Below are 57,671 nucleotides of genomic sequence, written 5' to 3' on the forward strand. Positions count from 1 at the left end.
TTGCCTGGCGGCTGTAGCGCGGTGGTCCCACCTGACCCCATGCCGAACTCAGAAGTGAAACGCCGTAGCGCCGATGGTAGTGTGGGGTCTCCCCATGCGAGAGTAGGGAACTGCCAGGCATCAAATTTAGCGTGCTGATATGGCTCAGTTGGTAGAGCGCACCCTTGGTAAGGGTGAGGTCCCCAGTTCGACTCTGGGTATCAGCACCACTTTATACTTAGGTTAAAGTTCGGCAAGAAGTAAAAGAATTTGTCTGGCGGCTGTAGCGCGGTGGTCCCACCTGACCCCATGCCGAACTCAGAAGTGAAACGCCGTAGCGCCGATGGTAGTGTGGGGTCTCCCCATGCGAGAGTAGGGAACTGCCAGACATCAATTAAGTGAAAAGGCCATCCGACAGGATGGCCTTTTTGCGTTTGTGCGCCATAAAAAACAGGGCCCGACGCGTAAAGTGCCGCCGGGCCGGTTAACGTTAGTGAATAACCTGCGACAAAAACGCGCGCGTACGTTCTGATTTTGGGTTAGAGAAAAACTCCTCCGGTGGTGCCTGCTCGACAATTTCTCCGCGATCCATAAAGATTACCCGGTCCGCTACTGTTCTGGCGAAGCCCATCTCATGCGTAACACAGAGCATGGTCATTCCCGACTGCGCCAGCCCTATCATCGTATCCAGAACCTCCTTCACCATCTCAGGATCGAGCGCTGAAGTCGGTTCATCAAACAACATAATTTTCGGTTTCATGCACAGAGAGCGGGCGATCGCCACGCGCTGCTGCTGTCCGCCTGAGATCTGTCCCGGAAACTTATGCGCATGTTCTGCAATGCGTACCCGCTCCAGATAGTGCATGGCAAGCGCCTCTGCCTCCTTTTTCGGCATCATCCGCACCCAGATTGGTGCCAGGGTGCAGTTTTGCAGAACAGTCAGATGGGGGAATAAATTGAAATGCTGGAAAACCATGCCCACTTCCTGGCGGACACGCTCAACGTTGCGGATATCGTCGTTCAACTCAATACCGTCCACCACAATCCGGCCTTGCTGATGCTCTTCCAGATGATTAATACAACGGATCGTCGTTGATTTACCCGAGCCGGAGGGTCCACAAAGGACAATACGCTCTCCCTGTTTCACCTTCAGGTTAATGTCTTTCAGCACGTGAAACTGCCCGTACCACTTATTCACATTATCCAGCGTAATCATCGCGTCAGCGGGGGTCATAGTTATCTGGCTCATAGGTTCCTCAGTGCGGTGTACGCCCGGTGTTAAAGCGCTTTTCCAGATGCTGGCTGTAGCGCGACATGCTAAAACAAAAAATCCAGTAAACGAGAGCTGCAAAAACATAGCCTTCTGTCGACATGCCCAGCCATGCCGGGTCGACGGTAGCCTGCTGCACGCTACTGAAAAGATCGAATAATCCAATGATGATCACCAGACTGGTGTCTTTGAACAGCGCAATAATGGTGTTAACCAGGCCCGGGATCACCAGCGTCAGCGCCTGGGGCAGGATCACCAGACCCTGCGTTTTCCAGTAACCCAACGCCAGCGATTCGGCCGCCTCATACTGACCCTTGGGTAGCGCCTGCAACCCGCCACGCACGACTTCTGCGACATAGGCAGACTGGAACAGAATGACGCCGACCAGCGCGCGGATTAGCTTGTCGATGGTGGTACCTTCCGCCATAAAAAGCGGCAGCATCACGGAAGACATAAACAGCACGGTGATAAGCGGAACGCCGCGCCAGAACTCGATGAAAATCACCGACAGGATTCGCATGACCGGCATGGTGGAACGACGTCCCAGCGCCAGCAGGATCCCTGACGGCAATGCGCCGGCAATCCCAACAGAAGCGATGATCAGCGTCAGCGTCAGGCCGCCCCACTGGCGAGTTTCAACGCGATCCAGACCTAACAGGCCGCCATATAACAGCCCCCAGACGATAAGGGGATAGAGCACCGCCCAGCAGGCGATGTACCGTCCTCGCTGCGGTAATCCTTTCCAGAACATGGGAATAATAGAGAACAGCCCGATAAGTAGCGCAACGTTGATCCGCCAGCGCTGATCGTGAGGGTAGAGTCCATACATAAACTGCCCAAAACGCTGGTGAATAAAGACCCAGCAGGCTCCCTCCTTCGTACAATCGGCACGAGTGGTGCCGACCCAGTTAGCCTGTAAAAATGCCCAGTTGATTAGCGGAGGAATCAACTCCCACATCAGCCACAAGCACAGCAGAGTAAGTAAGGTGTTGCTCCAGCTGGAGAACAGATTTTTATGCGCCCAGTTAATGGCGCGTCCGTTGCCGGTAGTGGCCGGACGCGCAGGGTGAGACAAGACGGCTTTTGTCATCATGGTTCCTTAGCGTTCAACCAGAGCGATGCGACGGTTATAGATATTCATCAGCAGTGAAATGGTCAGGCTGATGATCAGGTAGACCGACATCGTAATGGCGATGGTCTCTATGGCCTGCCCGGTCTGGTTCAGGACGGTCCCGGCAAACAGCGAGACCATATCGGGATAGCCGATCGCAGCCGCGAGGGAGGAGTTTTTCACGATATTGAGATACTGGCTGGTCAGCGGCGGAATGATAACCCTCAGGGCCTGGGGGATGATGACCTGGCGCAGGGTGATCGGATTCGGGAGCCCAAGAGAGCGAGCGGCCTCATGCTGACCATGAGGAACCGCCTGAATACCGGCACGAATAATTTCTGCGATAAAGGCTGAGGTATAGACAGAAAGCGCCAGCGTCAGGGCGGCCAGTTCCGGGATCAATACCATGCCGCCGCGGAAGTTAAACCCTTTCAGCTGCGGAATATCCCAGTGAATTGCCGGACCGGCGATCGCATGGGCCAGCCACGGCAGGATCACCAGTAAAGCCAGCGAGACGGGCCAGGTGCGCCTGAGCTGCCCGGTTTTAATCTGATGCATGCGGTTGTAGCGATACAGCGCAACCGACACCCCCACCACACACGCCAGCGCGGCCAGCAACGTCATCATCCCTTCGGCAATTTGCGGAGCAGGTATATACAGACCGCGGTTGCTTAAAAAGGCCAGATCAAAAGCATCCACCGCCTGACGGGGGCCTGGCAGGTTGCGTAATACGGCAAAATACCAGAAAAAGATTTGCAGCAGCGGCGGGATATTACGGAACGTCTCAATATAAAGGGTGGAGAGCTTACGCAGCAGCCAGTTATCTGAGAGACGCGCAAGTCCGAGGAAAAAACCCAGCAGAGAGGCAAACAAAATGCATAAAGCTGAAACCAGCAGGGTATTCATCAGGCCGACCAGGAATACGCGGCCGTAGGTATCGCCTTCACTGTACTCTATTAAATGCTGAACAATGCCAAACCCTGCACTACGGTCAAGGAAGGCAAAGCCCGACGTAATGCCGCGTGAGCTCAGGTTAATAACAGTGTTATGTAACAGATAGATCGCGACGGCCAGTACAGCGACAACAGCGAGGATCTGAAACAGCCAGGCGCGAACCACAGGATTAGAAAAGGAGAGCGCGCCTTTCAGGGCTAAGCGGCGATGGAACATAGAAACCTCGGATAACCGTGACTCTGGGCAGGGCACCGCGCTGGCAGTGCCCGTTACAGCAAGATGCTTAGCGTACTGGCGGAGCGTACTGGATACCGCCATTGTTCCAGAGGTTATTCTGGCCACGGCTGATCTTCAGTGCGCTCTCGGAACCGACGTTACGCTCGAAGATTTCAGCGTAGTTACCCACCTTTTTAATGATGTTGTACGCCCATTTGTTATCCAGCTTCAGGTCTTTGCCGTAATCCCCTTCTTTACCCAGCAGATGGGCCATATCAGGCGTGGCTGGATTAGCGGCCTTTTCATCGACGTTCTTCGAGTTAACACCCATCTCTTCTGCATTGAGCATGGCGAACAGCGTCCAGCGAACGACAGCGTTCCATTCATCATCACCGCGGCGGACGACCGGGCCCAGCGGCTCTTTGGAGATCACTTCAGGCAGCACAATCCATTCCGCCGGATTACTCAGTTTGATCCGCAGCGCATACAGCTGGGACTGATCCGACGCCAGGGTATCGCAGCGGCCAGACTCCAGCGCTTTGGCGGACTCATCAGAGCGATCGAAGGTCACTGGCGTATATTTCATGTTGTTGGCTTTGAAATAATCGGCGACGTTCAGTTCTGTATCAGTACCCGCCTGAATGCAGACCGTCGCACCATCCAGTTCTTTCGCACTCTTCAGGCCCGCTTTATTGTGCGTCAGGAAACCAATGCCGTCGTAATAGGTCACACCGGTGAAAGTCATTCCCATTCCGGCATCACGCGATGAGGTCCATGTGGTATTACGCGAAAGCATATCCACTTCGCCAGACTGCAGGGCGGTAAAGCGCTCTTTAGCCGTCAGCGGGGTATATTTCACTTTCGTGTCGTCGCCTAATACCGCAGCGGCAACGCCACGGCAGACGTCGACATCAATACCGGAGAACTTACCGTTAGCGTCTGCGTAAGAGAAACCTGGGAGGCCGTCACTGATCCCGCATTGCACAAAACCTTTTTGTTTTACAGCATCCAGAGTGGCGCCCGCCTGAGCCTGGCCGGTAATCGCAAAAAGTACGCCCGCAGCGGCGAGGCTGGCCATCATCATCTTTTTCATAATGCATCCTGTGTGGCGAAAATTATCGTTATAGTGAGGCTTTTATAAACGCTTTACCTGTCTGTGGCTGTGGCCAGCGTTAATAAAGCAAACGTAATGCCAGTTTTTGCATTTTACGTAATAAGTGATTAGGCAACGCGTAAAGCAGAGTGAAGAGAGTGATAATTAAATCGAGCGCCCCGAAATGGTGCGAAATTACATCCTGCGCCACAATTCAGAGCAAAAGTCAGATTAAAAATGAATGAATGCAGAAATGATTTAAGGTATGAATATCGGAAGGAAATAAGTTGTGAATAATCTCACGACGGAAAAATGAAATGAAAATAATAGAGAAAAAGATGTGAGCCCATTCAGGTTTGTTTATTAACAAAACTGGAAAAGCAAAAGCGCGGACGGATCCGCGCTTTCGGGATTACTTAGACACGGCAATGATACCCAGTGTCAGGCCAGCAACGGCAGCTGCGCCACCTGCGATCGCCCCTGCGGTTTCCCAGTTGTCCTGCGTGGTACCCTTCATACAGGTATTGGTGTGAACCAGTCTGCCCTGATCGTCGTAAACCGGTACGCACGGAGAGTCATGTGCGCAGCCTGCAAGCAACGCGGCAAGGAGTGCAACCGAAATGAATCTTTTCATGGTGTTACCTCAAAATGAAATCTAACTTTGCGATATAGTCAGGAATGTCTTCTGCAAAGCTGATGGCTATTTTACCACCGCTTTAAATTCGCCATGAAGAGTGAATAATCTCAAATTATTTGCATTGTAAAAAATATGGAGAAAACTTCAGTATCGCACGGCAATAATGGAGAAATCAGGGAGAAGGGATAGCTTAAACGGGCAATGTTAAAACCCCTAAGCAGACAATAGATTGGTTCGCTAATTAATAAGAAAAATAAATAGATAGATTAATTTTTTGTTTATTATCATAAGAAAAGGCGCCGAAGCGCCTTTATCTGCTATTGCTCACGATGACGCGTAAAGCGTCGGCGCACCACCACAAAGAAGACCGGCACAAAGAATATCGCCAGCAGGGTGGCTGAAAGCATGCCACCCATCACGCCAGTACCCACGGCGTTCTGCGCGCCACTGCCCGCCCCGTGGCTAATGACCAGCGGCAACACGCCAAGGATAAATGCCAGCGAGGTCATCAGGATAGGACGAAGACGCATACGAGACGCCTCCAGCGTGGCCTCAATAATGCCTTTCCCCTCTTTCTCCATCAAATCTTTAGCAAATTCGACAATCAGGATGGCGTTTTTCGCCGACAGACCGATGGTAGTGAGCAGCCCGACCTGGAAATAGACATCATTGTTCAGCCCACGCAGGGAGGCAGCCAGCAGAGCCCCAACCACCCCCAATGGCACCACCAGCATCACCGAGAATGGAATGGACCAGCTCTCATACAGCGCCGCCAGGCAAAGGAACACCACCACCAGCGAGATGGCATACAGAGCAGGTGCCTGGTTGCCGGACAGCCGTTCCTGATAAGACATGCCGGTCCATTCGTATCCGATTCCGGTCGGCAGTTTCGCCGCCAGTTGTTCCATTAACACCATGGCTTCGCCGGTACTCTTCCCGGGGGCCGCTTCCCCGAGGATCTCCATGGAAGGGGTGCCGTTATAGCGTTCCAGGCGCGGTGAACCATAGATCCAGTGCGACTGACTGAACGCGGAGAGCGGCACCATTTGTCCGTTGGCGCTACGAACATACAGGCGATTAATATCTTCCGGCAGCATCCTGAAACGGGCATCCGCCTGGACATACACTTTCTTCACCCGGCCACGGTCAATGTAGTCGTTGACGTAGGTCCCACCCAGCGCGGTGGAGATGGTCTGATTAATATCCGACACGCTGACGCCCAGCGCCTGCGCTTTTTCCTGATCGATATCCAGCTTGAACTGGGGAGTGTCTTCCAGCCCGTTGGGTCGCACGCGAACCAGCATATCGGGATGGGCTTTAATCATGCCCAGCAGCTGGTTTCGGGCCTGCGTCAGCTGGTTATGTCCCAGGTTGGCCTGGTCGATCAGTTCAAAATCGAAGCCTGTCGCAGTACCCAGCTCAATAATCGCGGGCAGGTTAAACGGAAAGACCAGCCCATCTTTGATCTGGCTGAAGGCCCGCGTTGCCCGGCTGACGATAGCGCCCACGCTGTTTTCAGCGCCGGGGCGTTCCTCCCAGGGCTTAAGGCTGATAAACGCCACCCCGGCATTCTGCCCCTGGCCGCTGAAGCTAAAGCCGTTAACGGTAAACACCGAGGCCACGTTGGCCTTTTCATTGTTGAGGTAATAGTGCTCAACCTGATCCAGCACCTGCTGGGTGCGGGTTTGCGTGGCGCCGGCCGGGAGCTGCACCATCGTCATAAACACGCCCTGATCCTCTTCCGGCAGGAACGAGGTGGGCAGGCGCAGGAACAGCACCGCCATGCCGCCGACGATAACGATGTACACCACCAGATAGCGGCCCGTCTTACGCAGAATGTGGCTCACGCTGTTGCTGTAATGGGCCACACTCTTATCGAACAGGGCATTGAACCAGCCGAAAAAGCCGCCTTTATTCTCATGATGCTCGCTGGGGGATTTCAGCAGGGTGGCGCAAAGGGCGGGGGTGAGTATCAGCGCCACCAGCACTGAAAGCGCCATCGCCGAGACAATGGTCAGGGAGAACTGACGATAAATTGCCCCGGTAGAACCACCGAAAAAGGCCATCGGGATAAACACTGCAGACAACACCATGGCGATGCCGACCAGCGCCCCCTGAATTTGCGACATCGATTTTTGCGTCGCCTCTTTTGGCGGGAGTTTATCCTCCACCATCACGCGCTCGACATTCTCCACCACCACGATGGCGTCATCCACCAGCAAGCCTATCGCCAGCACCATACCAAACATGGTCAGGGTATTAATCGAGAAGCCAAACGCCGCCAGCACCGCGAAGGTGCCCAGCAGAACCACCGGCACGGCAATGGTCGGGATGAGCGTGGCCCGCAAATTTTGCAGAAACAGGTACATTACCAGGAAGACGAGGATGATGGCTTCAAACAGCGTCTTCACCACTTCATGAATGGAAATCTTCACGAACGGCGTGGTGTCATAGGGATAGACTACCTTCAGACCCTGCGGGAAGAAGGTCTGCAGCTGCGCCAGTTTGCTTTTGATTGCCGCAGCGGTATCAAGCGCATTGGCGCCGGTTGCGAGCTTGATACCGAGTCCGGTCGCCGCCTGACCATTGATTTTGGTCACCATATTGTAGTTTTCACCGCCCGGTGCAATCCGGGCCACATCTTTCAGATGCACCATCGACCCGTCCTGGTTGACCTTCAGGGTGATGTTGCCAAACTCTTCTGCGGTTTTCAGGCGCGTCTGGGCGATGATTGAGGCGTTGAGCTGCTGGCCCGGCACCGACGGCGTACCGCCAAGCTGACCGGCGGCAATCTGGTTATTCTGGGTTTTTAACTGGTTAATCACGTCCAGCGGGGTCAACTGGTAGGCATTCAGCGCGTTCGCATCAAGCCAGATACGCATCGCATACTGGGCGCCAAACAGCTGAACGTCGCCCACACCCGAGGTACGACTGATAGCATCCTTGACGTTAGAGGCGACATAGTCAGAGATATCGTCCTGGCTCAGGTTTTTATTGTCCGAGACAAAACCGGCGACCAGCAGGAAGCTGCTGCTGGATTTCTCCACGCTAATCCCTTGCTGCTGCACTTCCTGCGGCAGTAACGGCATGGCCAGCTGCAGTTTGTTCTGCACCTGTACCTGGGCAATGTCCGGGTCGGTACCCGACTGGAAGGTCAGGGTGATGGTCACACTACCCGCTGAATCGCTGGTGGAGGACATGTACATCAGGTTATCGATACCGTTCATGTTCTGCTCGACAACCTGGGTCACCGTATCCTGTACGGTCTGGGCATCCGCACCGGGATAGGTTGCCGAGATAGCGACGGCCGGTGGTGCAATGGTGGGATACTGCGCCACCGGCAGCTGCAGAATCGCAAGCCCGCCTGCCATCATCAGGATAATGGCAAGCACCCACGCAAAGATCGGGCGCTGAATAAAGAAGTTAGCCATGCTCTGTTCCTTATCCCGCTTTCTGCGCGGCGGTGTCGGGGGTCGCCACCACCGCGACGCCAGGCCGAACTTTTTGCAGACCGCTGATAATCACCCGATCCCCTTCCTGCAAGCCGTCTGTAATCAGCCATTGATCGCCAATCGCCTGCGGGGCGACAACGTTACGGGCTTCGACCTGATTTTTAGCATTGACCACCATCACGCTGGCTTCGCCGCGTGGGGTGCGAGTGACGCCCTGCTGCGGAACCAGGATAGCGTCCGGCTGGGTGCCTTCGTTAATGCGCGCGCGGACAAACATGCCCGGCAGCAGGATATGTTGAGGATTGGGGAAGATAGCCCGTAGGGTAATGGAGCCGGTGCTCTCATCCACGGTGACATCCGAGAATTGCAGCGAGCCTTTCAGCGGGTACGGCTGACCATTCTCCATCAGCAGCTGTACGCTGCTGGTGCTTTCGCCCGTTTGCAGACTGGACTGTTTAAGGCGCATAAAATCGTTGCTGGACTGTGTGACGTCGACATAGATAGGATCCAGCTGCTGCACCGTGGCCAGCGCCGAGGCCTGTCCGTTTGCAACCAGGGCCCCTTCGGTGACGCTGGATTTACCGATACGTCCGCTAATTGGTGACGTCACTTTGGTATAAGCAAGATTGATGCGCGCGGTCTCAACGGCCGCCTGGGCCGCAATCACCGAAGCATCAGCCTGACGGGCGTTAGCCACTGACTGATCGTACTCCTGCTTGCTGACGTATTGCGTGCCGACCAGGGGTAAATAGCGTTTTACCGTCAGGTGAGCAATGCTGGCGGCCGCCTGGGCCTTGGCCAGTTCGCCTGATGCATTGTCAAATGCGGCCTGATAGGAGGCAGGGTCGATCTGATACAGCGACTCGCCGGCTTTCACATCGCTGCCTTCCGTAAAGTTGCGCTTCAGCACAATGCCGCTGACCTGGGGACGCACTTCGGCGACACGGTATGCGTCGGTCCGGCCAGGCAGTTCGGTGGTTACCTCCAGCGGCGCACTTTTTACTACATGCACCACGACCTGCGGCGCCGGCGGCTGCTGTGCCTGGCCTGCATGATCATCACAACCCACGAGCAATGCGGCACCGATGATAAAACCGGATAAGGGTAAAAACCTGAAATTAGGCGTCATGACTATTCCTTTAAAATCATCAATCCGCATTAACCGACAGGGTTAAGCGTTAAGGAGAGGTAAACGGAAAACGGCGGGCGCCATAATAAAGAATGGCCGTGCGGGTTTTTGATTTATAAGTGCTGAGAATGAGGCGAGGATATAAAAAACTGGTGAAGCGCGAGCGAATACAACGTTATAGCACGTTCGGCCTGGTATTTTCGCCTTTTTTGCTTTAGAGATATTTATATGCCTTATGAATTAATGACGCGTAAATATCAGCAAGATTTATAAATTAAGCGGCTTGACCTTTTTTGTTCATAATTATTTTTCCGGCTGATGGATAATTCTCGCGCTGACGGTTATCGCCGTAGTTTATAAAAGTAACTAACCCGTTAAATGAGTGATTTTCAATGGCGCGTAAAACTAAGGCCGAAGCACAGAAGACACGCCAGTTATTGATTGAGGCAGCGATAGAGCAATTTGCCGCACGGGGTGTAGCCAACACAACGCTGACGGATATCGCCGATGCCGCCTGCCTGACACGCGGTGCCGTTTACTGGCACTTCACCAGTAAAGCCGAGATATTTAACGCTATCTGGCAGGAACAACGCCCGCTGCGTGAGATTATTCGCGGCCAGCTAACGCAGGCAGAAGAGAGCGATCCATTATTAATTTTACGTGAGCAGTTTGTTACCGCTTTGCAATATATTGCCCGGGATCGTCGCCAGCGAACCTTATTGCAGATCCTCTATCATAAATGTGAATTTGATCAGGGCATGATTTCAGAAAATCATATTCGCGAACGGATCGGCTTTAACTATGAAAACGTTCGTGAAATGTTGCAGAAATGTATTGTGCTTGGCAGCGTCTCGGCGCAGATTAATATCGACACCACGTTAATTGTTTTTCATGGCTTTTTCTGCGGGTTGATTAAAAACTGGTTAATGAGCCCCGAGCGTCTGGATCTGTACCGGCAGGCGCCGGAGCTGGTCGATAATATCCTCTCGACGTTACCGGTGGCCCACAGAGTCTACAACGCCGCTTCATAGCGGCATCGCCCGGGTCAGATTTGCTGTGTCAGCATGGCCTGCGGATCGTGGCTCAGGGCGTTAATGGTTTGTGCCGTGACGGGTTTACCCAGCAGATAGCCTTGCAGCGTATTACATCCCAGGTTGGTCAAAAAGGTCTGCTGCTCCTCGGTTTCCACCCCTTCGGCAACCACCTTCAGGTTGAGCGTCCTGGCCAGCGCAACAATGGCGGAAACGATCGTCGCATCGTCACCCGCGCCTTTGAGATCTTTAACAAATGCCCGATCGATTTTCAGCTCACAGGCGGGCAACTTTTTCAGGTATAGCAGGCTGGAATAGCCCGTGCCAAAGTCATCGATCGAGGCTTTTACTCCGGCCTGAGTGAGCTCCGTCAGCACCCGAACGCTCTCATCGGGGTTATTCATGGCCGTGGTTTCGGTCACTTCCAGAATCAGGGTATGCGGCGGAATGTGGTGCCGGGCCAGGCTGCTCATTACGGTTTCAACCAGCTGGGGTTGCTCAAACTGGAGCGTAGAGAGATTCACCGCCATCGACCAGTCGGTATGACCTTCAAGATGCCATACGCGCAGCTGACGGCAGGCCTCGTCAATCACCCAGTTGCCGATCGGAATAATCAGCCCGCTCTTTTCCGCCAGCGGCAGGAACTGATCGGGGGGTAACAGTCCTTGCGCAGGGTGTTGCCAGCGCAGCAGGGCTTCAAAACCGACAATGGGCCCAACCGGAGCCTGGAACTTGGGCTGATAAACCAGATGCAGTTCCTTACGCTCCAGCGCTTGCCACAGATCGTTCATCAGCTGCAGTTGCTTTTGCGCCAGGGTATTCATCGAGGGCTGGAAGAAGTGGTAGCCATTACGCCCCATATGTTTGGTGTGATACATCGCCGCATCGGCGTTGAACATCAGCTCGCGCTGGGTTTTGCCATCATGGGGATAAATGGCAATCCCCACGCTGAGGGTCACCACCAGGTCGTACAGCTCAAGGCTGAAGGGCTGGTCGATAACATGTACCAATGAGCTGGCGAGCGTGGCGGCGTCGTTCGGGGCGTCGATCTCGGCCAGCAGTACAAACTCATCGCCACCAATACGGGCGAGGGTGTACTGGCCCTTCAGCGGCTGTTCCAGACGTTCGGTTACGGCGACCAGCAGCTTATCGCCGGTATCATGTCCGTAGGCGTCGTTGACGGCTTTAAAGCCATCCAGATCCATAAACAGCAGGGCAAACAGTTTCCCTTCGCGATCGGCTTTGTTGATCGCCTGATCGAGACGATCCTCCAGCAGTACGCGGTTCGGCAACCGGGTCAGCGTATCGTGCAGCGCCAGCTGCGCCAGTTCGCGGTTGGCTTCGGCCAGCGAGGAGGCGAGAAGAGAAGTGCGGGCCTGCAGGCGGGCGTCAAACATTGAGACCAGCAGGGTAATACCCAGAATGGAGAGCGCCACAACGCTCACCAGCACCGCCAGCCAGCTGCCGTTCACTCCCTGATGATGCATATGCACCTGAACCGGGAACTGGGCGGCCTTCATGCCGGTGTAGTGCATGCCGGCGATGGCGACGCCCATCAGCACGGCAGCGCCCGCGCGCATCAGCGCGACCTGGGCGGCGTCGCGCCGTAATCGGAAGGTCAGCCACAGGGCGGCCAGCGAGGCGAGGAGGGCGATAATCACCGACAGCGCCACCCAGCGCATATGCCAGATGATAGCAGGCTCAACCTGTAATGCAGCCATGCCGGTGTAGTGCATCGCCACGATGCCCGTACCCAGAATCACGGCACCGGTAAACAAGCGACGCCTGCGTAAATGGTCACGGCTCACCAGCCAAAGGGCGAACAGCGAGGCGCCAATAGCGATAAGCATCGAGAGAGCCGTTTTCAGCAGGTCATAGTTCAGCCGCATGGAAACATCCATCGCCAGCATGCCGATAAAATGCATGGACCAGATGCCGATACCCATGGCGATACCGCCGCCCGTCAGCCAGATACGTGCTGCGACGCCAGCGCTACCGGCAACGCGCCCTGCCATATTCAGCGCGGTATAGGATGCAAGAATGGCGACAACAAAGGAGATAACCACAAGAAGTTGGTCGTATTGGCTAACCAGCATGATCTCATCAACTCATACGCAGTGGGGTATTACGTGATACCGGGTGAGACGGGCTGAGACATTATCATCCCATGGAGGTGCCTCAAAGGTTTTTAAGCCCGTACAATTTTCGAGGAATACCAGGCGGTTAATCCAGATCCGAACAATTGACCAGCTTGAGCGGGTTAACCGAATTCATGTTGCGGCATTGGTCCGTTTCCGTAGACATCAACTCAATCCACTGCATTAACAGCGCATCGAAAAGGAAAACGCTAATCGCGAAGACGACTAACCACCAATACTTACGGATCATTCGGGATTTCCGGGAACAATTGACAAGAGTGCAGGAAATATACACGAAAAATAGCGGCTGAGAAGTGGGCGTACCGATGTTTACGTTTCGGGGGAAAATGGCGTAATGGGAAGGTAAATAGCGGGGCAGTACGGGACATAAAAAAGGCGCTTCCCCATGCCGGTTCGCGCCTTTTTAAACAAGCATTTAGCTAATCGAAATTAGTTCATGCCGTACTTTTTCAGTTTCTTACGCAGCGTACCACGGTTGATGCCCATCATCAGAGCAGCACGGGTCTGGTTACCGCGGGTGTATTGCATCACCATGTCCAACAGGGGCTGTTCAACTTCAGCCAGTACCAGCTCATACAGGTCGTTAACATCCTGACCATTCAGTTGAGCAAAATAGTTCTTCAGTGCCTGTTTAACCGAGTCACGCAGGGGTTTTTGAGTTACCTGGTCCTGAGAGTTAACGGTGGAAACGGTCAGTACGTCAGAATTTACGCGTTGTTCGAACATAGTTCTGTCAGCTCTTTATTTCATTACGCAAGATTTTCGAAGTATGCCTCCAACGCCTCCAGCTGTTCGCTGGCATCCTCTATGGCGTTGAATGTGCGCCGAAACTGGTCATCCGGAGCGTGTTCCTGGAGATACCAGGATACGTGTTTACGCGCGATTCGGTACCCTTTAGCCTGACCATAAAAGTCGTGCAGTTCCCGAATGTGTGCGCATAGCAAGTGCTTAACCTCTGCCAGCGGCAGCGGGGCAAGCAGCTCCCCGGTGTCCAGATAATGCTGGATTTCCCGAAAGATCCAGGGTCTTCCCTGAGCCGCACGTCCTATCATCAGAGCATCAGCCCCTGTATAGTCGAGCACAGCTCTGGCTTTAAGCGGGTCAGTAATGTCGCCATTCGCGATAATCGGAATGGAAACTTTCTGCTTAACTGCCCGAATGCTGTCGTATTCAGCTTCACCGTTGAACAAACAGGCGCGGGTGCGTCCATGTATGGTCAGGGCCTGAATGCCACAGTCTTCGGCCAGTTGGGCAATCTCTACACAGTTACGGTGATCCGGCGACCAACCCGTGCGAATCTTTAACGTAACAGGAACGTCCACTGCGCTGACAACCGCCGTCAGGATTGACTTCACCTGGTCGGGATATTGCAGAAGGGCTGAACCTGCAAGCTTGCGATTCACTTTTTTGGCCGGGCACCCCATATTGATATCAATAATCTGGGCGCCACTTTCCACGTTGATACGCGCGGCGTCTGCCATCTCTTCAGGCATGCTCCCGGCGATTTGCACGGTGCGGATACCTGGTTCGTCAATGTGCACCATCCGAAGACGGGATTTGTCGCTTTCCCAGACCTGCGGGTTAGACGACATCATCTCGGAAACGGTTAAACCTGCTCCCATCTCATAGCACAGCGTCCTGAAGGGTCGGTCGGTAATACCTGCCATAGGTGCTGCGATAAGGCGATTTCTGAGCTGGTGGTTTCCGATGCGCATGAGTTAAGAAATGACCATACTGTGACTGCAAGGCGGCGTATCTTACGCATTTTTTGCACGAGATGAAAGGCCAAACTTTGAACAATCCCCTGTTACAGATCATGGAATCAGGGACAAAGCATAACAGGGAAAATTATATGCGATATAAATCATTCACTTAAATGAGTGTGGCGATTTTATGGCCGCTTACAATTTCCTAAAACTTCTCGGTTTTTCTTAAATAATGAAACCTGAAACCGAATAATCTGCTGTTTTTAACAGCAGATTTTCGCGGTTCTTTGCGATCTGCGTCGCATTTTAGAACATGATCTTTATCAATGGGTTGCCTGCTCTTTAACCAGAGAAGCGGTTTAAAAAAACCGGCAAACCCATCATGCTCTATTTTTTACGACCCGTTATGCGGCACCATTCTTCTTTCTCAACAACCGGATCAAGAGTGAACAGATCGGCGTACGCTTCGCAGACGCTTTCAGCCTGGCTGGCCAGAATACCGGAAAGGCCCAGCAGACCGCCCTCAACAGGCAGTACGCTGATTAACGGGGCGAGTTCGCGTAATGGGCCGGCCAGAATGTTAGCGACCACCACGTCGGCTTTCATGGCTTGTGGCTGGTCATTCGGCAGATAGAGCTCAAGACGATCGGAGACCCCGTTACGTTCGGCGTTATCACGGCTGGCCTGAATCGCCTGCGGGTCGATATCAATCCCAATCGCTTTTGCTGCGCCGAGCTTCAGGGCGGCGATGGCGAGGATCCCGGAACCGCAGCCAAAGTCGATCACCGTTTTACCGTCCAGATCCAGACCATCCAGCCACTGCAGGCACAGAGAGGTGGTCGGGTGCGTACCGGTACCAAATGCCAGGCCGGGATCGAGCATCACGTTAACCGCGTTTTCATCGGGAACGTCGCGCCAGCTCGGGCAGATCCACAGGCGCTTACCGAACTGCATCGGGTGGAAGTTATCCATCCACTCACGCTCCCAGTCTTTGTCTTCCAGCTGCTCAATCTTGTGCGCAAAGCCTGCGCCCAGCAGCGGGTGATTCTCCAGCATGGCCACCACGTCAGCCATATCGGTTTCGGCATCAAACAGACCGATGACATCAGTGTCGCCCCACAGGCGCGTCTCACCCGGCAGCGGTTCAAACACCGGCGTGTCATGCGTGTCCTGGAAGGTGATAGAGACCGCACCGGCCTCCATCAGCGCATCGCTCATCTCTTCGGCGTTAGCGCCGGTCGTATTCAGTTTTAGTTGGATCCACGGCATGGCAAAACTCTTTATTTATCAGTAGAAATCACGGCAACCTGCGGAGCGGATTGACCGAAACGGTTTCCCACCACAAACGCCAGCAAACTTAGCAGTAACGAGGGCACGATCGGATGGAAGCCCAGGTACTGAATTTTAAAGGAGGCGAGCACGGCATAGAGTACGCCGCCGACGATCATCGCGCTCAGCGCGCCTGCGGCATTGGCGCGCTCCCAGTACAGGCCAAGTACCAGTGGCCAGAGGAACACCGCTTCCAGCCCGCCAAACGCCAGCAGGTTGAGCCAGATGATCATCTCTGGCGGCCTCCACGCGGCCAGCAACAGCAGCGCGCCTAAAATCAGGGTGATTGCGGCGGACATCCGCTTCAGGCGGCGCTCGTTGTTCATCTGCTCCGGGCGAATGTTCAGGTAGAGATCTTTAATGATCGTAGCGGAACTTTGCAGCAGTTGAGCGTTAATTGTCGACATAATCGCCGCCATTGGCGCAGCAAGGAAGATCCCGGCCGCAAACGGCGGCAGCACTTTCACCATTAAAGTGGGGATCACCAGATCCGGCACGGTTAAGTCCGGGATCACCGCTCGGCCCAGCGCGCCTGCGAGGTGCATCCCGAGCATCAGGATCGCCACCACTATGGTGCCAATGATAATACCCCGGTGCACCGCCTTGCTGTCTTTATAGGAGATGCAACGCACAGCGGTATGGGGCAAACCAATCACCCCGAAGCAGACCAGCACCCAGAAGGAGGTCATAAAGGTTGGCGACAGAATGTCATCCGCACCCTGCGGCGAAACCAGTTTTGGATCGATGGCCTGCAGCGTTTCCACCGCGTGACTTAGCCCCCCCGCCGCATGTACTACGCCTACGAGCAGCACAATAGTGCCAACCAGCATCACCATGCCCTGCATGGTGTCGTTGAGCACGCTGGCGCGAAAGCCGCCAAAGGCAGTATAGAGCGCAATGCTGATACCAAAAATCAGCAGGCCTGTTTCATAGGGAATACCGGCTGCGGTTTCAAGCAGGCGCGCACCGCCGATGAACTGCACGGTCATGGCGCCCACGAAAGCCACCAGCAGGCTCAGGCTGGCAAGCCAGACCAGCAGGCGGCTCCGATAGCGGGCAAAGAGCATGTCGTTGAGGGTCACGGCATTGTAGCGACGCGCCAGGATAGCGAATTTTTTGCCGAGAATGCCCAGCGACAGCCAGATAGCGGGCAGCTGGATCATCGCCAGCAGCACCCAGCCCAGCCCATATTTATAGGCCGCGCCCGGGCCGCCAATAAAGGAGCTGGCGCTGATATAGGTGGCGGTCAGGGTCATCGCCAGCACAATGCCGCCCATTGAGCGGCTGCCAAGGAAGTACTCGTTCAGAAACGTGCCCGTTGTCCGTTTGCGCATGGCGTAGACGGACAGGCCAAAAACAATGAACAGATACGCGACCAGCGGCAGGATCACTTCAAGCTGCATTATCGTCATCCTCCAGCGGAATATCGCGATAGATAAATTTCACCATCGCCCAGCAGAGCACAATAAAGACCAGCGGGATGAGCAGACAGGCCATCTCAAACCAGTGGGGCAGACCGGTAATCCCGATTGCAGAGCCAGGTAAGTAAGCGGCCACTAACCAAGCCGCGAGATAGAGAAGGGTTAACCACAGCGCCCATCGCGCCTCTTTATGGGCCTGAACAAAACGTTTGTCCATTTTTTGTCCCTTGTGGAAAAAGAAAGCGGGGATTGTACCTTATGGGGCTTCGCAACCCCCAGAAATAAAAAAGGCCGGATTAACCGGCCTTTTGCTGCTTATCTGTGCTTATTTTTCATGAAGGCCGAGTTTCTTCTCGAGATAGTGGATATTGGTGCCACCATGCTGGAAGTTCTCGTCAGTCATAATACGCATCTGCAGATCAACGTTGGTTTTGATGCCGTCGATGATCAGCTCCTGCAGGGCGTTTTTCATGCGGGCAATCGCCACGTCACGAGATTCGCCGTAGCAGATCAGTTTGCCGATCATTGAGTCATAGTACGGCGGTACGGTGTAACCAGCGTAGATATGAGACTCCCAGCGCACACCAAAACCACCCGGCGCGTGGAAACGCGTGATTTTCCCCGGGCTTGGCAGGAAGGTGTTCGGGTCTTCGGCGTTGATACGGCATTCCACCGCATGGCCTTTAACCATCACTTCTTCTTGCTTGATGGACAGCGGCTGACCCGCAGCGATACGCAGCTGTTCTTTAATCAGATCAACGCCGGTGATCATTTCGGTAACCGGGTGCTCAACCTGAATACGGGTGTTCATCTCAATGAAGTAGAACTCGCCGTTTTCGAACAGGAACTCGAAGGTGCCCGCGCCGCGATAGCCGATATCAACACAGGCTTTGGCGCAACGCTCACCGATGTAGCGACGCAGTTCCGGGGTGATACCTGGTGCCGGTGCCTCTTCGACCACTTTCTGGTGACGGCGCTGCATGGAGCAGTCGCGTTCTGCCAGATAGATAGCGTTGCCCTGACCGTCTGCCAGCACCTGAATTTCGATGTGGCGTGGGTTTTCCAGGTATTTCTCCATGTAGACCATGTCGTTGTTAAACGCGGCTTTCGCTTCCGCTTTGGTCATGGAGATAGACTGGGCCAGTTCGGCGTCGCTGCGCACAACGCGCATACCGCGACCGCCGCCGCCGCCAGACGCTTTGATGATAACCGGGTAGCCAATGCGTTTTGCATGGGCACGGTTAGCATCCATATCCTCGCCCAGTGGGCCATCGGAGCCTGGAACGGTAGGGACGCCCGCTTTCTTCATGGCGGTGATCGCAGACACTTTGTCACCCATCAGGCGGATGGTGTCAGCTTTCGGGCCGATGAAGATAAAGCCGGAACGTTCAACCTGTTCAGCAAAGTTGGCGTTCTCAGAGAGGAAGCCGTAACCCGGGTGAATAGCCACCGCGCCAGTGATTTCAGCGGCGCTGATGATTGCCGGGATGTTCAGATAGCTTTTTACGGATGGCGCCGGGCCAATACAGACCGTCTCATCCGCCAGTAATACGTGTTTCAGATCGCGGTCCGCGCTTGAGTGCACAGCGACGGTCTTGATGCCCAGTTCTTTACAGGCACGAAGGATTCGCAGGGCAATCTCGCCACGGTTAGCGATAACAATTTTATCCAGCATGTTCGCCTCGTTACTCGATGACGACCAGCGGCTCGTCAAATTCAACCGGCTGACCACTTTCGACCAGAATCGCTTTCACAGTACCTGACTTGTCTGCTTCGATCTGGTTCATCATTTTCATGGCTTCAACGATGCACAGGGTATCGCCCACGTTAACTTTCTGGCCCACTTCGATGAACGCTTTAGCGTCCGGGCTCGGGGTGCGGTAGAAAGTACCAACCATTGGGGAACGTACGATGTGGCCACTGATTTCCGCTGCTGCTGGTGCTTCCATTGCTGGGGTCGCAGCTGGCGCGACAGCGTTAGACAGAGCTGGCTGCTGCATCATTGGTGCAGCATAAGCTTGTTGCATAACCGGGAAGCCTGCGTTTGGCGCAGCACGGCTGATGCGTACAGACTCTTCGCCTTCAGAAATTTCCAGTTCGGAGATACCTGATTCTTCAACCAGCTCGATCAGTTTTTTAATCTTACGAATATCCATGAGTGGGTTCCGTACTCTTTGTTTAGTGTGATTGTGACAGGCGGTTTACCGCTGTCTGTAAAGCGAATGAATAACCGTCTGCCCCCAGTCCACAGATGACGCCAGTGGCGATATCCGACAGGTAGGAGTGGTGGCGGAACGGCTCCCGCGCATGCACGTTGCTGAGGTGAATCTCAATAAATGGGATGCTCACTGCCAGCAGCGCGTCGCGAATAGCAACACTGGTGTGCGTAAACGCGGCCGGATTGATCAGGATATAGTCCGTGGTGCCTTTAGCCTGATGAATTCGGTCGATGAGTGCGTACTCCGCGTTCGACTGAAAGTGATCCAGTTCCACATTTAGCGCCGCTGCTTCGCTACCCAAACGATTAACAATATCGGTGAGCGTTAGCGTGCCGTACTTCTCGGGTTCACGGGTGCCGAGCATGTTCAGGTTCGGTCCGTTCAAAACTAAGATGTGAAACTTGTCAGCCATTGTGCCGCTATCTCCTGCGATTCTCCGGTAAAAAACAAAATATACCTTCGATGCGCGATTGTCACCCTCTCAGGCTATGAAAAACCCGTCGGGGAAACCAAAGTGGCACATTATAATGATTTCGTAGCATTTGGCAGCTAAATACTGGTCTTATCAGGGAAGATTATCAACAGCATTCAGATAAATACCCGGGAAGGTTAAACGATCTGCGGGAATACGCACGTTTTCGTTCACTATCGCCACCACTGGCGAAACTTCTTATATCGCCACGCCAGAAGTCCCAAAGCCAGCACCGCGTAGATGATGGGCTGCGGCGAGAGGATTTTCACTGACCAAAGGTAGTGGATGGGGGCCAGAATCGCGACAAGATAAACGAAATTATGCAGAAGTTGCCAACGCCTTCCCAGTTTTCGCTGCGCGTACTGCGTGGAAGTGAGGGTTAACGCCAGCAAAATCGCCCAGCTGATGATCCCCAGAGTTAAATAAGGGCGGGTCACCAGTTCACGCCCCAGCAGGGCCAGATTATTTATGCCCAGCTCCAGTAACGCATAGCTGGTAAGGTGTAATGTCGCCCAGGCGAAGCACCACAACCCCAGAAGACGCCGGGTTCGGATCAGCAGCGGCTGTTTTGCATAGCGCGCCAGCGGCGAGACCAGCAGGGTCGCCAGTAAAAACTTTAGCGCGGTTCGGCCGGTAAAATGCTGGATATCTTTGGCCGGGTCGGCGCTAAAGCCGCCGTGGCTGGCGGCCCAGAACAGCCATATAAAAGAAAGCAACCCTGCCAGATGCAGGGCCACTTTCAGCCAGGTGATCTGTTTTGCCGTGAGACGCACTTAGAAAAACTCCTTCAAGTCGAGGCCGCGATAGAGCGAGGCCACCTGGTCAGCATAGCCGTTAAACAGCAGCGTGGGCTGGCGCTTCACATCCAGCGCACCGCCTGCGCCAATAACGCGCTCGGTGGCCTGCGACCAGCGCGGATGATCGACGTGCGGATTCACGTTGGCGTAAAAACCGTACTCATTCGGTGCGGCAAGGTTCCAGGTGGTGGGCGGGCGCTCGCGGGTCAGCTTGATGCTGACGATCGATTTAATTCCCTTGAAGCCGTACTTCCAGGGTACGGTCAGGCGGATGGGGGCACCGTTTTGCGGCGGCAGGGCTTTGCCATACACGCCGACGGTGAGTAACGTAAGAGGATGCATGGCTTCATCAATACGCAACCCTTCCACATACGGGTAATCGAGCCCGCCGCCGATAAACCGGTCTTTCTGACCCGGCATGATGTCCGGGGCGTAAAGGGTCTGGAAGGCGACATACTTCGCGTTGCTGGTGGGCTCCACCAGCGCCAGCAGCTTATGCAACGGAAAACCAATCCACGGCACCACCATTGACCAGGCCTCGACGCAGCGCATGCGGTAGATACGCTCCTCCAGCGGGAAGCGGGTGGTTAAATCGTCGTAATCCAGGGTCAGCGGTTTTGCCACTTCGCCGTCAATTTTCAGCGTCCAGGGGTTGGTCTTCAGGCTTCCGGCGTTGGCCGCCGGATCGGCTTTATCCAGGCCGAACTCATAGAAGTTGTTATAGCCCGTCACTTTCTCTTCGGGGGTTTTCTCGAGCGGACTTTGCCACTGCGCTGGCTGGGTAAAGGTGAGCGGCTTGCCCGGGGGCGCTTTAGGGCGATCGTTGCCTTTAAACCAGTCCAGCAGATCGGCCTGAGCGAGGGGGGAGAGCGTCAGCGCGCCGGCGCCAATACCCAGCATCTTCAGGATCTGGCGGCGCTTGAGCATAAAAACGGATTCCGCGGTGATATCGGCTTCCGTCAGGGGTTTCACTTTCATGGCATCCTCCGTCATGCATTTTTTTAAGCATGACGGAGGAGCAGGGTTAAAGCGAATATGTCACGAAAATTTGAAGATTAGGCGAGCTTCACCAGCGTACGGCCCTGGATCTGGTTGTTGATAATCCTGGTGGCATACTCCGGCGCCTGTTCGAGGCTAATCTGCGTGGCGCTCTGGTCATAGAAGGAGGCCGGCAGATCGCGTACGAGTCGCTCCCAGGCCTGCGCGCGGCGTTCAGCAGGGGTCATCACAGAATCGATGCCCTGCAGACGGACGTTACGCAGAATAAACGGCATCACCGTGGTTGGCAGGGCAAAACCGCCGGCCAGACCACATGCCGCCACGCAACCGCCGTAGTTCATCTGCGCCAGCACTTTCGCCAGCACTTTGTCGCCCACGGTATCGACGGCTCCGGCCCAGACCTGTTTTTCCAGCGGACGGGTCTCGGCAAACTCATCCCGGCTGAGAATACGGCTGGCACCGAGAGTACGCAGGTAATCGTGGGTGCTTTCACGGCCAGACACCGCCGCCACCTGATAACCCAGCTTATGCAGCAGAGCAACCGCCGTACTGCCTACGCCGCCGCTGGCGCCGGTCACGACTACTTCACCGGATTCGGGACGTATCCCGGCCTCTTCCAGCGCCATCACGCACAGCATGGCGGTAAAACCGGCGGTGCCAATGATCATCGCTTCACGGCCATCCAGCCCTTTCGGCATTGGCACCAGCCAGTCGCCGTTGACGCGCGCCTGCGCCGCCAGCCCGCCCCAGTTGTTTTCACCCACGCCCCAGCCGGTCAGCAGCACCTGCTGGCCGGCATGAAAACGCGGGTCTTCGCTTGAATGCACGCGTCCCGCAAAGTCGATACCTGGAACCATTGGGAAATTGCGGATGATTTTTCCGGTACCCGTGATGGCGAGGGCGTCTTTGTAGTTAAGGCTGGACCAGTCGATGTCCACGGTCACGGCACCTTCTGGCAGGCGGCTCTCCTCGATAGATTGCACTGATGCAAGAGTTTTGCCTTCCTGCTGTTCTAAGATCAAAGCCTGCATATGAATTCCTTACTCAGCATGATGATTGGAAAAAATTTTTTGAAGACTATACTCGCTCATTGACATGCAATGCCGATTTAACGCAATAAATTGCCAGATACACCGGATTTGGTAGTATGCCGATGCCGTATTGCGAGTTAGTACTTACTTGCTATCCTCATCAACTCACGGAGTAATCTCAAGGATGCGATTATCGACGAAGTTCTCCGCTTTTATCTCCTTGCTTACCGGGTTGACTATTTTTGTCACCTTTATCGGCTGTTCGCTCAGTTTTTACAATGCGATTCAGGGGAAGCTGGCGAACCGCGTTCAGTCCGTTGCGTCGGTCATTGATACTCGCCTTATCAGCACACCCTTTCCCGAACTTTCCCGTCAGCTGGATGAGCTGATGGCGCCGGTGGATATCACGCGGGTGGAGATCAAACAGGGCGAACACGTTCTTTTAAGCCACACCGGACAAACCGCTTACCGACCGGCAGGTTCACCTCCCCAGACCCTCGAACTCACTGTCCACTCCCTGAAAAACCCCGGCATGACGATAAGCCTGGTCTATCAGGACCCTATGACCAGTTATTTTCGTTCATTAATGACCACCGCACCGCTCACGCTGGCGGTGATCTTTGTGGTCGTGCTGATCTTTCTGGCCGTGCGCTGGCTGCGGCGTCAGCTCTCCGGGCAGGAGTTGCTGGAGTCGCGTTCCGCGCGGATCCTCAACGGTGAGCGGGGCGCTCAGGTGCGTGGCTCGGTCTATGAATGGCCCTCGCGAACCAGCAGTGCGCTGGATGTTCTGCTCTCTGAAATTCAGTTTGCCAGCGACCAGCGCAGCCGGATCGACACCCTGATCCGCTCCTATGCCGCCCAGGACAACAAAACCGGCCTCAATAATCGTCTGTTCTTTGATAATCAGCTGGGGACGTTGCTGGAAGACCAGGAAAACGTGGGCACGCACGGGGTGGTGATGATTGTCCGCCTTCCGGATTTCGATCTGCTGAAAGATAACTGGGGGCGAGCAGTTGCGGAGGAGAATCTGTTCACGCTCATTAATATGCTCTCCACCTTTATTATGCGCTATCCCGGCGCATTGCTTGCGCGCTATCACCGCAGCGATTACGCCGTATTGCTGCCGCACCGCACCCTGAAAGAGTCCGAAAGTATTGCCAGCCTGCTGTTGAAATCGGTGGATGCGTTGCCTCCCAGCAAAATGCTCGATCGCGATGACATGGTCCATATTGGCATTTGCGCCTGGCGCGGCGGCCAGTCAACCGAACAGGTGATGGAGCATGCCGAAGCCGCCACCCGTAACGCGGTGCTGCAGGGGGCAAACGGCTGGGCGGTATACGATGACTCTCTGCCTGAAAAAGGGCGCGGCAACGTGCGCTGGCGAACCTTAATCGAGCAGATGCTCACCCGCGGCGGGCCACGGATTTATCAAAAGCCGGCGGTGCTAACCAGCGGCCATGTCCATCACCGGGAGCTGCTGTGCCGGATCTTCGACGGTAACGAAGAGGTAATATCGGCGGAATATCTGCCGATGGTGCTGCAGTTTGGCCTGTCTGAAGAGTACGACCGTCAGCAAATATCGCGATTAATGCCATTCTTATCCTTCTGGCCCGAAGAGCATCTGGCGCTGCAGGTGACGGTGGAGTCACTGATCCGTCCGCGTTTCCAGCGCTGGCTGCGCGATCTGCTGATGCAATGTGAAAAATCGCAGCGTAGACGGATTATTTTTGAACTTGCAGAGGCGGATGTTTGTCAACACATCAGTCGGTTACAGCCGGTCGTTCGGCTGATAAACGCGTTGGGTGCACGCGTCGCGGTGACGCAGGCGGGTCTGACGCTGGTCAGCACCAGCTGGATTAAGGCGCTGGAGGTGGAGCTGTTGAAGCTGCATCCAGGGCTGGTAAGGAATATTGAAAAACGCACGGAAAACCAGCTGCTGGTACAGAGCCTGGTGGAGGCGTGCAAAGGAACGCAAACGCGTGTATTTGCTACGGGTGTGCGGTCGCGAACGGAATGGCAGACGTTGACAGAGCGAGGCGTGACAGGGGGCCAGGGGGATTTTTTCGCAGCCTCTCAGCCGCTTGACAGCAATGTGAAAAAATATTCGCAAAGATACTCTGTTTAACCTGCCGTTTGGTAAGTTTTCACGTAGAATATCGCGCCTGTAGCGTGATGTATGACGAGCAAAATGACAGTGAACGACCTTTAACGGGTTACAAATGAACGTGAGGAACGCTGCTGTTTTCTCAGCCCTGAGGGAGTCAGGCGACGATTTGTAACAAAGGAAACGTGCTGCACTAATTTTCACCGTAGCAGGCGATTTTTGCGCCTTGTCGCTGCTGCGTGTGGTTGGTAAAGTAAGCGGATTTTGTTTTCCGCCCCAGCTTTCAGGATTATCCCTTAGTATGTTGAAAAAATTTCGTGGCATGTTTTCCAATGACCTGTCCATTGACCTGGGTACCGCGAATACCCTCATTTATGTAAAAGGACAAGGCATCGTACTGAATGAGCCTTCAGTTGTGGCCATTCGTCAGGATCGTGCTGGTTCACCGAAAAGCGTAGCGGCTGTAGGCCATGACGCTAAGCAGATGCTTGGCCGTACGCCGGGTAATATCGCTGCCATTCGTCCGATGAAAGACGGCGTTATCGCTGACTTCTTCGTGACCGAGAAAATGCTTCAGCACTTTATCAAGCAAGTGCACAGCAACAGCTTTATGCGTCCGAGCCCACGTGTTCTGGTGTGTGTGCCGGTTGGCGCTACCCAGGTTGAACGTCGTGCTATTCGTGAATCCGCTCAGGGCGCTGGTGCGCGTGAAGTTTTCCTGATTGAAGAGCCAATGGCTGCGGCAATCGGTGCAGGTCTGCCGGTTTCCGAAGCAACCGGTTCCATGGTGGTGGATATCGGTGGCGGTACTACTGAAGTGGCCGTTATCTCCCTGAACGGTGTGGTTTACTCCTCCTCCGTCCGTATCGGTGGCGACCGCTTCGACGAAGCGATCATCAACTACGTCCGCCGTAACTACGGCTCTCTGATCGGTGAAGCCACCGCAGAGCGTATCAAGCACGAAATCGGTTCTGCTTACCCGGGTGACGAAGTTCGCGAGATCGAAGTTCGCGGCCGTAACCTGGCAGAAGGCGTTCCACGTGGCTTTACCCTGAATTCCAACGAAATCCTCGAAGCGCTGCAGGAGCCGTTAACCGGTATCGTCAGCGCCGTCATGGTTGCCCTCGAGCAGTGCCCGCCGGAACTGGCTTCCGATATCTCCGAGCGCGGCATGGTTCTGACCGGTGGTGGTGCGCTGCTGCGTAACCTCGACCGCCTGTTGATGGAAGAGACAGGAATTCCTGTCGTAGTTGCAGAAGATCCACTGACTTGCGTAGCCCGTGGCGGCGGCAAGGCGCTGGAAATGATCGACATGCACGGCGGCGACTTGTTCAGCGAAGAGTAGTCAGGTGTGAAAGGGTAGCGGATGGCTACCCTTTCTCTCTGACGCGAGAGTACGCATAGCCTATGAAGCCAATTTTTAGCCGTGGCCCGTCGCTACAGTTTCGCCTGATCCTTGGGGTGTTAGTAGCGCTTGGTGTCATTATTGCCGATAGCCGCCTCGGTACGTTCAGCCAGATCAGAACGTACATGGATACCGCCGTCAGTCCTTTCTATTTTGTATCAAATGGTCCCCGTGAATTACTCGACAGCGTTTCGCAAACCTTGTCCTCACGCGATCAACTCGAACTTGAAAACCGCGCGTTACGTCAGGAACTGCTGCTAAAAAACAGCGAACTGCTGATGCTGGGCCAGTACAAGCAGGAAAACGCGCGTCTGCGCGAGCTGCTGGGCTCGCCGCTGCGTCAGGATGAGCAGAAGATGGTGACCCAGGTGATCTCCACCGTTAACGATCCCTACAGCGATCAGGTGGTCATCGACAAAGGCAGCGTTAATGGCGTGTACGAAGGCCAGCCCGTTATCAGCGATAAAGGCGTTGTCGGCCAGGTGGTGGCCGTTGCTAAGCTCACCAGCCGCGTATTGCTGATTTGTGATGCGACCCATGCGCTGCCGATTCAGGTTCTGCGTAACGACATCCGCGTGATCGCAGCCGGTAACGGCTGTACCGACGATCTGCAGCTGGAACATCTGCCGGCGAATACCGATATTCGCGTGGGTGATGTGCTGGTCACGTCCGGTCTGGGCGGTCGCTTCCCCGAAGGGTATCCGGTTGGGGTGGTCTCCTCCGTGAAGCTGGATACCCAGCGCGCCTACACCGTGATTCAGGCACGTCCTACCGCCGGTTTACAGCGCTTGCGCTATCTGTTGTTGTTGTGGGGCGCCGATCGTAACGGTAGCAACCCTATGACACCGGAAGAGGTGCACCGCGTGGCGAATGAACGCCTGATGCAGATGATGCCGCAGGTTTTGCCTTCGCCAGACTCCATGGGGCCGCCAGCGCCAGTCCCGGCGCCGGCAACAGGGCTGACCCAGCCACCGCCTGATGCGCCGCCGCCACCGCAACTCTCCCCGGGAGGGCAATAGTGGCAAGCTACCGTAGCCAGGGACGCTGGGTTATCTGGCTCTCGTTTTTGATCGCGCTGTTGCTGCAAGTCATGCCCTGGCCGGATGACATTCTCGTTTTCCGGCCAAACTGGGTGCTACTGATTTTGCTCTACTGGATCCTCGCTCTGCCGCACCGCGTAAATGTGGGCACAGGTTTTGTGATGGGTGCCATACTGGATCTGATCAGTGGCTCGACGCTTGGCGTACGCGCGCTGTCCATGAGTATCATCGCATACCTGGTCGCACTGAAATTCCAGCTCTTTCGTAATCTGGCACTCTGGCAACAGGCGCTGGTGGTGATGTTGTTATCAATGGCCGCGGATATCATTGTTTTCTGGGCAGAGTTTTTAGTGATCAACGTCTCTTTCCGTCCGGAAGTGTTCTGGAGTAGTGTAGTAAACGGTGTGCTCTGGCCATGGTTATTCCTGCTGATGCGTAAGGTCCGCCAGCAATTTGCCGTGCAGTAAAAGGTTTCTATGACGTCTCTATATCTTGCCTCCGGTTCTCCGCGCCGTCAGGAGTTGCTCACACAGTTGGGCGTCTCTTTTGAACGTATCGTTACCGGCATTGAGGAAAAACGGGCTGAGGGCGAAAGCGCTCAGCAGTATGTCTCTCGCCTGGCGCGGGAGAAGGCCCAGGCAGGCGTGGCGCAAGTACCGCGTGATTTACCGGTGCTGGGCGCAGATACCATCGTGATCCTTAACGGTGAAGTCCTCGAGAAACCGCACGACAGCGAGCATGCGTTCCGGATGCTGCGCAAATTGTCCGGGCAAACGCATCAGGTGATGACCGCCGTCGCGCTGGCAGACAGTCAGCATGTGCTCGACTGTCTGGTTGTCACCGATGTCACGTTCAGAGTACTCACAGATGAGGATATCGCCGGTTATATCGCCAGCGGTGAACCTATGGATAAAGCAGGTGCATACGGTATTCAAGGGTTGGGTGGCTGTTTTGTCAGGAAGATTAATGGCAGCTATCACGCCGTAGTCGGCTTACCGCTGGTGGAAACGTATGAGTTGCTGAGCAATTTTAACTCACTGCGTGAGGGAAGGGATAATTATGACGGCTGAATTGTTGGTAAACGTAACGCCATCGGAAACCCGTGTGGCCTATATCGATGGCGGTATTCTTCAGGAAATTCATATTGAGCGTGAAGCGCGGCGCGGAATAGTAGGCAATATCTACAAAGGTCGTGTCAGTCGTGTACTACCGGGTATGCAGGCGGCATTTGTAGATATTGGTCTCGATAAAGCGGCATTTTTACACGCCTCGGATATCATGCCGCATACCGAATGTGTGGCGGGAGAAGAGCAAAAGCAGTTCACCGTTCGTGATATCTCCGAGCTGGTGCGTCAGGGCCAGGATCTGATGGTGCAGGTGGTGAAGGATCCGCTGGGTACCAAAGGCGCGCGCCTGACCACCGACATCACCTTACCCTCCCGTTATCTGGTCTTTATGCCTGGCGCCTCGCACGTCGGCGTGTCCCAGCGTATCGAGAGCGAAAGCGAACGCGAGCGGCTGAAAAAGGTGGTGGGTGCTTACTGCGATGAGCAGGGCGGCTTTATTATTCGCACCGCCGCCGAAGGGATCAGTGAAGAAGATCTGGCTTCAGACGCCGCCTACCTGAAACGCGTCTGGACCAAAGTGATGGAGCGTAAAAAACGCAATCAGACCCGCTATCAGCTTTACGGCGAGCTGGCGCTGGCCCAGCGCGTCCTGCGCGACTTCGCCGATGCCCAGCTCGATCGCATCCGCGTCGATTCCCGTCTGACCTATGACGCGCTACTCGAGTTTACCGCGGAATACATTCCTGAAATGCCTGGCCTGCTGGAGCACTACACCGGTCGCCAGCCGATATTCGATCTCTATGACGTTGAAAACGAAATTCAGCGCGCGCTGGAGCGCAAGGTCGAGCTTAAGTCCGGCGGCTATCTGATTATCGACCAGACCGAAGCGATGACCACCGTGGATATCAACACCGGGGCGTTTGTCGGACATCGCAATCTGGACGACACCATTTTTAACACCAACATTGAAGCGACGCAGGCCATTGCGCGTCAGCTTCGTCTGCGCAATCTGGGTGGCATCATCATCATCGACTTTATCGATATGAGTAACGAAGACCACCGCCGTCGTGTGCTGCATTCGCTGGAGCAGGCGCTAAGTAAAGATCGCGTGAAAACCAGCATTAATGGCTTCTCCCAGCTTGGGCTGGTGGAAATGACCCGCAAGCGCACCCGTGAAAGCGTGGAGCATGTGCTGTGTAACGAGTGCCCGACCTGCCATGGCCGCGGCACGGTGAAGACAGTCGAAACGGTCTGCTATGAGATCATGCGTGAGATCGTTCGCGTGCATCACGCCTACGACTCCGACCGTTTCCTGGTCTATGCTTCACCTTCGGTGGCGGAAGCCCTGAAAGGGGAAGAGTCACACGCCCTGGCGGAAGTGGAAATCTTTGTCGGCAAACAGGTGAAAGTACAGATCGAGCCGCTCTATAACCCGGAGCAGTTTGACGTGGTGATGATGTAAAACGCAGCGTGCTGCGAGAAAACGGCTGACAAGGAGAGACGCGTGAGGCGATTGCCGGGGATTTTACTGCTTACAGGGGCAACGCTAATAGTGATTGTCGCGCTGCTCGTAAGCGGGCTGCGTCTGGTATTGCCGCATCTGGACAACTGGCGCCCGCAGCTGCTGGCGAAGATCGAATCCGCGACCGGCGTGCCCGTCGCGGCCAGCCAGCTCAATGCGAGCTGGCAAAATTTTGGCCCGACCCTGGAGGTGCGCAATATCAACGCGCAGCTGAAAGACGGCGGCCACCTTAATATTAAGCGTGTCACCCTGGCGCTGGACGTCTGGCAAAGCCTGCTGCACCTGCGCTGGCAGTTTCGCGATCTCACCTTTTATCAGCTGCAATTTCTGACTAATACCCCGCTGCGCAGTGACGATCAGGGCGAAGGCTTTGAAGCCAACCGCATCAGCGATCTGTTCCTGCGTCAGTTCGATCATTTCGATCTGCGCGACAGCGAGATTAGCTTTATCACCCTTTCCGGGCAGCGTGCCGAGCTGGCGATCCCCCAGCTAACCTGGCTCAACGGCAAAGAGCGTCATCGTGCTGAAGGCCAGGTCAGCCTCTCCAGCCTGAACGGACAGCACGGCGTGATGCAGGTGCGCATGGATCTGCGTGACGACAATGGCCTGTTGAATAACGGCAAAGTGTGGCTGCAGGCCGATGATGTGGACGTCAAACCCTGGCTGGGTGACTGGCTGCAGCAGAACATGCAGCTTGAAACCGCACGCTTTAGCATTGAAGGCTGGATGACCCTCACTAACGGCCAGTTCGCCAGCGGCGATATCTGGCTAAAGCAGGGCGGCGCCACCTGGCCGGGTAAAACGCGTCAGCATCAGCTATTGGTTGATAACCTCACCGCCCATGTGACCCGCGAGAAACAGGGCTGGCAATTCGCCATCCCCGATACCCGCATTACCCTGGACGACAAGGCGTGGCCGCGCGGCGCGCTGTCGCTGGCCTGGATCCCTGAGCAGGACGTGGGCGGCACCAACAGCAAACGCAGCGATGAACTGCGTATTCGCGCCAGCAATCTGGAGCTGTCGGGCCTTGAGGGACTGCGTACCATTGCGGCGAAGCTCTCTCCGGCGCTGGGCGAAGTCTGGCAGGCCACCCAGCCAGTTGGGGCAATCAACGCCCTGGCGCTGGATATTCCGCTGCAGGCAACGGAAAAAACCCGCTTCAACATAGCCTGGACCGATCTCGCCTGGAAGCAGTGGGAGATGTTGCCGGGCGCCGAGCATTTTAGCGGCACGCTGGAAGGCAGCATGGAAGATGGCCGTCTTGTGGCCCATATGCGCGATGCGAAAATGCCCTATGAAACCGTCTTCCGCGCGCCGCTGGAAATCGAAAAAGGGACCGCCACCCTCCACTGGCTGAAGAACGAGAAAGGCTTCCAGCTTGACGGACGTGACATCGACGTGAAAGCCAAAGCGGTGCATGCCCGGGGCGATTTCCGCTATCTGCAGCCGGCGGGCGACGAGCCCTGGCTGGGGATCCTGGCGGGCATCAGTACCGACGACGGTGCCCAGGCCTGGCGCTACTTTCCTGAAAACCTGATGGGCAATGCCCTGGTGGACTACCTGAGCGGCGCCATTCAGGGCGGGCAGGCGGACAGCGCCACCCTGGCCTACGGCGGCAATCCGCATTTGTTCCCCTATAAGCACAACGAAGGTCAGTTCCAGGTGCTGGTGCCGTTACGCAACGCCACCTTTGCCTTCCAGCCTGGATGGCCGGCGCTGAAAGACCTTAATATTGAGCTCAATTTCATCAACGACGGCTTATGGATGAAAACCGACGGCGTGGCGTTGGGCGGTGTAAAGGCCAGCAACCTGACTGCGGTGATCCCCGACTATTCAAAAGAAAAGCTGCTGATCGACGCCGATATTAACGGGCCCGGAAAAGCCGTCGGCCCCTATTTTGAAGAGACGCCGTTAGACGATTCGCTGGGCGCCACGCTCCAGCAGCTCCAGCTGGATGGCGATGTGAATGCTCGCTTACATCTGGATATTCCGCTGGATGGCTCCATGACCACTGCGGAAGGCGACGTCAGACTGAAAAATAACAGCCTGTTTATCAAGCCGCTGAACAGCACGCTGAACAATTTGACCGGCCAGTTCAGCTTCGTGAATGGCGATCTGAAAAGCGGGCCGCTGAGCGCAAACTGGTTCAGCCAGCCGGTGAATATCGATTTCTCCACCACTGAAGGTGAAAAAGCCTACCAGGTGGCGGTCAATATGGATGCCAGCTGGCAGCCCGCGCGGATGGACGTGCTGCCAAAAGTGGTCAGCCAGTCGCTTGAAGGCCGCGTACCCTGGAACGGCAAGGTGGCGATCGATCTGCCTTACCGTGGCAGCCCGCATTACAAGGTGGATATTAGCAGCGACCTGAAGAGCGTCAGCAGCGATCTGCCTTCACCGCTGAACAAAAATGCGGGCGAGCCGCTGCCGGTGAAGCTGAACGTCGACGGGGATCTCAACAGCTTTACCCTGACCGGCAATACCGGCGGGAAAAATCACTTTAACAGCCGCTGGCTGCTGAACCGCAAGCTGACGCTGGATCGGGCTATCTGGACCACCGACAGCCGCACCCTGCCGCCGCTGCCGGAGCAGGCGGGCGTTGAGCTGAATCTCCCGCCGCTGGACGGAGCAGAATGGCTGGCGCTTTTCCAGCGCGGAGTAGGGGAAAATGTGGATGATGCGGCACAGTTACCGCAGCACATCACGGTGCGTACACCCGCGCTGACGCTGGGGGGCCAGCAGTGGAATAACCTGAGCATTGTCTCGCAGCCTACGATCAACGGCTCTAAAGTTGAGGCCCAGGGGCGGGAAATCAACGCCAGCCTTCAGATGCGTAACACCGCGCCGTGGCAGGCGGATATCCGTTACCTCTATTACAACCCGGCCTCCGTCAGCGCCGGGAAAGGCAATAACGTCTCGCCGTTATCCAGCACCACGCGGATCAATTTTAGCGGCTGGCCCGATCTCCAGCTGCGCTGCGGCGAATGCTGGCTGTGGGGACAGAAGTATGGCCGTATTAATGGCGACTTCACTATCAAGGGCGATACCCTGACCCTGGCGGGCGGGCTGATCGATACCGGCTTCGGGCGCCTGACCGCCAACGGCGAGTGGGTAAATGGCGCCCGCGAGCAGCGTACCTCCCTGAAGGGGCAAATTAAGGGTAACAAGCTGGATGCGGCAGCGAACTTTTTCGGTATCTCCACCCCGGTTCGCGGTTCGTCGTTTGACGTGGATTACGATCTGCACTGGCGCGACATGCCCTGGCAACCTGACGAAGCCTCGCTGAACGGTATTCTGAAGACACGGCTGGGGAGAGGTGAAATTGCGGATTTAAGCACGGGCCATGCCGGGCAGCTGCTACGTTTACTCAGCTTCGATGCCCTGCTGCGCAAGCTGCGTTTTGACTTTAGCGATACCTTTAATGAAGGCTTCTACTTCGACTCCATCCGCAGTACCGCGTGGATCAAAGAGGGCGTGCTGCATACCGATGATACGCTGGTGGACGGGCTGGAGGCGGATATCGCCATGAAAGGCTCCGTCAACCTGGTGCGGCGTGAACTGGATATGGAAGCCGTGGTGGCCCCGGAGATCTCGGCGACCGTCGGCGTGGCGGCGGCCTTTGCCGTTAACCCGATCGTTGGCGCGGCGGTGTTTGCTGCCAGTAAAGTGCTGGGGCCGCTGTGGAGCAAAGTCTCCATTCTGCGCTATCACATTACCGGCCCGGTGGATAAACCACAGATTAATGAAGTGCTGCGTCAGCCACGCAAAGATGCACAGCAATGATTTGACGCGGGCAATTAATTGCCTCACTCTCAATAGATAAGATCTTAGATACGTCCTGTGGACGGCAACGAACGAGTAGCAAAACGATGAGTCTGAACCTGGTAAGTGAACATTTGCTGGCAGCGAACGGCCTGAGCCATCAGGACCTGTTTTCCATTCTTGGTCAACTGACCGAACGCCGTCTCGACTACGGCGATCTCTACTTTCAGTCGAGCTATCACGAATCCTGGGTTTTAGAAGACAGCATCATCAAAGATGGCTCTTATAATATCGACCAGGGCGTCGGCGTACGTGCCGTCAGTGGTGAAAAAACCGGTTTTGCCTATGCGGATCAGATTAGCCTGACCGCGCTTGAGCAGAGCGCGCAGGCAGCGCGTACCATTGTGCGCGACAGCGGTGATGGCCGGGTGAAGACCCTGGGCGAAGTGCAGCACTCTGCGCTCTATACCAGCGTCGATCCGCTGCAAAGCATGAGTCGCGAAGAGAAGCTGGATATCCTGCGCCGGGTGGACAAAGTCGCCCGTGCGGAAGATAAACGCGTGCAGGAAGTCTCTGCCAGCCTGAGCGGTGTGTATGAGCTGATTCTGGTGGCGGCAACCGATGGCACTCTGGCCGCCGACGTGCGTCCGCTGGTGCGTCTCTCGGTGAGCGTGCTGGTGGAAGAGGACGGCAAACGCGAGCGCGGCTCAAGCGGCGGCGGCGGTCGTTTCGGCTACGAGTGGTTCCTGAACCCGATCAACGGTGAAGTGCGTGCCGACGCGTGGGCGAAAGAGGCGGTACGCATGGCGCTGGTTAATCTCTCTGCCGTGGCAGCGCCTGCGGGTACGCTGCCGGTGGTGCTGGGTGCGGGCTGGCCTGGCGTGCTGCTGCACGAAGCGGTAGGACACGGTCTGGAAGGTGACTTCAACCGTCGCGGTACTTCCGTCTTTAGCGGTCAGATTGGCGAGCTGGTGGCCTCTGAACTCTGTACCGTGGTGGATGACGGCACCATGACCGATCGTCGTGGATCGGTCTCCATCGACGATGAAGGGACGCCGGGGCAGTACAACGTGCTGATCGAGAACGGGATCCTGAAAGGCTATATGCAGGACAAACTGAATGCGCGCCTGATGGGTGTTTCGCCAACCGGCAATGGCCGTCGCGAATCCTACGCACACCTGCCGATGCCGCGCATGACCAACACCTATATGCTGGCGGGTAAATCCACGCCGCAGGAAATTATCGAATCGGTTGATTACGGCATCTATGCGCCGAACTTTGGTGGTGGCCAGGTGGATATTACCTCCGGTAAATTTGTCTTCTCGACCTCAGAAGCCTATCTGATCGAGAAGGGCAAGGTGACCAAAGCGGTGAAAGGCGCCACTCTGATTGGCTCCGGTATCGAAGCGATGCAGCAGATTTCGATGGTGGGTAACGACCTGAAGCTGGATAACGGCGTTGGTGTCTGCGGCAAAGAGGGCCAGAGCCTGCCGGTGGGCGTCGGTCAGCCGACCCTGAAGGTGGATAACCTGACCGTCGGCGGTACTGCGTAGTTTACCCTCACCCTAACCCTCTCCCTTAAAGGGAGAGGGGATAGTCAGGTGCAGGGCTTAGCATTATTCCTTCCTTCCCCGCATCTCCTGAAACAGCGCCGCCACCTGCACAAAATAGTCCGTCAGATAGTTAATACATACCTGCACCTTCAGCGGCAGCTTGTCCTTTTCGGTATACACCGCATACACCGGACGCGGATCCGACTGATAGCGCGGGAACAGGATCTCCAGTTCACCGCTGTTGATCTCGTTGATCACCCACATTAGCGGCACGTAGGCGATCCCGGCGCCTGCCACCAGCCAGCGGGAGATAGTCATCGGATCGTTGGTCACAAAGCGTCCCTGCGGCAGTAGTTTTGTCGAGAGGCCCTCTGGCGCGATCAGTTCAAATTCGTTATCGGGGCGCACGCTATATTCCAGCCAGGCGTGGTTGCTGAGATCCGCCGGTTTTTCCGGGATACCCGCTTTGGCGAGGTACTTCTTCGCCGCGCACACCACCATCGGCATGCTCCCCAGACGACGCGAAAAGAGGCTGGAATCCTGCAAGGCGCCGACGCGGATCACCACATCCAGGCCATCGGCAATCAGATCCGGGGCGGGAATTCCGGTGACCAGATTCACCGTTAACCCCGGGTACTCCTGCAACATATCGGCGGTCATTCCCGCCAGGACATTTTGTGCCATAGTTGAAGAACAGCCGATGCGCAGCGTGCCGATGGGAGTGTTATTGAAAGCGTAGAGTTGTTCATGCACCGCCTGGGCTTCATACAACATTCGCCGACAGCCCTGATAATAAATTTTGCCGGCTTCCGTCAGGCCAAGGCTGCGGGTGCTGCGGTTAAGAAGCTTAACCTGGAGGTCATCTTCCAGTTTAGCGACGGTCTGGCTTATTGATGAGACGCTCATCTGTAACTGCCTTGCCGCGGCAGTAAAGGAGCCCAGCTCAACGACTTTGGCAAAAACTGACATCCGTTTTAGACGTTCCATTATTCACTCTGGCTTAAAAGTGATTTAGATCACATATGATAGATAACAGCATAACAGTTACGCTAATATATTATTAATACATTATAGCTACGCCACTCTCGCCCGGCTTTTCTTGCCACTTCTGCGGTGCCGTACGCTGAATAATTCTTTCGCCTGCTCGCTCTAATCAAGGTCAACATGAGTCTGTTTCCCGTTATCGTGGTGTTCGGATTGTCGTTCCCACCGATATTCTTTGAACTTCTTTTATCATTAGCGATTTTTTGGCTGGTGCGAAAGGTGCTGGTTCCAACCGGGATCTATGATTTTGTCTGGCACCCTGCATTGTTCAATTCCGCGCTCTATTGCTGCCTGTTCTATCTGGTATCGCGCCTGTTTGTTTGAGGTAGATGTGAAAACACTAACAAGAAAAGTCTCCCGTACCGCCATTACGCTGGTACTGGTCATCCTCGCGTTCATCGCTATTTTTCGCGCGTGGGTTTATTACACCGAGTCACCCTGGACGCGTGATGCGCGCTTTAGCGCTGACATCGTGGCCATCGCGCCGGATGTGGCGGGCCTGATCACCGCCGTCAACGTGCATGACAACCAGCTGGTCAAAAAGGATCAGGTGCTGTTCACTATTGACCAGCCTCGTTACCAGAAAGCGCTGGAGCAGGCAGAAGCAGATGTCTCCTACTACCAGGCGCTGGCGGCGGAAAAACGTCGCGAGGCAGGGCGGCGTAATAAGCTGGGGGTGCAGGCGATGTCCCGGGAGGAGATCGACCAGTCCAACAACGTGCTGCAAACGGTTCTGCATCAACTGGCGAAGGCCGAAGCGACCCGCGATCTGGCGAAGCTGGATCTCGAGCGCACCGTGATCCGCGCGCCCTCCGATGGCTGGGTGACCAACCTTAACGTCTATACCGGCGAATTTATTACCCGCGGCTCCACCGCCGTGGCGCTGGTTAAACAACACTCCTTCTATGTACTCGCCTATATGGAAGAGACCAAACTGGAAAACGTCCGGCCGGGTTATCGGGTGGAGATCACTCCGCTTGGCAGCAACCGGGTGTTGAAAGGCACTGTCGACAGCGTGGCGGCCGGGGTGACCAACTCCAGCGCCACCCGCGACAGCAAAGGGATGGCGACGGTGGATTCTAATCTGGAGTGGGTGCGCCTGGCGCAGCGCGTACCGGTACGTATTCGTCTGGATGAACAGCAGGGCGACCTGTGGCCTGCGGGAACCACCGCGACGGTGGTGATCACCGGCGAAACAGATCGGGATGCCCGCCACGACTCGCTGTTCCGCAAAATTGCCCACCGCCTGCGTGAGTTTGGTTAATCGCCATGGGTATCTTCTCCATCGCCAACCAGCACCTGCGCTTCGCGGTTAAGCTGGCCTTCGCCATCGTGCTGGCGCTGTTTGTCGGGTTCCACTTTCAGCTGGAAACGCCCCGCTGGGCGGTGCTGACGGCAGCGATTGTCGCCGCCGGCCCGGCGTTTGCCGCAGGCGGTGAACCTTACTCCGGCGCTATCCGCTATCGCGGCATGCTGCGTATTGTCGGCACCTTTATTGGCTGTATCGCCGCGCTGACCATCGTGATCCTGATGATCCGCACCCCGCTGCTGATGCTGATGGTGTGCTGTATCTGGGCCGGTTTTTGTACCTGGATCTCCTCCCTGGTTCGGGTGGAGAACTCCTATGCATGGGGGCTTTCCGGTTATACCGCGCTGATCATTATCATCACTATCCAGACCAATCCCCTGCTGGCGCCGCAGTTTGCCGTGGAGCGCTGCAGCGAGATTGTGATGGGGATTGTCTGTGCGATCGTGGCGGATTTGCTGTTCTCCCCGCGTTCGATCAAACAGGAGGTGGATCGTGAGCTGGATGCGCTGATCGTCGCCCAGTATCAGCTCATGCAGCTGTGCATCAAGCATGGCGACAGTGAGGAGGTGGATAACGCCTGGAGTGCGCTGGTACGTCGTACCACCGCGCTGGAAGGGATGCGCAGCAACCTCAATATGGAGTCTTCACGCTGGTCGCGGGCCAACCGCCGCCTGAAAGCGCTCAACACCGTCTCCTTAACGTTAATCACCCAGGCCTGTGAAACTTATCTGATCCAGAATAACCGCCCCGAGGCTATCACGGAGACCTTCCGGGAGCAGTTTGACACGCCCGTTACTACCGTTCAGGACGTACATAAGCAGCTCAAACGCATGCGTCGGGTCATCGCCTGGACCGGCGAGCGCGACACGCCGGTAACGATCTACACCTGGGTCGGAGCGGCGACACGTTACCTGCTGCTCAAGCGTGGGGTGATCGGCAATACCAAAATCAGCGCCACTGAAGAGGAGGTGCTGCAGGGTGAAGTGGTGGTGAAAGCCGAGTCGGCGGAACGCCATCATGCGATGGTTAACTTCTGGCGCACCACGCTCGCCTGTATGCTCGGAACGCTGTTCTGGCTGTGGACCGGCTGGACCTCTGGCAGCGGCGCCATGGTGATGATCGCCGTGGTCACCTCGCTGGCGATGCGACTGCCTAATCCCCGGATGGTGGCGCTCGATTTTCTGTATGGCACCCTGGCGGCGCTGCCGCTTGGCGCTTTCTACTTCCTTGTGGTCCTCCCGTCGACCCAGCAAAGCATGTTGCTGCTCTGCCTGAGTCTCGCCGTTATGGCCTTCTTTATCGGTATAGAGGTGCAGAAGCGACGCCTGGGGTCGCTGGGGGCCCTGGCCAGTACTATCAATATCCTGGTGCTGGATAACCCGATGACCTTTCACTTCAGCCAGTTTCTTGACAGCGCGCTGGGGCAGATTGTTGGCTGCTTCCTGGCGATGATGGTGATCCTGCTGGTGCGCGATAACTCGCAGGCCAGAACCGGACGCGTGCTGCTGAACCAGTTTGTTTCTGCTGCCGTCTCTGCGATGACCACCAACACCGCCCGACGTAAAGAGAACCACCTGCCCGCGCTCTACCAGCAGCTTTTTTTACTCCTGACCAAATTCCCGGGCGACATTGCGAAGTTCCGGCTGGCCCTGACGCTGATCATCGCCCACCAGCGTCTGCGTAATGCGCCGATACCGGTGAATGACGATCTCTCTGCGTATCACCGCCAGCTGCGCCGTACTGCCGATCATGTGATTTCGGCCTCCAGCGACGATAAGCGCCGACGTTACTTTACGCAGCTGCTGGCGGAGCTGGATATCTATCAGGAGAAGCTGCGTATCTGGGAGGCGCCGCGACAGGTGACCGAACCGGTACAGCGGCTGGTGGGCATGCTGCATCGTTACCAGAACGCCCTGACCGACAGCTAATCCTCCTGAAAACCGACGCAATAAGCGTCGGTTTTTTTGTGGCTATACTTATCCTGGCAAGTACGTAAACCCAAAATGGGAGGATACATGACTACCCAGGCTCTTCAGGATAGTGCGCTATTTCAGTCCGGATATTTAGTCGATGGCGTATGGAAAACGCTCGATACCACATTCGATGTAGTTAACCCGGCGACCGGAGAGGTGATCGCCCGGGTCGCAAAAGCAGGTAAAAAAGAGGCCGAAGAGGCCATCGCCGCCGCGAACCGCGCCTTCCCGGCCTGGCGCGCCAGAACTGCAAAAGAGCGTTCGGCCATCCTTTATCGCTGGTATGAACTGATCATTGAAAACAAACAATGGCTTGGCCAGCTGATGACCACCGAGCAGGGCAAACCGCTGAAAGAGGCGGAAGGGGAAGTGGAGTACGCGGCCAGTTTTATCCAGTGGTTTGCCGAGCAGGCCAAACGTGCTAACGGCGAAATCATCCCACCCGTTAAACCCGGCTCCCGCATTCTTGCCACCCGTGAACCCATTGGCGTTGTGGCGGCCATCACGCCGTGGAACTTCCCTATGGCGATGCTGACACGTAAGCTGGGCCCGGCGCTGGCTGCTGGTTGTACCGGGGTAATAAAACCAGCCAACAACACGCCGCTCAGCGCCTTTGCGCTGCTTACGCTGGCCAAAAAGGCGGGCGTACCGGATGGCGTATTAAACGCGGTAGCGGGGAATACCTCTGAGATAAGCGACGCGATTATGGCCAGTCCTGAAGTGCGCAAAATCTCCTTTACCGGCTCGACGGCGGTCGGCAAAACGCTGATGCGCAACGCCGCCGAAACCATGAAAAAAGTCTCGATGGAGCTGGGGGGAAATGCGCCTTATATCGTCTTTGACGATGCCGATATCGATGCCGCGGTAGAAGGGGCTATCGCCAATAAATTCCGCAATGCCGGCCAGGTCTGCGTCAGCGTCAATCGCTTCTATATTCAGGAGTCGGTGTACGACGCGTTCGTCACCAAACTTGCCGCAGCGGTGAACGACTTAAAAGTGGGTAACGGCCTGGAAGAGGGCACCCTTGTCGGGCCGCTGATTGAACCTGCCGCGGTGAACAAAGTGCGCGAGCACGTTGAGGATGCGGTTGCCAAAGGGGCCAGCGTGCTGGCAGGTGGTAAAGCCCATGCTCTCGGCGGGAATTTCTGGCAACCGACGGTATTGGGGGAGTGCCACGAAGGGATGGCGCTCGCCAGCGAAGAGACCTTCGGACCCGTGGCGGCCTGCTTCCGTTTCACTTCAGAAGAGGAGGTGATTCAGCGTGCTAACGATACGCCGTTTGGCCTGGCAGCCTATTTCTATACGCAGAATTTGCAGCGAGTCTTCCGCGTATCTCAGGCCATAGAGAGCGGCATGATTGGCATTAACGAATGCGCGGTTTCCACGGAGCTTGGGCCTTTTGGCGGGGTGAAAGAGTCGGGGCTGGGTCGCGAAGGGTCAGTGCTGGGACTGGAAGAGTTCCTGGAAGTGAAAACCCTGCATATCGGGGGATTATAATCGACAGGGCGGCATAAGCCGCTCGCCTGGACGGGGTGGCTGGCAATGAATATTTATACGTTTGATTTTGATGAAATCGACAGTCAGGAGGACTTCTATCGTGAGTTTTCACGTACCTTCGGCATGGGTCAGGAGAGTGTGACGGATCTGGACTCCCTGTGGGAAATTGTGACCAGCAGCCAGTTACCGCTACCGCTCGAAATCGAGTTTATCCATTTGCCGGAAAAGCTACGCAGGCGCTTTGGCGCGTTGATTCTGCTGTTTGATGAGGCGGAAGAGGAGCTGGAAGGACAGATTCGCTTTAACGTACGTCAATGAAGGACATAAAAAAGCCCCTGCGAGGCAGGGGCAAGTCGTAAATCAATACGACGAGGGTTTATTTGTACAGCTCAGCGGTCGCATGCCAGTGATCGCCGGTGTTCAGTTCGGTGACGCGATAGCTGCTGGCGCCCGCTTTTTCAGCTTTTGCCGCCAGAGCCTGACGGATATCCATCGGAGAACCGGCAACTTCAGTTACGGAGATACTTCCCATAGATTGCAGGTTTTGTGCCTGGTCCGCATTGACCTGGTGTACAGCTGCGCTGGCACCAAATGAGAGAACGGAAGCGAAACCAGCGGCGATGAGTAATTTAGTGTTCATAATCTTGACTCCTTACAGGGCAAGCTCAACGGCAAGAAGGGTTGTGCTGCTATTTTTATGCCTGGTGCCGTTGAACAGAGATATCGGGTATTTCGGTTAATGCTCGGTACGACTTATTTATACAGCTCAGCGGTGGCATGCCAGTGATCGCCAGTACGCGCTTCGATAACGCGATAGGATGAGGCACCCTGTTCCTGCGCTTTTTTGTTCAGCATCTGGTTCATGTCCATCGGAGACGTACCGACTGCACCGACAGAAACTGTACCGATAGATTCACGAGACTGAGCCTGATCGGCGTTGATCGCATCGGCGGCAAAGGCGCCGAAAGACAGGACAGACAGAATGCTAAGGGTGGCTACCGTTGTTTTGATTTTCATGATTCTTTTCCTCGTCATATTCTTTACTGGGGTCGTTGTTTCGTGACCCTCATCACAAAATCAAGTATACACTAATAACGGCAAAAATTAATACCATGCTAATTGTTTCTTGTGTAATCACGTATTAAGTAATTGCATTTTTATAACCATAAAGCATAAAAAATCGAGCGGAAAGCACGGTCCAATGAATTATTTTCAATAAAATTAATGGGATATGCCAATTTGATTATTCGTGCGATTTTGCGGTTTATCATTCACCAAGTGAATGCATTGAGACAGAAAAACGCACTATTTGTTAAATTACAGATAACAGATTGTAGGGGGAAACGAGACGGGCGCAGAAGGATCCCCGCTGCGGCAGGCAGCAGGGAAGAGAGATTAGAGTTCCTGTTCGAACAGAACCAGAATGGCTTCGTAGAGATCTTTAACCGAGAAACCATTGGCTGGCGTCGTGAAGATAGTATCGTCGCCAGCGATGGTGCCGAGGATGCCTTCCGCTTTACCCAGCGAGTCGAGCAGGCGTGCAATCAACTGCGCAGCGCCTGGACTTGTGTGGATCACCACCACGGCATCGTTGTAGTCGATATCCAGCACCAGATTCTTCAGCGGGCTCGACGTTGTCGGAACACCCAATTCAGCTGGCAGACAGTAGACCATCTCCATTTTGGCATTGCGGGTACGCACCGCACCAAATTTGGTTAACATGCGGGAGACTTTCGACTGGTTGATGTTTTCGAAACCCTCATCCTGCAGGGCCTGGACGATCTCCCCCTGAGAACTAAATTTTTCTTCTTTAAGCAGCGCTTTAAACGCTTTAACCAATTCTTCTTGTTTAGAAGAGATTCGCATAAATCACCCGAAATATAGCGGTAGAAACAACATTATTATGCACATGGATGAATTTTTATGCAAATTATCTGCCCAATCTTAGGCTGAAATAATGTTATGAAAGGGAGTGATTTTATCAAAATTCGTTATCGAGGAACATGCCTGCGTCACGCCTCGCAAATAAGCTTAAAAGTAAATTAAATGTTATCAAATTGATGTTGTTTTGGTGGCTTGCGAGGGTGTATTGTAACCACCTCTTGATTCGTTGCTTAGTTACCGCATAACGCCCGATAGCCTTCAGGCAGATGCGAAAAGTGCGTGACCACTAATTCTGACATTACGAAGATTGTAATTATTGATCTGCTGAATTAAGGTCGCCGCGACGGAGTAACAGAAAGTTAGCTCACCATAATAAGGAGTTTAGGATGAAAGTCGCAGTCCTCGGCGCTGCTGGCGGTATCGGCCAGGCGCTTGCCCTACTACTGAAAACTCAGCTGCCTGCAGGCTCAGAACTCTCTCTTTACGATATCGCCCCGGTAACCCCTGGTGTGGCGGTAGACCTCAGCCACATCCCGACGGCTGTCAAAATCAAAGGCTTCTCCGGTGAAGATGCTCGTCCGGCGCTGGAAGGCGCGGACGTTGTGCTGATCTCCGCAGGCGTAGCGCGTAAGCCAGGCATGGATCGTTCCGACCTGTTCAACGTGAACGCGGGTATCGTTAAGAACCTGATTCAGCAGGTGGCTACTACCTGCCCGAAAGCCTGCATCGGTATCATCACTAACCCGGTTAACACCACTGTGGCCATCGCTGCAGAAGTGCTGAAAAAAGCGGGCGTGTATGACAAGAACAAACTGTTTGGCGTGACCACGCTGGACATCATCCGCTCCAACACCTTTGTTGCGGAACTGAAAGGCAAGCAGCCAACCGAACTCGAAGTGCCGGTTATTGGCGGGCACTCTGGCGTGACCATTCTGCCACTGCTGTCGCAGATCCCAGGCGTGAGCTTCACCGAGCAGGAAGTGGCTGACCTGACCAAACGCATCCAGAACGCGGGCACCGAAGTGGTGGAAGCGAAGGCGGGTGGCGGCTCTGCAACCCTGTCTATGGGCCAGGCTGCGGCACGTTTCGGCCTGTCTCTGGTACGCGCCCTGCAGGGCGAACAGGGCGTGGTGGAATGCGCTTATGTTGAAGGTGACGGCGAGCACGCACGCTTCTTCTCTCAGCCGCTGCTGCTGGGTAAAAACGGTATCGAAGAGCGTAAATCTATCGGCACCCTGAGCGCGTTTGAGCAGCAGGCGATGGCCGGTATGCTTGAAACCCTGAAGAACGATATCGTTCTGGGCGAAGAGTTCGTTAACAAGTAAGCAACTTGCGTCCCGTCAGGGCAATAAAAACCGGAGCTGATGCTCCGGTTTTTTTATGCCTGCTGGCTCAGTTGGTGGCCGGGTATTCCTGAATGGTGACCTGCAGGGTCAGTTTCTTATCATCACGCATCACTTCGACCGGAATGATAGAGCCAGGCCTGATCTCCGCCACCTGATCCATGGTTTCCAGCGCTGACACGGCCGGTTTCCCGTTTACCGAGACGATCACGTCGTTGACCCGGATACCCGCTTCCGCCGCCGGGCCACCGGCGGTGACTTCGTTCACCACAATCCCCTGGATCTGATCGATACCGCCACCCTGAGAGTGCAGCGGAGCAATCTCACGGCCGCCAATGCCAATGTAGCCGCGGATCACCCGGCCGTCACGAATCAGCTTATCCATAATCTTATTGGCCAGCTGGAACGGGATCGCAAAGCCGATGCCTTCGGGCGTTTCGCCGTCGTTGCTCTTATCAAACGACAGGGTGTTGATGCCCATCAGCTCACCCAGCGAGTTCACCAGCGCGCCGCCGGAGTTGCCGTGGTTAATGGAAGCATCCGTTTGCAGGAAGTTCTGCCGCCCGGACGGGTTCAGACCGATACGCCCGGTGGCGCTGATGATCCCCTGGGTAATGGTCTGGCCGAGGTTATAGGGATTACCAATTGCCAGCACCACGTCGCCGATATGCGGTGTACGTTTACGGTTGATAGGGATAACGGGCAGGCCGCCCGTAGCATTGATTTTGAGGACCGCCAGATCCGTCAGGCTGTCGGAGCCAACAAGCAGCGCTTCAAAGACGCGGCCATCCTGCAGTGCAACGATGATCTGATCGGCATCGTTGATTACATGTTTGTTAGTAATAATGTAGCCGCGTTCATCCATGATCACCCCGGAGCCCAGGGTTCTGATCTCAAGCTGATTATGGCTGGTGCTGTTCAGCCCACGGTTATAGACGTTAACCACCGCAGGAGCGGCACGGCGTACTGCCTGATTGTAGCTGGCAGGCGTTTCATCTGCGCTGTCAAATTGCGGCGCAGCCAGTTGATTGAACTGACGTAAAGAGGGCATCGCGGCCAGTAACAGGCCACCTACAACCAGGCCGATGGCGACCGAACGAATTAGCTTAAAAACCATGATACGGGCGTCGTTAAAGGGAGAACGCAAGCAGCATAACATGACTTATCCGGACATCACACGGGGTGATGTCCGGACGTGTACAGGCTTAACGCAGCAGAATATAGAGCGTATCGTTGCCGCGCACGATCTGCAGGGCGATAACGGTGGGTTTTTTCTCCAGCACTTTGCGCATTTCGGCGATAGACTGCACGCGAACGCGGTTCACCCCAATGATTACATCATCCTGATGCAGTCCGGCCTGCGCGGCAGGGCTGCTCTTCTCGACGCTGTCGAGTGTGATGCCTTTAGTGCCGTCTTTTAACTGGCCGTCACTTAATGTTGCTCCTTGCAGCGCCGGGGCAATCATCTCTGCACTGGCCGATGACGAGGTGCTTTTATCCAGCGTGACCTGCAGATCCAGTGGTTTGCCGTCACGCAAAATGCCGAGCTTAACCGTGGCGCCAGGCTCCGTGGTGGCGATGCGCGAGCGTAGCTCTGCAAAGCTGCTTAACGGTTTATCATTCAGGCTGACGATGACGTCACCGGATTTCACGCCCGCTTTTGCCGAGCCGGAGTTTGGCAACACTTCGCTGACGAAGGCGCCGCGCTGCACGTTCAGGTTGAACGCTTTAGCAATATCCGCGCTCATTTCCGTGCCTTTAATGCCCAGCAGGCCGCGTTTCACTTCGCCGAAATCAATCAGTTGCTGTGCCAGCGTACGGGCCATGTTGCTGGGGATAGCAAAGCCAATCCCCACGCTACCGCCGCCAGGCGCCAGAATGGCGGTGTTAATGCCGATCAGCTCCCCGTTCAGGTTCAGCAGCGCGCCGCCGGAGTTACCGCGGTTAATGGAGGCGTCGGTCTGGATAAAGTTTTCCAGCCCTTCGAGGTTCAGGCCACTGCGACCCAAAGCGGAGACGATGCCGGAGGTGGCCGTCTGGCCCAGACCGAAGGGGTTACCTACCGCCACCGCGAAATCGCCGACGCGCAGTTTGTCGGAATCGGCGATGGCGATTTGCGTCAGACCGGTTGGGTTCTGCAATTGCAGCAGGGCGATATCGCTCTGATCGTCGCCGCCAATCAGTTTGGCATCGAACTCCCGGCCATCGTTCATCTGGACGCTGATTTTATCCGCGTGGCTGATGACATGGTTATTGGTCAGGACATAGCCTTTCGCGGCATCGATCACCACGCCGGAGCCCAGACCTTCAAAAGGTTGTGCCTGATCGGGCGCTTCATCACCAAAATACTTTTTCAGCTCTTCCGGGATGCGCTGGCTCTGCACCGCGGTGCCTTCAACCTGCACGCTTACCACCGCGGGCAGGACTTTTTCCAGCATCGGGGCAAGGCTCGGGAGCGCAGCCTGACCCGGGACCTGTGAAGGGATTGCCGCCGCCGCCGGATACGATGCCGACAGCGATAATCCGATACTCAATGCTAACGCGCTCAACAGCTGATTTTTTTTGTTCATTTATGCTGGCTCTCGCAACCTGGAATGGAGGAATAACGGCCCTGAAACAGACTGATGTTATTGAATTTTAAAACGCTGAACAATGAGGTGTTTTACTAAATGATAGCTGGGGTCGGGAAGAAAGGACGGGCGCAAGGGCTGCGCCCGTAAAATTTATTTTTGCTATGCGATTAATCGCGTTTTGCGCCACCGCGCAGCAGGCCGGATGCGCCTTCGGAGTAGTCACGTGGCATCTGTACTGGCGCCTGATCGTTACCGGCTTCGGATTCTGCCAGGCGGTTGCGGAACGGATTGTTCTCCGCACTCATCTCCGGCAGCAGGTTACTGGAGCTTTTCGCCATATGCTGATAAAGCTTGCGGTAATCATGAGCCATGTTGTCCAGCAGCTCAGCGCTCTGGGCAAAATGGTTGACCAGCTCTTCGCGATACTCATCCAGTTCAGCTTTGTTCTTTTCCAGTTCGTACTGCAACGCCTGTTGCTGGCGCAATTTGCGATTTCCAAAACGCATGGCCACGGCGCCGATAGCGATGCCGACGACTAAACCAATTAGCGCATATTCCCAGGTCATGAACTTCTCCCGTTGTCTTGTGGTTCCGTAGGGTGTTGGCTCGGCTTCATGCCTGTGCCTGATTATGCCACTATAACCGCTATTTCCTTAGAAGTGGAATCCCACCGCATCATCGCGTACTGTAGAACGGCCTTTTTTTCGTCAACTGAGCCGTCTGACGAGTAATAATTGAAGGAATAACAATAAGATTATGCAAAGCCTTTCCCCGACATCGCGTTACCAACAGGCCCTGGATGAGGGCTCCCACCAGCCAGATGATGTACAGCGTGAAGCGGTAAGGCGTCTTGACAACATCTGGCAGGCGCTGACCACCCAGCCGACCGAGGCCGCGCCTGCGGGAGGGCTCAAGGCCGCGTTTGGCCGGTTGCTGGGTAAGAAAGCGCCGCAGAACGTCACGCCGGTACGCGGCTTATATATGTGGGGAGGGGTCGGGCGTGGCAAAACCTGGCTGATGGATCTGTTTTACCAGAGCCTGCCGGGAACACGTAAGCAGCGTCTGCATTTTCACCGCTTTATGCTGCGGGTGCATGAAGAGCTGACGGCCCTGCAGGGGCAGAGCGATCCGCTGGATATTGTCGCCGAGCGTTTCAAAGCCGAAACGGATGTGCTGTGCTTCGATGAGTTTTTTGTCTCTGATATTACCGACGCTATGCTGCTGGGCGGATTAATGAAAGCGCTGTTTGCCCGAGGCATTACCCTGGTGGCGACATCGAACATTCCCCCGGATGAGCTCTATCGCAACGGTCTGCAACGCGCCCGTTTCTTACCCGCTATCGAGGCAATTAAAGAGCATTGCGACATTATGAATGTCGATGCCGGCGTTGATTACCGCCTGCGTACGTTGACTCAGGCCCATCTGTGGATTTCGCCGTTGAATGACGATACCCGGCAGCAGATGGATAAACTGTGGCTGGCGCTCGCCGGGGCAGAACGTGATAACGCCGCGGTGCTGGAAGTGAACCATCGTCCGCTGCAAACGCTGGGCGTTGTTAATCAGACCCTTGCTGTATCCTTCGCTACCCTCTGTGTCGATGCCCGCAGCCAGCACGACTATATAGCGCTCTCGCGCCTGTTCCATACGGTGATGCTGTTTGATGTTCCGGTGATGACCACGCTGATGGAGAGCGAAGCCCGACGCTTTATCGCCCTGGTCGACGAGTTTTACGAGCGCCACGTCAAGCTGGTGGTGAGCGCTGCTGTTCCTTTATATGAGATCTATCAGGGGGAACGGCTGAAGTTTGAGTTCCAGCGCTGCCTGTCACGTCTGCAGGAGATGCAGAGCGAAGAGTACCTGAAGCGCGAACACATGCCTTAAGTAAGCTACCCTCTCCCTGTGGGAGAGGGGCTGGGGGTAAGGGCATCAGACCGCACTTTCCCCGCCCCGTAAAAACCCGCGTCAAATCACAATTAAGGGTCGATCTTTACCCCTGACTTCTCTATAATCTTGCGACCCCACGTTACAAGAAGGTTTTTTTCCCAAAACTTTCTCTGCGCCGGCATAGGCTATTCGAAGGGGTAGGTTTGCTGGACAATGTCGTGTGAACCTCAACTACTAAACGTTTGGGTGTTCACCAACGTGTAACTTATTTATTTGGGTAAGCTTTTAATGAAAACTTTTACAGCTAAACCAGAAACCGTAAAACGCGACTGGTATGTTGTTGACGCGACCGGTAAAACTCTGGGCCGTCTGGCTACCGAACTGGCTCGTCGCCTGCGCGGTAAGCACAAAGCGGAATACACTCCGCACGTAGATACCGGTGATTACATCATCGTTCTGAACGCTGACAAAGTTGCTGTAACCGGCAACAAGCGTACTGACAAAGTGTACTATCACCACACCGGCCACATCGGCGGTATCAAACAAGCGACCTTTGAAGAGATGATTGCCCGCCGTCCTGAGCGTGTGATTGAAATCGCGGTTAAAGGCATGCTGCCAAAAGGCCCGCTGGGTCGTGCTATGTACCGTAAACTGAAAGTTTACGCAGGTAACGAGCACAACCACGCGGCACAGCAACCGCAAGTTCTTGACATCTAATCGGGATTATAGGCAATGGCTGAAAATCAATACTACGGCACTGGTCGCCGCAAAAGCTCCGCCGCTCGCGTGTTCATCAAACCGGGCAGTGGTAAAATCGTAATCAACCAGCGTTCTCTGGAACAATACTTCGGTCGTGAAACTGCCCGCATGGTAGTTCGCCAGCCGCTGGAACTGGTTGATATGGTAGAAAAACTGGATCTGTACATCACCGTTAAAGGTGGTGGTATCTCTGGTCAGGCAGGTGCGATCCGTCACGGTATCACCCGCGCTCTGATGGAGTACGACGAATCCCTGCGTTCTGAACTGCGTAAAGCTGGCTTCGTTACTCGTGACGCTCGTCAGGTTGAACGTAAGAAAGTGGGTCTGCGTAAAGCACGTCGTCGTCCACAGTTCTCCAAGCGTTAATTGGCTTCTGCTTCGGCAGAGAACAATTTGCGAAAACCCGCTTCGGCGGGTTTTTTTATGCCTGACGCAGAACATCCCTGGATGCAGACTTGCTTTCTGACCTCTTTTTCCGCATTTCCAGAATCCCCTCACCACAAAGGTCGCAAAATCTGGTAAACTATCATCCACTTTTGTGTCCAAATAACGGTGAATGCTCGATTTTTGTTCTCTTTTTGAACAAGAGTAGAAATTCCCTGGGATGGGCAATAAAACATCTGGCTAGCCTGTATGGCTGGTAGCAGTAAAAATTCTGAATATACCTGGAGGTTTTCATGGCTGTCGCTGCCAACAAACGTTCGGTAATGACGCTGTTTTCTGGTCCTACTGACATTTATAGCCATCAGGTTCGTATCGTGCTGGCCGAGAAGGGTGTCAGTTTTGAGATCGAGCATGTGGAAAAGGATAACCCGCCTCAGGATCTGATCGATCTCAACCCAAGCCAGAGCGTACCAACGCTGGTGGATCGTGAGCTGACCCTGTGGGAATCCCGTATCATTATGGAATATCTGGATGAGCGTTTCCCGCATCCGCCGCTGATGCCGGTCTATCCGGTTGCGCGTGGGGAAAGCCGTCTGTACATGCAGCGTATCGAGAAAGACTGGTATACGCTGATGAACGTTATTGCTAACGGGTCTTCGTCAGAAGCCGATGCAGCACGTAAACAGCTGCGTGAAGAGCTGCTGGCCATTGCGCCGGTGTTCGGTCAGAGACCTTTCTTCCTGAGCGATGAGTTCAGCCTGGTCGATTGCTACCTGGCTCCGCTGCTGTGGCGTTTGCCTATTCTGGGCGTTGAGTTTAGTGGCCCGGGCGCAAAAGAGCTCAAAGGCTACATGACGCGCGTATTTGAGCGTGATTCATTCCTGGCTTCACTGACTGAAGCTGAACGTGAAATGCGTCTCGGCCGGGGTTAATCATTGTGGAAATGTCACAGCTGTCTCCGCGCCGTCCGTATCTGCTGCGTGCCTTCTATGAATGGCTGCTGGATAACCAGCTCACGCCGCACCTGGTAGTGGATGTGACGTTACCGGGCGTGCAGGTTCCGATGGAATACGCACGCGACGGGCAAATTGTGCTGAACATCGCGCCACGGGCGGTAGGCGGTCTGGAGCTGGCAAACGATGAAGTTCGCTTCAACGCTCGCTTCGGTGGCGTGCCTCGCCAGGTTTCTGTGCCGCTGGCTGCCGTACTTGCTATCTATGCGCGTGAAAACGGTGCCGGAACAATGTTTGAACCGGAAGCGGCGTATGACGAAGAGGTTGCCAGCCTGAACGATGGTGATGGAGCCTCCGCCAGTGAAGGGGAGACGGTGATGTCAGTGATTGACGGCGATAAACCCGATCACGATGACGAGCCTGATAATGACCCGCCGCCACGCGGTGGGCGTCCCTCATTGCGTGTTGTAAAATAAAAAAAGGGCCTCAGGCCCTTTTTTTATTTCTGCGAAAGCATCACATAAGGTGAGTCAATATTTTAAGCCTGAGAGACATAATTACAAATAATGGTCTGTTGGGGTTTTAAACGGTCACATAATAACTGGGATCAAAATTACCGCATTACTTATAAAGTTTACACTATGAGTATGACTGTATTCAGGTGCGGATGCACCAAATATGGCGTCAATTATCCGGATGACGCATTTCAGTAAATTATCATATTAAATATTGTTGATAGCGGTTTTAGTGAACTTAAATGATATTAATAGGAATATCCTGTAATCTTATCCTCACTATTTATTACAAATAGTCTATGTCTGACATAGTACCCTCTATTACTCAGCAAAGGAAATGACCAGCTGGATCGCTTGTTGGTCAATTAATTTAAGGAAAGAAAATGACTCAGTTTAAAAAGACGTTATCCACTTTAGGTGTATGTGCTGCTCTGATGATGGCCGCTCAGGTAAATGCTGCCACCGAGACCACCCTGAAAGTGACCGGTACCATTGTTCCTGCTGCTTGCTCTCCTTCCCTGAGCAACGGTGGTGAAGTATCATTTGGTTCAATTGCAGCTGCCTCCATCCGCAACGCGGCAGAAGGTAACTCTCTGGTGCAGCTGGGTACAAAAGATGTCACCTTAACCATCACCTGTGAAGCGAATGCGGCTGTCGGTTTTAAAATGATGGATAACCGCGCCAGCTCCGCTGTTGCCCTGTCTTCAACTGCATTTATTAACCCATCCGTTTCTGGAATAACTCCAGCCACTAACGATTATCTCGGCTTTGGTCTGGGCCTGGCATCTAATGGGGCAAAAATCGGTGCGTACACCGTTATGCTTGACTCTGCCAATGTTGTTGCTGATGGCGAATCGGTTGCCACGGTGTGGTCTGATGATTCAGGCAAAAACTGGACTGCAGGTGAAAATGTCCGCCAGGTTAAAGACAATATGCGTATTATGACTGTAGCTGCTAAGTCCAGTACCGCTGAACCAAAAATGTTTAAAGAAGCGACTATGCCTCTCAAAATCTCTGCAGGCGTACAGACCACTTCTGTTCTGGGTGGTGATGAGATTACCCTTGATGGTAATGCAACCCTGAGCCTTGTTTATCTCTAAGATATAATAATGCGTGCGATGTTATAACTTTTAAAAAAAACGTCGCACAGCATTAAAATATTTAAATCGTCTGTAATAAAATTTTTAAATACTTATTTTTAATTATCAATGCCTTCTGGATTCGCCCTTATTTATAGTTATTAAGTTGTTGGGATTATTATGAAACATAGTGTTATTTATTCACTATTATTTCTTTCGATGCAAGCCTGTGCCACTGGAATGGTGCCTGAAACCTCTGTTTTACTTGTTAATGCGGAGAAGGGCGAAGCCAGCATGAATATTACCAATACGGATTCGGCACCTGCTCTGCTTTATACAAATATTGTCGATTTGCCTGAAAGTAATAAAAATGTCCGTCTTATTGTTTCACAACCAGTCGTCAGGGTAGAGCCGGGAGCTGTACAGCGTATACGCTTTATGTTGCAAATGGATAAGCCATTAACCCAGCAGGAATTAAAAAGAGTAACCTTTGAAGGTATTCCTCCCAAAATAAAAGGAAAAGAAAGGCTGGCTGTAACCATCCGCCAGGATTTACCGGTAATCATTCACCCTGCCGGCCTTAAAGAGGACGCAACGCCCTGGAAACATCTGCAGTGGATCAAAAGTGGAGATGCTATTGTCGTCAAGAACCCATCGGATTATGTGGTACGAATGACAACAGGCTTTACCTCATTACCTTCAGGTCAGCAAGGATCGTTAAAAAATACCTATCTGCTGCCTCATACCAGTATGACAGTGACGTTGCCTGATAAGGCTGATACGAAAGTTGAATTTTATCCTGCCAGCCGTTATGGCTATAAAGGGGAGCGTTACACAGCATCGCTTCAATAAGCGGTTCAGGGAGGACAGGGATGTTCAAAAGAACGCTTCTTATGTGCGCAATAAGTTTAGTGTGTTCAAGGCAAGGAAATGCTACCGGTTTTGATTCTGGCCCCGTTGAGTTTGATAGTGAAACACTCAAATCTCTGGGTATCGATCCCTCGGTGTCAGGGTATTTTGCTAACAAAGCTCGCTTTATGCCAGGAAATACGCGGGTCACATTGAAAGTTAATGGAACCGATAAAGGCAATCTCGTCGCCAGTTTTGATCAGCGCGGTGAGCTTTGTTTTGATCGGCCGTTAATGGAACAGGCCAATATTCGTATTCCCGGTGATTATAAGGAAGGGTGTTACAACTATCTAGAAAAACATCCCGAGGCGGTGGTAAATACGGTTCCCGGCCAGGAGTTAATCGAATTAATCGTTCCACCTGAAGAAATAAGCCGTCAATATTCGAACCCCACACATTTTAATATGGGTGGTTCGGGGGCGATGATTAATTATACGGCGATGTCTTCCCGCAGCGAGTATAGCGGTGGCAGTTCTGACTATTCTCAGGCGCAACTGGAAGGCGGCGTAAATGTCGCTGGATGGTTATTGCGTAGCCAGCAGTTATTTAGCCAAACCGAGGGGCGTTTTAATAGCGAAAACGGTCAGACCTGGTTACAGCGTACGTTTGTCGATTTACAGACCACTGCCAGGATGGGTGAAGTCAATATGAATAATACGCTGCTGGAAGGCACGGGTTTGTATGGCGTGACCCTGGCACCCGAAAACGCGCTGAAAACCCCGGAAGGGTTGGTAAAAATAAGTGGCATTGCCAATACATCCCAGGCTCGCGTAGAAGTACGTCAGCAGGGCATTTTGATCTATTCCACACTGGTTCCGGTTGGGCCCTTTATGCTCACCGATGTGCCTTTACGAAACTACAACAGCGACCTTAATGTCACCGTTGTTGAAACTGATGGCAGCCAGCATAGCTATGTTATGCCTTCGTCGCTCTATCTTCAGAAGATGGGAGATCCCGGCGGGTTATTTTTATCCTTCGGGCAGGTCAGTGATGATTACGATAAAAAGCCTGTGGTGATGAGCGCGTCAGGTGGCTGGCGTGTGTTGCCGGAGGCCAATGCCAGCGTCGGCATGATTCTGGCGAAGGATTTTCAAGCCGCGGGGGTGGGTATTGATACCGCACTATTGTCGACAACCTTGCTCAGCCTTAAGGCGAAGCAGTCATATGATCGTACGAAGTCATTACAGGGGCAGAGCTATCGTGCAGATGTCAGCATCGCGACGAGGTTGGGCGTAAGTATCACGGCATCATCGACCTACTACTCTGCGGGCTATCGCGAGTTTTCGCAGTTTATTGATAAGCATTATACGGCGACAAAGGAGCATGAGTATTCGCTCGGGCTACAGTGGCAAAGTAAGGATTTTGGCGCGTTTAGCACAAGCCTTTACGAAACGAAAAACCGGGGTAATGAGGGTCGGACACGTTACATCACCGCAGGTTGGGGCGGTAGTTTGAGTTCTGCAACAATTTCAGTGAACTGGCAGCGTCAACTAAGCGGAACCCAGGACAATGAGAAAAACGAAGATTTCTTTTATGTGAACGTTACCGTTCCCTTTGGGCAAAGCAGCGTAAGCGCTTATGCGCGGCGTGACAGCGGCAGAACCCGCTATGGCTCTACCATTAACGGCAATATTAATGACGACAACGCCTATATGCTGGGTACCGAACTGGGCCGGGAAGAGGGCGATCGCAATTTTAGTGCGGGTCTGAGCAGCAATCTGCACTACACGCAGCTGATGCTGAATGGCAGCGTGGCGGGGGAAAACCGACGCAACTATTCAGGTTTATTACAGGGTGGAGTGGTAGCGCATGCGGATGGCATAACTTTTTCGCCGTTGCCGGTGCGTGAAACATACGGGATTGCATCCCTGGCTGAACCCGTTTCTGGCGTAAAAATTGATACGCCGCAGGGGCCTGTCTGGACGGACAGTCGTGGTTATGCCGTTTTACCTTCGCTGAATGCCTGGCAAAGATCGCGTATCGAGGTCAACACCGAAACGCTGCCTAAGAATATGGATATCGGCAATGGCACGCGCATGCTGAACCAGGGACGAGGGTCGGTTGGTAAGGTTCAGTTTAACGCCATTACTCAGCGGCGGGTTTTACTGAACGTGACGATGGCGAACGGTAAGAAATTACCTAAAAACCTGACCATCACCAATGATAAGGGGGATTACCTCACGACGTCGGTGGATGAGGGGGTGGTGTTTCTGAATAACGCGACCGCCCGGCAGACGCTTGTCGCTCAGGGTGAAATCGATAGCTGCCGCATAACGCTGGCATTGCCCGATAAGGCTGAGTTAGGGGTTTTTTATGAAACGGCGAAAGGAGTTTGCCAATGAAACACGTCTTGCTGATGGTTGTCATGCTGGGCACACCGGCGCTCAGCTGGGCCGAGTGCCAGATCTTTTCCAGTCAGCAAAAAGTGACATGGAGCAGGCTCAGCGCGGCGGAAAGGCAACAGGCCAATGGACAAGCCATTACGCTACCGGAGAAGCAGATTCAGATTCAGGTCGTTTGCAGCGAGCCGCAACGCATTCGCCTCTTTATAGGTAGCGAGCGGCCACAAAATGGCACTTTTTCTCTGGGCCCCAAGGGTGAAATGCGTGTTATCGCCTCCCGAGCCTATGTCGATGATAAGCCTGTACGCCTGGTTCCCGTGAAGGTGTCTGATACGCTCCTGACTTCCGGAGGAAATGAGACGCTGGATATCGGGCTTAATCAGGGGCTGGCCTTTATGAATGGACAAGAGGCTCACGGGAAAACCGCCTCACTCTCGCTCACCGTTATGTCCACGATAAAACCCGGCGCTATCACTGAAAGAACGACCTGGCGCGGCAATCTGAGAATCAAAATGGATGTGCAATAATGCGACACGTTTATCTGCTGCTGGCGGCCTTAACGACCGCCTCCGTATCGGCGAATGATAGCGTCGGCGTTGACTTTGAGCTGACGGCGGATGCTGCGGCCTGCACCCCGGCGCTAAGCAATAACGGTGTTGCCGATTTTGGTTCCCGCAATGCAGGCAGCTTATCTGCCAATGCCTATACCCAACTAGGCACCCGAGACTTAACCTTAACGATCGCCTGCGAATCCTCCACGGCGCTGGCTGTTACAGCGCGGGATACCCGACGATCGTCGGTAAGTATTGGGGAAGATGCAGAGCGTGCTGTGGGTCCACATTTTAACCACAACGGCAGCCTGAACGTGGGGTATGCCTCAAGGCTATTCGGTCTGGGCGTGACGGCGGAAAACAAGCGTATCGGTAGCTATGCGATTCTGATTAAAGCAGACAGCATCGTTGCGCTGGACGGTAGTCAAAACGTAAACGTCGATATGGCCGGATCCGAAACAAAAAGCGGCCCATGGTCGAGGCTCGATCACTATCTACTCCCGGCAACCGAGAGCTATTTTTATACCTTTGTAAAAAAAGGGACGGTGGTGCCACAGGCGGTAAGTTCCGTGAGCGTACCGTTACAGGTCAGCGTTGCCGTAGCAAATAAACTCGGCAGCAGTCAGCAGATCTCATTGGATGGTGAGGCGGTTATTAGTATCGTCTATTTGTAATTGCGCAAAGGCGATACAGAGGCGGCCCGGTAAACATATATTTACCGGGCCGTTTTTTAGACTTCGAGGAAGTTCATGATACCGTCTGCCGCTTTACGGCCTTCGGCAATGGCGGTGACCACCAGGTCAGAGCCGCGAACGATATCGCCACCGGCGAAGATCTTCGGGTTACTGGTCTGGAATGCGTTGTCGCTGCCTTCAGGAGCAATGATACGGCCCTGGGAGTCCAGCTCGACGCTATGCTGCGCCAGCCACTCCATGCTGTGCGGGCGGAAACCGAATGCCATCACTACGGCATCGGCCGGGATCACGTGCTCGGAACCGGCGACGATCTCCGCGCGACGACGGCCTTTCGCATCCGGCGCACCCATTTCGGTACGCGCCATCTTCACGCCGCTCACCTTGCCGTTAGCATTCACTTCAATACCCAGGGGCTGGATGTTGAACTGGAATTCAACGCCCTCTTCACGCGCGTTTTTCACTTCGCGTTTTGAGCCGGGCATGTTCTCTTCGTCACGACGATAGGCACAGATCACGTGCGCC

The 57,671-nt window shown here is 54.6% G+C and carries 53 protein-coding genes, 1 tRNA gene and 2 rRNA genes (1 of these 56 running past the window's edge); 28 read left to right on the forward strand and 28 right to left on the reverse strand.

What is annotated here, in order from left to right:
* The first annotated feature begins 3 nt into the window (after positions 1-3).
* From rrf (MXM41_RS17310) to rrf (MXM41_RS17320), 3 genes are all read left to right on the forward strand, one after another.
* Positions 4-119, forward strand: a 5S ribosomal RNA gene (rrf, locus tag MXM41_RS17310).
* A gap of 14 nt (positions 120-133) precedes the next feature.
* Positions 134-209: transfer RNA gene (locus MXM41_RS17315), tRNA-Thr, on the forward strand.
* 43 nt (positions 210-252) lie between these two features.
* Positions 253-368: ribosomal RNA gene (gene rrf / locus MXM41_RS17320) — 5S ribosomal RNA — on the forward strand.
* A 101-nt stretch (positions 369-469) separates the two neighbouring features.
* Here the strand turns inward: rrf (MXM41_RS17320) and MXM41_RS17325 are convergent.
* From MXM41_RS17325 to MXM41_RS17355, 7 genes are all read right to left on the reverse strand, one after another.
* Positions 470-1,228 (reverse strand): amino acid ABC transporter ATP-binding protein, encoded by a 759-nt coding sequence (locus tag MXM41_RS17325; protein WP_325933306.1) that lies wholly within the window; start codon positions 1,226-1,228, stop codon positions 470-472.
* 7 nt (positions 1,229-1,235) lie between these two features.
* Entirely contained in the window at positions 1,236-2,339 is a 1,104-nt protein-coding gene (locus MXM41_RS17330; protein ID WP_325933307.1) for an amino acid ABC transporter permease, read from the reverse strand.
* A 9-nt stretch (positions 2,340-2,348) separates the two neighbouring features.
* Entirely contained in the window at positions 2,349-3,530 is a 1,182-nt protein-coding gene (locus tag MXM41_RS17335) for an amino acid ABC transporter permease (RefSeq protein WP_325933308.1), read from the reverse strand.
* Between the two features lie 67 nt (positions 3,531-3,597).
* Positions 3,598-4,623, reverse strand: coding sequence for an amino acid ABC transporter substrate-binding protein (locus tag MXM41_RS17340; RefSeq protein ID WP_325933309.1), 1,026 nt, complete (start codon positions 4,621-4,623; stop codon positions 3,598-3,600).
* 412 nt (positions 4,624-5,035) lie between these two features.
* On the reverse strand, positions 5,036-5,257 hold the full coding sequence (locus MXM41_RS17345; RefSeq protein WP_325933310.1) for a lipoprotein: 222 nt from the start codon (positions 5,255-5,257) through the stop codon (positions 5,036-5,038).
* Between the two features lie 320 nt (positions 5,258-5,577).
* Positions 5,578-8,691 carry an efflux RND transporter permease subunit gene (locus MXM41_RS17350; RefSeq protein WP_325933312.1) on the reverse strand — a complete coding sequence of 1,038 codons (3,114 nt, stop codon included), beginning with the start codon at positions 8,689-8,691 and terminating at the stop codon, positions 5,578-5,580.
* A 10-nt stretch (positions 8,692-8,701) separates the two neighbouring features.
* Positions 8,702-9,841: an efflux RND transporter periplasmic adaptor subunit gene (locus tag MXM41_RS17355; protein ID WP_325933313.1), complete on the reverse strand. Its 1,140-nt coding sequence runs from the start codon at positions 9,839-9,841 to the stop codon at positions 8,702-8,704.
* Positions 9,842-10,233: 392 nt separating this feature from the next.
* On the opposite strand from MXM41_RS17355, the gene envR reads away from it, so the two are divergent.
* Positions 10,234-10,872, forward strand: coding sequence for an acrEF/envCD operon transcriptional regulator (gene envR / locus MXM41_RS17360; protein WP_325933314.1), 639 nt, complete (start codon positions 10,234-10,236; stop codon positions 10,870-10,872).
* Positions 10,873-10,886: 14 nt separating this feature from the next.
* On the opposite strand, the gene MXM41_RS17365 is transcribed toward envR, so the two are convergent.
* The 13 genes from MXM41_RS17365 to MXM41_RS17425 all read right to left on the reverse strand — a co-directional run bounded on the left by MXM41_RS17365 (position 10,887) and on the right by MXM41_RS17425 (position 23,005).
* Entirely contained in the window at positions 10,887-12,968 is a 2,082-nt protein-coding gene (locus MXM41_RS17365; RefSeq protein ID WP_325933315.1) for a putative bifunctional diguanylate cyclase/phosphodiesterase, read from the reverse strand.
* A 127-nt stretch (positions 12,969-13,095) separates the two neighbouring features.
* The gene (locus MXM41_RS17370) at positions 13,096-13,260 is read right to left on the reverse strand and encodes a DUF2556 family protein (RefSeq protein ID WP_039030652.1); all 165 of its coding nucleotides are present in this window, start codon (positions 13,258-13,260) and stop codon (positions 13,096-13,098) included.
* A 200-nt stretch (positions 13,261-13,460) separates the two neighbouring features.
* On the reverse strand, positions 13,461-13,757 hold the full coding sequence (gene fis, locus MXM41_RS17375; RefSeq protein WP_000462905.1) for a DNA-binding transcriptional regulator Fis: 297 nt from the start codon (positions 13,755-13,757) through the stop codon (positions 13,461-13,463).
* Between the two features lie 23 nt (positions 13,758-13,780).
* Positions 13,781-14,746, reverse strand: coding sequence for a tRNA dihydrouridine synthase DusB (gene dusB / locus MXM41_RS17380; RefSeq protein WP_325933320.1), 966 nt, complete (start codon positions 14,744-14,746; stop codon positions 13,781-13,783).
* Between the two features lie 378 nt (positions 14,747-15,124).
* The gene (prmA, locus tag MXM41_RS17385) at positions 15,125-16,006 is read right to left on the reverse strand and encodes a 50S ribosomal protein L11 methyltransferase (RefSeq protein ID WP_325933322.1); all 882 of its coding nucleotides are present in this window, start codon (positions 16,004-16,006) and stop codon (positions 15,125-15,127) included.
* An 11-nt stretch (positions 16,007-16,017) separates the two neighbouring features.
* Entirely contained in the window at positions 16,018-17,469 is a 1,452-nt protein-coding gene (gene panF / locus MXM41_RS17390; protein WP_325933324.1) for a sodium/pantothenate symporter, read from the reverse strand.
* Complete coding sequence (locus MXM41_RS17395; RefSeq protein ID WP_250586353.1) at positions 17,459-17,704, reverse strand: YhdT family protein; 246 nt, start codon at positions 17,702-17,704, stop codon at positions 17,459-17,461. Before MXM41_RS17395 ends, panF begins: the two co-directional genes overlap by 11 nt.
* Positions 17,705-17,812: 108 nt before the next feature.
* Positions 17,813-19,162, reverse strand: a complete 1,350-nt coding sequence (accC, locus tag MXM41_RS17400; protein WP_325933329.1) for an acetyl-CoA carboxylase biotin carboxylase subunit — start codon at positions 19,160-19,162, stop codon at positions 17,813-17,815.
* A gap of 10 nt (positions 19,163-19,172) precedes the next feature.
* Entirely contained in the window at positions 19,173-19,643 is a 471-nt protein-coding gene (gene accB, locus MXM41_RS17405; protein WP_325933332.1) for an acetyl-CoA carboxylase biotin carboxyl carrier protein, read from the reverse strand.
* A gap of 22 nt (positions 19,644-19,665) precedes the next feature.
* Complete coding sequence (gene aroQ, locus MXM41_RS17410) at positions 19,666-20,118, reverse strand: type II 3-dehydroquinate dehydratase (protein WP_325933334.1); 453 nt, start codon at positions 20,116-20,118, stop codon at positions 19,666-19,668.
* Between the two features lie 233 nt (positions 20,119-20,351).
* Entirely contained in the window at positions 20,352-20,951 is a 600-nt protein-coding gene (msrQ, locus tag MXM41_RS17415) for a protein-methionine-sulfoxide reductase heme-binding subunit MsrQ (protein ID WP_325933336.1), read from the reverse strand.
* Positions 20,952-21,953, reverse strand: coding sequence for a protein-methionine-sulfoxide reductase catalytic subunit MsrP (gene msrP / locus MXM41_RS17420; protein ID WP_325933338.1), 1,002 nt, complete (start codon positions 21,951-21,953; stop codon positions 20,952-20,954). It abuts the gene before it with no gap.
* A 77-nt stretch (positions 21,954-22,030) separates the two neighbouring features.
* Complete coding sequence (locus tag MXM41_RS17425; RefSeq protein ID WP_325933340.1) at positions 22,031-23,005, reverse strand: MDR family oxidoreductase; 975 nt, start codon at positions 23,003-23,005, stop codon at positions 22,031-22,033.
* 184 nt (positions 23,006-23,189) lie between these two features.
* Here MXM41_RS17425 and csrD point away from each other — a divergent pair, with 184 nt between their 5' ends.
* The 8 genes from csrD (at position 23,190) to tldD (ending at position 35,455) form a co-directional block, all read left to right on the forward strand.
* On the forward strand, positions 23,190-25,130 hold the full coding sequence (gene csrD / locus MXM41_RS17430) for an RNase E specificity factor CsrD (protein WP_325933342.1): 1,941 nt from the start codon (positions 23,190-23,192) through the stop codon (positions 25,128-25,130).
* A gap of 280 nt (positions 25,131-25,410) precedes the next feature.
* Positions 25,411-26,454 carry a rod shape-determining protein MreB gene (gene mreB / locus MXM41_RS17435; RefSeq protein WP_000913396.1) on the forward strand — a complete coding sequence of 348 codons (1,044 nt, stop codon included), beginning with the start codon at positions 25,411-25,413 and terminating at the stop codon, positions 26,452-26,454.
* A 62-nt stretch (positions 26,455-26,516) separates the two neighbouring features.
* A complete protein-coding gene (gene mreC, locus MXM41_RS17440; RefSeq protein WP_325933344.1) occupies positions 26,517-27,533 on the forward strand; it encodes a rod shape-determining protein MreC in 1,017 nt (338 codons plus the stop codon).
* Entirely contained in the window at positions 27,533-28,021 is a 489-nt protein-coding gene (gene mreD / locus MXM41_RS17445; RefSeq protein ID WP_032614566.1) for a rod shape-determining protein MreD, read from the forward strand. Before mreC ends, mreD begins: the two co-directional genes overlap by 1 nt.
* 9 nt (positions 28,022-28,030) lie before the next feature.
* Positions 28,031-28,624: a nucleoside triphosphate pyrophosphatase gene (locus MXM41_RS17450; RefSeq protein ID WP_325933345.1), complete on the forward strand. Its 594-nt coding sequence runs from the start codon at positions 28,031-28,033 to the stop codon at positions 28,622-28,624.
* A complete protein-coding gene (rng, locus tag MXM41_RS17455) occupies positions 28,614-30,083 on the forward strand; it encodes a ribonuclease G (RefSeq protein ID WP_039030638.1) in 1,470 nt (489 codons plus the stop codon). Before MXM41_RS17450 ends, rng begins: the two co-directional genes overlap by 11 nt.
* 42 nt (positions 30,084-30,125) lie before the next feature.
* A complete protein-coding gene (yhdP, locus tag MXM41_RS17460) occupies positions 30,126-33,923 on the forward strand; it encodes an AsmA2 domain-containing protein YhdP (RefSeq protein WP_325933346.1) in 3,798 nt (1,265 codons plus the stop codon).
* A gap of 86 nt (positions 33,924-34,009) precedes the next feature.
* Positions 34,010-35,455 carry a metalloprotease TldD gene (gene tldD, locus MXM41_RS17465; RefSeq protein WP_325933347.1) on the forward strand — a complete coding sequence of 482 codons (1,446 nt, stop codon included), beginning with the start codon at positions 34,010-34,012 and terminating at the stop codon, positions 35,453-35,455.
* 63 nt (positions 35,456-35,518) lie between these two features.
* On the opposite strand, the gene aaeR is transcribed toward tldD, so the two are convergent.
* Positions 35,519-36,442, reverse strand: a complete 924-nt coding sequence (gene aaeR, locus MXM41_RS17470) for an HTH-type transcriptional activator AaeR (protein ID WP_325933348.1) — start codon at positions 36,440-36,442, stop codon at positions 35,519-35,521.
* A gap of 177 nt (positions 36,443-36,619) precedes the next feature.
* On the opposite strand from aaeR, the gene aaeX reads away from it, so the two are divergent.
* The 5 genes from aaeX to MXM41_RS17495 all read left to right on the forward strand — a co-directional run bounded on the left by aaeX (position 36,620) and on the right by MXM41_RS17495 (position 41,596).
* Positions 36,620-36,823 (forward strand): p-hydroxybenzoic acid efflux pump operon protein AaeX, encoded by a 204-nt coding sequence (gene aaeX, locus MXM41_RS17475; RefSeq protein WP_325933349.1) that lies wholly within the window; start codon positions 36,620-36,622, stop codon positions 36,821-36,823.
* A gap of 7 nt (positions 36,824-36,830) precedes the next feature.
* Positions 36,831-37,763: a p-hydroxybenzoic acid efflux pump subunit AaeA gene (gene aaeA / locus MXM41_RS17480; RefSeq protein ID WP_325933350.1), complete on the forward strand. Its 933-nt coding sequence runs from the start codon at positions 36,831-36,833 to the stop codon at positions 37,761-37,763.
* A 5-nt stretch (positions 37,764-37,768) separates the two neighbouring features.
* Positions 37,769-39,736 (forward strand): p-hydroxybenzoic acid efflux pump subunit AaeB, encoded by a 1,968-nt coding sequence (gene aaeB, locus MXM41_RS17485; RefSeq protein ID WP_325933351.1) that lies wholly within the window; start codon positions 37,769-37,771, stop codon positions 39,734-39,736.
* A gap of 87 nt (positions 39,737-39,823) precedes the next feature.
* Complete coding sequence (locus MXM41_RS17490; protein ID WP_325933352.1) at positions 39,824-41,278, forward strand: NAD-dependent succinate-semialdehyde dehydrogenase; 1,455 nt, start codon at positions 39,824-39,826, stop codon at positions 41,276-41,278.
* A gap of 45 nt (positions 41,279-41,323) precedes the next feature.
* The gene (locus tag MXM41_RS17495; RefSeq protein WP_325933354.1) at positions 41,324-41,596 is read left to right on the forward strand and encodes a barstar family protein; all 273 of its coding nucleotides are present in this window, start codon (positions 41,324-41,326) and stop codon (positions 41,594-41,596) included.
* Between the two features lie 58 nt (positions 41,597-41,654).
* Here the strand turns inward: MXM41_RS17495 and yhcN (MXM41_RS17500) are convergent, their stop codons facing one another.
* The 3 genes from yhcN (MXM41_RS17500) to argR form a co-directional block, all read right to left on the reverse strand.
* Positions 41,655-41,918, reverse strand: coding sequence for a peroxide/acid stress response protein YhcN (yhcN, locus tag MXM41_RS17500; RefSeq protein ID WP_325933356.1), 264 nt, complete (start codon positions 41,916-41,918; stop codon positions 41,655-41,657).
* Between the two features lie 113 nt (positions 41,919-42,031).
* A complete protein-coding gene (gene yhcN, locus MXM41_RS17505) occupies positions 42,032-42,295 on the reverse strand; it encodes a peroxide/acid stress response protein YhcN (RefSeq protein ID WP_142487282.1) in 264 nt (87 codons plus the stop codon).
* A 378-nt stretch (positions 42,296-42,673) separates the two neighbouring features.
* Positions 42,674-43,144: a transcriptional regulator ArgR gene (gene argR, locus MXM41_RS17510; RefSeq protein WP_103824952.1), complete on the reverse strand. Its 471-nt coding sequence runs from the start codon at positions 43,142-43,144 to the stop codon at positions 42,674-42,676.
* A gap of 404 nt (positions 43,145-43,548) precedes the next feature.
* Between argR and mdh the strand changes: the two genes are divergently transcribed.
* On the forward strand, positions 43,549-44,487 hold the full coding sequence (mdh, locus tag MXM41_RS17515; protein WP_103177218.1) for a malate dehydrogenase: 939 nt from the start codon (positions 43,549-43,551) through the stop codon (positions 44,485-44,487).
* 67 nt (positions 44,488-44,554) lie between these two features.
* Here the strand turns inward: mdh and degS are convergent, their stop codons facing one another.
* The 3 genes from degS to zapG form a co-directional block, all read right to left on the reverse strand.
* Positions 44,555-45,622, reverse strand: coding sequence for an outer membrane-stress sensor serine endopeptidase DegS (degS, locus tag MXM41_RS17520; protein ID WP_325933359.1), 1,068 nt, complete (start codon positions 45,620-45,622; stop codon positions 44,555-44,557).
* Between the two features lie 88 nt (positions 45,623-45,710).
* Positions 45,711-47,075, reverse strand: a complete 1,365-nt coding sequence (gene degQ, locus MXM41_RS17525; protein ID WP_325933361.1) for a serine endoprotease DegQ — start codon at positions 47,073-47,075, stop codon at positions 45,711-45,713.
* 170 nt (positions 47,076-47,245) lie between these two features.
* A complete protein-coding gene (gene zapG / locus MXM41_RS17530; RefSeq protein ID WP_156264736.1) occupies positions 47,246-47,644 on the reverse strand; it encodes a Z-ring associated protein ZapG in 399 nt (132 codons plus the stop codon).
* 190 nt (positions 47,645-47,834) lie between these two features.
* On the opposite strand from zapG, the gene zapE reads away from it, so the two are divergent.
* The 10 genes from zapE (at position 47,835) to MXM41_RS17580 (ending at position 57,128) form a co-directional block, all read left to right on the forward strand.
* On the forward strand, positions 47,835-48,959 hold the full coding sequence (zapE, locus tag MXM41_RS17535) for a cell division protein ZapE (protein WP_325933363.1): 1,125 nt from the start codon (positions 47,835-47,837) through the stop codon (positions 48,957-48,959).
* 291 nt (positions 48,960-49,250) lie between these two features.
* Positions 49,251-49,679 carry a 50S ribosomal protein L13 gene (gene rplM / locus MXM41_RS17540; RefSeq protein ID WP_024551131.1) on the forward strand — a complete coding sequence of 143 codons (429 nt, stop codon included), beginning with the start codon at positions 49,251-49,253 and terminating at the stop codon, positions 49,677-49,679.
* A 15-nt stretch (positions 49,680-49,694) separates the two neighbouring features.
* Positions 49,695-50,087 (forward strand): 30S ribosomal protein S9, encoded by a 393-nt coding sequence (gene rpsI, locus MXM41_RS17545; protein WP_003860436.1) that lies wholly within the window; start codon positions 49,695-49,697, stop codon positions 50,085-50,087.
* Between the two features lie 311 nt (positions 50,088-50,398).
* The gene (gene sspA, locus MXM41_RS17550; RefSeq protein ID WP_039031606.1) at positions 50,399-51,037 is read left to right on the forward strand and encodes a stringent starvation protein SspA; all 639 of its coding nucleotides are present in this window, start codon (positions 50,399-50,401) and stop codon (positions 51,035-51,037) included.
* A 5-nt stretch (positions 51,038-51,042) separates the two neighbouring features.
* Positions 51,043-51,534, forward strand: a complete 492-nt coding sequence (gene sspB, locus MXM41_RS17555; RefSeq protein WP_325933364.1) for a ClpXP protease specificity-enhancing factor — start codon at positions 51,043-51,045, stop codon at positions 51,532-51,534.
* 422 nt (positions 51,535-51,956) lie between these two features.
* Positions 51,957-52,673 (forward strand): DUF1120 domain-containing protein, encoded by a 717-nt coding sequence (locus MXM41_RS17560; protein ID WP_325933365.1) that lies wholly within the window; start codon positions 51,957-51,959, stop codon positions 52,671-52,673.
* A gap of 159 nt (positions 52,674-52,832) precedes the next feature.
* On the forward strand, positions 52,833-53,504 hold the full coding sequence (locus tag MXM41_RS17565; RefSeq protein WP_325933367.1) for a fimbria/pilus chaperone family protein: 672 nt from the start codon (positions 52,833-52,835) through the stop codon (positions 53,502-53,504).
* A gap of 20 nt (positions 53,505-53,524) precedes the next feature.
* A complete protein-coding gene (locus MXM41_RS17570) occupies positions 53,525-55,903 on the forward strand; it encodes a fimbrial biogenesis usher protein (protein ID WP_325933370.1) in 2,379 nt (792 codons plus the stop codon).
* Positions 55,900-56,430, forward strand: a complete 531-nt coding sequence (locus tag MXM41_RS17575) for a hypothetical protein (RefSeq protein WP_325933371.1) — start codon at positions 55,900-55,902, stop codon at positions 56,428-56,430. Before MXM41_RS17570 ends, MXM41_RS17575 begins: the two co-directional genes overlap by 4 nt.
* Positions 56,430-57,128 (forward strand): DUF1120 domain-containing protein, encoded by a 699-nt coding sequence (locus MXM41_RS17580; protein ID WP_325933373.1) that lies wholly within the window; start codon positions 56,430-56,432, stop codon positions 57,126-57,128. The genes MXM41_RS17575 and MXM41_RS17580 overlap by 1 nt, the downstream gene beginning before the upstream one ends.
* A 56-nt stretch (positions 57,129-57,184) precedes the next feature.
* Here MXM41_RS17580 and gltD read toward each other — a convergent pair whose 3' ends face one another.
* Positions 57,185-57,671, reverse strand: the end of a protein-coding gene (gltD, locus tag MXM41_RS17585; protein WP_325933374.1) for a glutamate synthase subunit GltD. The gene runs 932 nt beyond the window's last position; 487 of the gene's 1,419 nt are visible here — the last part of the coding sequence; its start codon lies beyond the right edge, outside the window; its stop codon occupies positions 57,185-57,187.

The sequence above is a fragment of the Leclercia adecarboxylata genome, from assembly GCF_035787115.1.
Taxonomy (GTDB): Bacteria; Pseudomonadota; Gammaproteobacteria; order Enterobacterales; family Enterobacteriaceae; genus Enterobacter; species Enterobacter adecarboxylatus_E.

What these genes read in the sequence shown, in the direction of transcription:
- MXM41_RS17325 (WP_325933306.1), bottom strand. Translation starts at nt 1,228, where the DNA reads ATGAGCCAGATAACTATGACCCCCGCTGACGCGATGATTACGCTGGAT.
- MXM41_RS17330 (WP_325933307.1), bottom strand. Translation starts at nt 2,339, where the DNA reads ATGACAAAAGCCGTCTTGTCTCACCCTGCGCGTCCGGCCACTACCGGC.
- MXM41_RS17335 (WP_325933308.1), bottom strand. Translation starts at nt 3,530, where the DNA reads ATGTTCCATCGCCGCTTAGCCCTGAAAGGCGCGCTCTCCTTTTCTAAT.
- MXM41_RS17340 (WP_325933309.1), bottom strand. Translation starts at nt 4,623, where the DNA reads ATGAAAAAGATGATGATGGCCAGCCTCGCCGCTGCGGGCGTACTTTTT.
- MXM41_RS17345 (WP_325933310.1), bottom strand. Translation starts at nt 5,257, where the DNA reads ATGAAAAGATTCATTTCGGTTGCACTCCTTGCCGCGTTGCTTGCAGGC.
- MXM41_RS17350 (WP_325933312.1), bottom strand. Translation starts at nt 8,691, where the DNA reads ATGGCTAACTTCTTTATTCAGCGCCCGATCTTTGCGTGGGTGCTTGCC.
- MXM41_RS17355 (WP_325933313.1), bottom strand. Translation starts at nt 9,841, where the DNA reads ATGACGCCTAATTTCAGGTTTTTACCCTTATCCGGTTTTATCATCGGT.
- envR (WP_325933314.1), top strand. Translation starts at nt 10,234, where the DNA reads ATGGCGCGTAAAACTAAGGCCGAAGCACAGAAGACACGCCAGTTATTG.
- MXM41_RS17365 (WP_325933315.1), bottom strand. Translation starts at nt 12,968, where the DNA reads ATGCTGGTTAGCCAATACGACCAACTTCTTGTGGTTATCTCCTTTGTT.
- MXM41_RS17370 (WP_039030652.1), bottom strand. Translation starts at nt 13,260, where the DNA reads ATGATCCGTAAGTATTGGTGGTTAGTCGTCTTCGCGATTAGCGTTTTC.
- fis (WP_000462905.1), bottom strand. Translation starts at nt 13,757, where the DNA reads ATGTTCGAACAACGCGTAAATTCTGACGTACTGACCGTTTCCACCGTT.
- dusB (WP_325933320.1), bottom strand. Translation starts at nt 14,746, where the DNA reads ATGCGCATCGGAAACCACCAGCTCAGAAATCGCCTTATCGCAGCACCT.
- prmA (WP_325933322.1), bottom strand. Translation starts at nt 16,006, where the DNA reads ATGCCGTGGATCCAACTAAAACTGAATACGACCGGCGCTAACGCCGAA.
- panF (WP_325933324.1), bottom strand. Translation starts at nt 17,469, where the DNA reads ATGCAGCTTGAAGTGATCCTGCCGCTGGTCGCGTATCTGTTCATTGTT.
- MXM41_RS17395 (WP_250586353.1), bottom strand. Translation starts at nt 17,704, where the DNA reads ATGGACAAACGTTTTGTTCAGGCCCATAAAGAGGCGCGATGGGCGCTG.
- accC (WP_325933329.1), bottom strand. Translation starts at nt 19,162, where the DNA reads ATGCTGGATAAAATTGTTATCGCTAACCGTGGCGAGATTGCCCTGCGA.
- accB (WP_325933332.1), bottom strand. Translation starts at nt 19,643, where the DNA reads ATGGATATTCGTAAGATTAAAAAACTGATCGAGCTGGTTGAAGAATCA.
- aroQ (WP_325933334.1), bottom strand. Translation starts at nt 20,118, where the DNA reads ATGGCTGACAAGTTTCACATCTTAGTTTTGAACGGACCGAACCTGAAC.
- msrP (WP_325933338.1), bottom strand. Translation starts at nt 21,953, where the DNA reads ATGAAAGTGAAACCCCTGACGGAAGCCGATATCACCGCGGAATCCGTT.
- MXM41_RS17425 (WP_325933340.1), bottom strand. Translation starts at nt 23,005, where the DNA reads ATGCAGGCTTTGATCTTAGAACAGCAGGAAGGCAAAACTCTTGCATCA.
- csrD (WP_325933342.1), top strand. Translation starts at nt 23,190, where the DNA reads ATGCGATTATCGACGAAGTTCTCCGCTTTTATCTCCTTGCTTACCGGG.
- mreB (WP_000913396.1), top strand. Translation starts at nt 25,411, where the DNA reads ATGTTGAAAAAATTTCGTGGCATGTTTTCCAATGACCTGTCCATTGAC.
- mreC (WP_325933344.1), top strand. Translation starts at nt 26,517, where the DNA reads ATGAAGCCAATTTTTAGCCGTGGCCCGTCGCTACAGTTTCGCCTGATC.
- MXM41_RS17450 (WP_325933345.1), top strand. Translation starts at nt 28,031, where the DNA reads ATGACGTCTCTATATCTTGCCTCCGGTTCTCCGCGCCGTCAGGAGTTG.
- rng (WP_039030638.1), top strand. Translation starts at nt 28,614, where the DNA reads ATGACGGCTGAATTGTTGGTAAACGTAACGCCATCGGAAACCCGTGTG.
- tldD (WP_325933347.1), top strand. Translation starts at nt 34,010, where the DNA reads ATGAGTCTGAACCTGGTAAGTGAACATTTGCTGGCAGCGAACGGCCTG.
- aaeR (WP_325933348.1), bottom strand. Translation starts at nt 36,442, where the DNA reads ATGGAACGTCTAAAACGGATGTCAGTTTTTGCCAAAGTCGTTGAGCTG.
- aaeX (WP_325933349.1), top strand. Translation starts at nt 36,620, where the DNA reads ATGAGTCTGTTTCCCGTTATCGTGGTGTTCGGATTGTCGTTCCCACCG.
- aaeB (WP_325933351.1), top strand. Translation starts at nt 37,769, where the DNA reads ATGGGTATCTTCTCCATCGCCAACCAGCACCTGCGCTTCGCGGTTAAG.
- MXM41_RS17490 (WP_325933352.1), top strand. Translation starts at nt 39,824, where the DNA reads ATGACTACCCAGGCTCTTCAGGATAGTGCGCTATTTCAGTCCGGATAT.
- MXM41_RS17495 (WP_325933354.1), top strand. Translation starts at nt 41,324, where the DNA reads ATGAATATTTATACGTTTGATTTTGATGAAATCGACAGTCAGGAGGAC.
- yhcN (WP_325933356.1), bottom strand. Translation starts at nt 41,918, where the DNA reads ATGAACACTAAATTACTCATCGCCGCTGGTTTCGCTTCCGTTCTCTCA.
- yhcN (WP_142487282.1), bottom strand. Translation starts at nt 42,295, where the DNA reads ATGAAAATCAAAACAACGGTAGCCACCCTTAGCATTCTGTCTGTCCTG.
- argR (WP_103824952.1), bottom strand. Translation starts at nt 43,144, where the DNA reads ATGCGAATCTCTTCTAAACAAGAAGAATTGGTTAAAGCGTTTAAAGCG.
- mdh (WP_103177218.1), top strand. Translation starts at nt 43,549, where the DNA reads ATGAAAGTCGCAGTCCTCGGCGCTGCTGGCGGTATCGGCCAGGCGCTT.
- degS (WP_325933359.1), bottom strand. Translation starts at nt 45,622, where the DNA reads ATGGTTTTTAAGCTAATTCGTTCGGTCGCCATCGGCCTGGTTGTAGGT.
- degQ (WP_325933361.1), bottom strand. Translation starts at nt 47,075, where the DNA reads ATGAACAAAAAAAATCAGCTGTTGAGCGCGTTAGCATTGAGTATCGGA.
- zapG (WP_156264736.1), bottom strand. Translation starts at nt 47,644, where the DNA reads ATGACCTGGGAATATGCGCTAATTGGTTTAGTCGTCGGCATCGCTATC.
- zapE (WP_325933363.1), top strand. Translation starts at nt 47,835, where the DNA reads ATGCAAAGCCTTTCCCCGACATCGCGTTACCAACAGGCCCTGGATGAG.
- rplM (WP_024551131.1), top strand. Translation starts at nt 49,251, where the DNA reads ATGAAAACTTTTACAGCTAAACCAGAAACCGTAAAACGCGACTGGTAT.
- rpsI (WP_003860436.1), top strand. Translation starts at nt 49,695, where the DNA reads ATGGCTGAAAATCAATACTACGGCACTGGTCGCCGCAAAAGCTCCGCC.
- sspA (WP_039031606.1), top strand. Translation starts at nt 50,399, where the DNA reads ATGGCTGTCGCTGCCAACAAACGTTCGGTAATGACGCTGTTTTCTGGT.
- MXM41_RS17560 (WP_325933365.1), top strand. Translation starts at nt 51,957, where the DNA reads ATGACTCAGTTTAAAAAGACGTTATCCACTTTAGGTGTATGTGCTGCT.
- MXM41_RS17565 (WP_325933367.1), top strand. Translation starts at nt 52,833, where the DNA reads ATGAAACATAGTGTTATTTATTCACTATTATTTCTTTCGATGCAAGCC.
- MXM41_RS17570 (WP_325933370.1), top strand. Translation starts at nt 53,525, where the DNA reads ATGTTCAAAAGAACGCTTCTTATGTGCGCAATAAGTTTAGTGTGTTCA.
- MXM41_RS17575 (WP_325933371.1), top strand. Translation starts at nt 55,900, where the DNA reads ATGAAACACGTCTTGCTGATGGTTGTCATGCTGGGCACACCGGCGCTC.
- MXM41_RS17580 (WP_325933373.1), top strand. Translation starts at nt 56,430, where the DNA reads ATGCGACACGTTTATCTGCTGCTGGCGGCCTTAACGACCGCCTCCGTA.